The sequence below is a fragment of the Wolbachia endosymbiont of Kerria lacca genome, assembly GCF_051602725.1.
Lineage (GTDB): Bacteria > Pseudomonadota > Alphaproteobacteria > Rickettsiales > Anaplasmataceae > Wolbachia.
On record NZ_CP192272.1, the window covers coordinates 461,371 to 519,041 of the forward strand.

Consider the following 57,671-nt stretch of genomic DNA (forward strand, 5'->3'; position numbering starts at 1 on the left):
TTAAACAAAAAGTTACTTAGTGCTCTAAAATGTTTAGCTTCTAACTGTGGTTCATTTGATAATACTGAACCTCTTGAAGAATTTTTACATGATAATAGAAACAATAAAGATTTAAAAGTAATTCTTAACCTAAGAAGAGGAGAATCTCAATCAACAGTATTGCATGCGATTGCAGGAGCAAATATTGGTGGATTTCGTCGCACAGGAAATCAGGCTATAGATTTACTCGTAGAAGCAGGCGCAGATCCTAACATACAAGATAATAAAGGAAAAACACCATTATACCTTGCTGCTGCCAAAGGTCACCACGATAATGCAAACTCTCTTCTTTTGAAAGGAGCTAAACCTAATATAACAAGTAGAAAGGGTAAAACTCCACAACGAATAGCAACTAATAACCTCTGCTATGATATTGAAGAATTATTTTTAACTGATAAACAGAAAAAGTTAAATGCAGAATTGTATGACTTACTTGTACTCGATTCAGACTGCACTAAAAATTTAAAGGAGTTTTTAAGTAAGCATAAAAGAGATTCAGACCTAAAAGTGGTGCTAAATATTCGGCAAGGAATGGGTGAATCAAAAGTATTTTCATATGTTGACCGTTTTGCTTGGGATCATGAAGATCTTGCTCAAGAGTTAAGAAAGATATTTTTAGAAGCAGGAGCATTAGATTATGATATAAATATTTATCGTCAGCAAAAGAAAGGACAAGCCAGTAAATTACTCGTTAATTTAACTTCAAATCAAAAGGAAAAGTTAAATAAGTTTTCTGATAAGGTATTTCGAGCTCAAAACATGGCTGAACTTGAAGAGATTGTAAATGATGCTATAAAGTCTGGTATACGATTAAATTATTCTTTTTCACAAGATTTCTTTTCAGGTAATGAGTACACTTTTACCGATTATGTGATGAAAAAAATCAGTGAGTTGGAAAAAAATCCTAAAGTTTCTAGTAGTATAATATGTCAATTAGTATCAAAAGGGGCAGTGTTTGGTAATACAGTTGATGCTAACACACTGACATCAGAATTTAAAGAGCATAAAACTAACCTAAAAAAAGCTTATATAGATTATGTTAGCAATTCTCATAAGTTTATTGAAATCGCAAAAAGTGCAACCAATAGAGAGCTAAAAGATGCAAGAGTAGACAACTCCGTTTTTTACTTAGAATATTCTAAAGATAGTAAAATAGACATTATAAAGATAACAGATGGGGTAAGGGGTTTAGGTCTAACCGATGGAGAGGTAAAGTGTGGAAGAAATATAGTAAAGATCGGTAAAAGTGAAGTAGAAATTAAAACTGAAAACGGCATAAGGAATTATACAGATCTTACAGAAGGCAGCGATATAGTATTAACTTTCTATACTAGTTTGGGAGAATTAGAAGTTAGATTATATCCTGATGAGAACAATAAAAAATTGATAAGAGTAGAAGTGAGTGATGAAGATCTATTTGAAGAAATAGCAATTCATGAAGAAATAGGGCAAAATTGCTTATTGGGAGGTTTATCGGTTATTGAAGCTATAGATCTAGGTGTTTTTGCTAGATCTGGTGGATTAATGCGTCCTGAAGTAATAAGCGAGTCTAACAACAAATGGACAGAACGTGAAGAGTTAAGAAGGGTTTCTAATTCTAGGGAGGAAATTGTTAGGTAGAAAGTATTAAATTAAGATTTTTTCTCATAATCAAGTTATAGTAAATTGGAAAAGTTTTTCAGATCTAATAAAAGTTATGACTTCAGGTTTGGGGTTGAAATTAATAAGTGGAATGATCATGTAATACATGTATTAGTGAAAGGAGGTACGGCATGAATAATATAGCTCATTCAAATAGAAACAATAATCGTGATAACTTTAGTGTAAGAGGATTACAAAGAGCTGTTGATGACATATTTTGATAGCTTCTTTACAGGATGGGACTCAGAGCTTTCCAGAAGAGGTAGTAGCTTATTACCAGCTTGCAATTTTCATGAAACAAATGAAAGCTATTGTCTGTCACTAGAGTTACAAGGTATTTCAAAAGAAAGCATAGACATTAGTATACCTGGCGACAGCTTAATAGTGAAGGGCGAAAAGATATGTGATAACGAGTCAAAAGATAAGCAGTTTTATCATCGAGAAAGATACTAAGGCTCTTTCTATAGTTCTTCCAGTAAATGTAGAGCAAGATAAGGTATCTGCTAATTTCTCAGATGGGGTATTGCATTCAACCATATCTAAGTCGGAGAAGTATATCAAGAAAATTGATGTTAAAGTTAACTAGTAAGTAATAGCAGGCTTCTAATTTGAGGCTTAAATCATGATAGATGGAATGCGATGAAGTTTCCTTATCTTTTCCAGATCTAAATTTTCGCCTTAGCGTTTTATTATATAGATAGTGTAAGGCCTTTGTTACGCTTACATATTGTCAATAATCTATTAATAATTCTTATGGTATAATTTGTTTTGAAGGCTTTAGTAAAGAGGGAGTATGAGTAAAGCAAATCCAGTAGTTACATTAAGTGCTAAAATTAAAGAATTTGGTTTTAGTAAATTAAAGGCTGGCGAGAGCAATAAATCAGCAAACTCTGGTGAAACAATGTATTTCGATTTTCCAAGAATGAACTTTGTTATTAATGGAAAAATTATAGATACAGTTTTAACCTCTGCATTAATGGAAGGAGCTCAATATCGCAAAAGCAACCTTTTTAATAGTTATGATATATACAGTACTGAAACTGCAAGAAAAAAACAAAGAGAAATAGATACAGATTATGGTAGAGCTTTTGTTGATTCAGTCCTCAAGGATCTTGAAAAGGAACTTGCATATAATGCATTATATGAATTATGGGAAAGTCACTGCAAAAATTCTGAAATTCCTGATAATCAGAAAACCAACTCATATGGGAAAGATTTCGAGAGATTTTATAATGCCGGAAGAGAGCATATGCATCTATTACTAGAAGTAGGAGGTGAGAATAAGAATTACCGCCGATTTGTAAAAGAAGTTTTTAAGGAGATGTTTAAATATGCTGAAGCAGAAGTTCCAACTGACCCTATCTTAGAAGAACTAGTTACTAATTGTAATCAAGCAGGATACTTAGCAGGTATATTTATTGAGTATCACTCTGCACTGAGCAATTATCGATTAACACTTCAAAACCCTGACAAAGTAATGAATATTGATTACACTGGTCATAATAATGTAAGAGTAAAGTCTGATATGGAAATACCTGTAACTAAATTTGATAATCCAGAAGAAAAAATATGTGTTCTATCCACCTCACTGAAATTTACGCTTGAGTCTCAAGATGGAAAGGATGGTGTAACCTATAAAAGTGGTAAATTATCACTTACTGTTCCTCAAGAATTAAAAAATTATAAAGAGGGAGGTAGAAACTTATTTGATATTATTAGAGAATATTTTCAAAAATTCTGCAAAAAATTAGGATTTAAATTCGAGATAAAAACACAAAAAGTAGAGCATGATTTGGATGATTCGCTGAAAGTAAACAGTCATCTTGAAGGCATAAGAACGCCTATTTGTAGCAATAACCATATTTAAAAGTAAGTATCTGCTATAAGAATAAATCAAAGTTCAGTTAGTATAAGCATTTTTAAAGTATAGCATTTCTCGTGATATTCCAAATATGGTAAGATATGTGGGTAAGGTTATATTTGACTTGTGTTATTTTTTGCTATTGGTTAATTTAATGTAAGCTGAAGGTAAATTAAGTGGATAAGAAAAAAAAAAGCATACCTATTTAAAATTTCTCTAGATAAAAAAATCTATCGTGAGATGGCATTGAAAGGTACGTGTCTAGTCTTCATAAGTTTGCAGAAACTATCATAAATGCTTTTAATTTTGAGCTAGATCATTCATTTGGTTTCTATAGTAACATAAATGATATTTATAAAAGTAATGAAGTATATACTTTATTTTATGATACTGATTCTAGTCTGATTGTTATACCTAATGAAAAAAGCGTCAAAAATTCTTATATCTACAAAGTTTTTGAGCCAGGTAAAAAAATGATTTTTCTTTTTGATTATGGCGATAATTGGGAATTCTTAGTAGAATGTTGTGGCATCACTGAAGCAGAAACTGAAACAAGATATCCAAAAGTTACTAAAAAGCAAGTCCTCCACAATATCCTGATTATGATGATGAGTAATAGAGTTTAGGTGCTACCTCTTATCAAATTTTTCCTATTCTTTTTAATTTTGCAGTATAGCCCTTCTTATAGTAATCTGAATGAGATAAGATATGTGTTTATTTCTATATATAGGCCAATAGCATATTATGCTCTGTTCGGATTATTTTAAAAAGAGCTATACAATGCAACACTACTCACTGATAACGCTGTACCAACAAAATCAGCTAAGATTGCTTGTCTTTTATGGATTGTTTTTTTGTCTGTTGTATCGCCATCAAAACATACAGCTAAAGAGGTGCTGTCGTTTGCTTTTCTATTGAGAAGTTCTGGGCTTTTTTGCTGGTTTCACATGTAGGTTGAAGTATATTAGGATTATCATTATCTTTGTTAATATTTTTACACAATTGAGTGTCGATTTTTATAGCTTTTTCAGCATTAGTTTGTTCTTTTGCCTCAACATCTTTTGGTACATCAAAAGTCCTTTATTCCTCTATACCAACTGCAATAGCGGCAATTTGGCTATCTTTCCTATTTCTCAGCAATACCTTTCAAACCCCAGTTATGGATTAACCAAGGCAATAAAACTTAGAAATAGAAGGCTTTTTTTGCTGCATAGAATATGAAATTAGTGTTGAAAAAATGTGTACCAAAAAATTTATTGGCGATCTGTGTCGTAAGCTCAAATTTATTTTTCAAACAACCAAAAACTGTCTCAATAATTGACCTTTTTCTCAATAAAATCTTCTCTTTTAGTGAAATTAGTACGTTTTTCATACCTTTTTTTACTTTAGTGACAAGTTTTAGGCCTCTATCGAAGAGTTTCTCAAAGAGCTCTTTCTTGATATAGCCTTTATCTGCGAACAAAAGCCCTGTCAATTTTTTAGTCAAATTTGGCACTGGTTTTCTGTCATCAACGCTACCTTTAGTGAGCGTAATACCTTGAACTTCACCTATTTCATTGATTACCAGATGCAACTTAAAACCGAAGAACCACCCATAGGTAGTTTTTCCTATATTTGCCAACTCTTTGAAAACTTTATTTTTTGAGATCCTTTTTGCGTGGCAAACAGCGATTGCAGTTGTATCAATATAGGAAATTTCAGTAATCTTTGCTTGCTCGCAGAACCACTGCAAAAGCAGTGCTAAATACCATAAAACCCTTGATTTTAGAGCAACAAACCTATGATACGAAGGAAGTTTTGAAAACTCAGAACTGTACAATAATTTAAGATAATTCAAGTAAAAAAATTTAAAATTTTTGCACGGCGATTGGTGGTAAAGTAAGATTATAGTAAGTATTTCTGGTACAGTAATTTCAGGTATTCTTGTTGGTTTTTTGCCATTTGATAGAAGCCTTTCTGAAAATTTTTCATCAGCAATGCGACAAAAATCTTCTATGAAACAATAAAGTTCTGTTATATCTTTCTTCATGGGTAACCTCTTAATTATTGCTAAAATACTCGAGTTTACCCTGTTCCCCTCTTTGTTACTTCTACTTTTATCTATTTTCTAATCCATAACTGGGGTTTCAATAGTTTTGGTGGTTTTCATTTCTCTCCTTTTGTTCTTTTTATAAATGGTGTAATTACGCCTCTAATTCATAAAACTTCTCTAATTGCTCACTCCACAGCACCGGTATTTCTCTCAAATCCACTAACTTCAATCCCCTTGGTTGCCTCCCATTTACTATGTCTTCTTTGATCTTTGGTGTTAAATAATTCAGTCTTAAAATTTGCTGTATACGTCTTGTACCTATATTAATTTTGGCACTCATCTCTCTTATGCTTCCATATTTTCCCTCTTCTAGTTGTCGTTTCCACAGGTAGGCTCTTACCACTGCTTTCAGTAAGGGGAAATCAAAGCAAGAGCATTAGCATATAGCTAAGTTTTGTGGACAAAAAATATCATGCTAGATTGGGTCTGAATTATTGCAACTATTTTAATTTCGTTGTTGAAATACAATGTTATTTAGCTTATATTGTGCTAGCAAATTTATAGAGGCTGTTATGCATATAAGTAATCAAGTTATTTTAGATAAAAGTCTTTTCAAAGCTGTTGTAAGGAATGATATGAAAGATATCCTCCGTTTAATTGATTTAGGAGCAGATGTTAATTATGAGTTTACTATTGATGCACTTATTCATAATAGACTTATAGATGATAACGCCATTACCACTATAAAAAATGCTGAAATTACCGTTGATGAGCTCATTGGGCGTAGTAGATGTAGAGGTGTAAAAAATTTATACATATTAAACGGTCTAAAAATCTATGATGAAGAGATTACTGCTATAAAAAACAATTCCTGCTCTAAAATAATAGTTCTACCTATTATCATAAACAGCATTATTCTGAGCACTGAATCTAAGTTGTCGCCACTTCAATTAGCGATAATGTATGGTTGGAAAGAAGCCATTATTGAATTAATTAAAAAAGGAGCAAACCCTAATAGAACACTTGATATACAAGGCATTACCATTCTTGAGCTTATGTGTACTGCTGCTGTTTTTAGAGATAAGCAATGTTATGTATTTGATGAAGGCATTATTCAACTACTATTTGATCATGGTGCAGACCCTAACGTCCAAGATATAAGTGGTAAGACATCTTTATATTATCTAGCAAGATCTGCTGATTTTCACATTGGTGAAATGGTTAGTGCGAAAACGCGGGTTGACAATGCTTCAGACCCAGGTAATGTTCATGATAACAGAAACATCAGAAGAATTGAAAAATTTCTTATTAATGGTGCTAATCCTAATATTAAAGCTAATTATAACTGTTGCACAATACTGTATGATATTGTTCAATCTGACAGTTATCTAGAAGAACAGCCAAACTTGACTAACTTACTTCTTGATCATGGATGTATCTATAGTACATATGAAGACGTACTGAAGCAACCAGGTATTGTTAGCATGATGCAAGAAGACTATGGCCGTAATTATGGTTTTGCAGATGCTAAAAAGGAAGTAGACGAATTTAACTCAAAACATAAGCAACATGTAGAAAAAAATGATTGTTTAATCAAAGCAATAAAAGGTAAAGAGAAATCTAAAGTAAGTATACTATTGAATAAGGGTACTAATCCTAACATTAGAGATAAGAACGGGCTTTCAGCATTGCACCTTGCTGTAAAACTTGGTGACTGTACTATCATTGAATTATTACTTAATAAAGGTGCGAATCCTAATATCAAGAGCTGGAAAAATGGCACAACTCCTCTTTTTAATGCTGTGGTTAGTAATAGGAATGATATAGCTGATCTGTTACTTAACCATTCAGCAAACCCTAGTGTTATAAATACGAAAGGCCTTTCACCTTTATATTTTTCTATTACTGGTAATAATGAAGAAATGACGAAGTTACTTCTTAAGTATAAGGCAAATCCAGATATATCACATCAAATTTCTATTTTATTTAATGTTCTTAATGGAGTAAAGAACGATAGTGATATCAAGATAATTGAGAGTACTCTAAAAAAAATAAAAGATATAGCTGAGTTCTTAAAATTTAAAGATATTCCTGTGGACTACAGTTTATTCTATCAATCAGTAGATATTGCTGAGAAAAATGATAAGAAAAGTACTACAAAAAAAGTTATGGAACTACTGGATGAACTTACTTACCCTACGTCTCAAATACAAGATCTAAATCTGCATCAGCATTCAAGTCAAAGCGAATGTTCAAAAACTATGGGCTTAAGTTAAGAGGATACTAGCCAATGTATACTTTAATGTTAATAAAAATCAATCTCTATTAGGCATCTTCACTAATTTCAAAACAGAAATAATTGTAATAAAGATGTATAGAAACCCTATAAAGCCTAAAATGCTAGTCCTTCTGAGTAGATCATTCTCTGACTAACATGTTTGAATTTTAGTTGAATATTTCTTCAGAATTGTGTATAATTATTAATGCTTTTTAGGTTAGTTCGTTATGGCTCTTTCTAAATTTTTAGATCCTAAGCTAGATTTGACATTCAAAAAAATATTTGGCACTGAGAAAAATAAGAATATCCTTATTCACTTCTTAAATGACATCTTAGGCTTTACTGGGGTTAACACTATTCAAGATGTTGAGTTCCTTAGCACTATCATGAATCCTGAGATTGCTTCTGATAAACAAAGCATCGTTGATGTTCTTTGCAAGGATTCATACGGAAATAGGTATATTGCGGAAATGCAACTTGCTCGTGATAAGGGCTTTGAAAAACGCGCTCAACTCTATGCTGCTAAAGCTTACTCAAGACAATCTGGCAATTACATTGATTTTAAGAAAGTATTCTTTATTGCTATTTCTAATAGTACTCTCTTTCCTCCAGAAGTTGAATACATTTCCACTCATAATATACGAGAGATCAAAACTAATGGCCATTATTTAAAGGATTTTCAATTCATCTTTATTGAGTTGCCGAAATTTACAAAAAACAAAGTAGAGCAACTAGAGAGCACAGTAGAAAGGTGGTGCTTCTTTTTCCGGTACGCAGAAAATACTACCGATGAAGACCTAAAAGATATTGCAGAAAAAGACCCAATAATAAAGCTAGCATATGACGAATTAGACAAATTTAGTTGGAATGAAAAGGATCTAGCGGCATACGAAGAGAGAGTTTTGAATGTACAGAAAGAAGAGGCTATTTTGGCTCAACGGCTCGATGACGCTTCTGCTAAAGGTAGACTGGAAGGTAGACAAGAAGGCATCCAAATCGGCGAAGAAAGAGGCATCCAGATCGGCCATGAAAAAGGTAAAATTGAAGGTAAAATTGAAGTTGCAAAAAATTCACTTAAGGCCGGTGTCTCTATTGATGTTATCGCTAAAATCACAGGCCTTTCTTTGGATGAGATTCAAAAATTAAGAAGTTAATTTAACCTTAAACTTCTATCCTGAGTAAAATCACTTTGAGGTCTTGAATTTATTTGCCCATCATTAATCTGTTCCGTACGTATAGCTCTTTTCACAATAATCCGAACGTATCGTAATACACTACTGGCCTACTATCGACACAAATACATATCTTATCACGTTCGAACTATTATAAGAAAGGCTATACTTCTTGGCACAACCTTACATTTTTGTGATTACTAACTTTCATCATCTGTGCTCTCTAAAATATTCGTTGCATAATAGAGCAATCGCTCCTTTTTAGCTTTCCTCCCTTTTTCTTACCTCCTATAAACCTCTCGAAGTGTCTTTCAATTTTGCTATAGGATTAATAAACTCAGTGCTTGGCGAAACAATTTCTTCAACAGTAAAAAGCTTGACGTTTTTCTCAAGATCATTTTTAACTTCATTTGCTTTATCAACAACACTATTGATAATTGTTTTATCTTCTTCTGAGCTTTGCTTATTTTTTGCTGCACGAGAAGAGTCACCAAGCAGTGGAGAGATAACATAATCTGCAGCTTCTTTTGCCAATTTTATATTTTCCCTTTGTGACAAAATCTCTAGCTCATTTAAGTCACTTTCACATGTAATTCCAGCTTTACGTTGTTGTTGCTCTATATATTTTTGTCTACACTCACTTGATTCTTTACTCTCTTCAATTTCACATGTACTATTAATCCTGTATTTTGATACAGCAGCAGGAATAATAGAAGTATCATACTTTCCTACTCTATAATAATTATTATTACAGATGTTAATTCTTTCAATTATATTCTGCAAATAAGATTGCACCTGCTCTATGTTACTTAAGTCATCCTTTTTGAATTGAAAAGATTTATCCTTTAAATTTTTCCTGAATTTTCTCAAATTCTCCACTTTATTTTGATTGTTTTCTCCTGGATAAATCTGATCAAGTAACTTGAGTAAATAATCACCTTTCATCAATGGTGATACTATTTTATCAAACAATTTAAGATGCACTGGATGTTTCAAACATGCACTCATATGCTCTAAGTAATTATTGAAGCTTTTAGTGTCAGTTTCGTCCTGTGGTTTTTTTCTCTGTTGATAAGCTTCATTAAATTTCTCACTTAATAAATGAATCTCTGTGACATTTTTAACGCTATATTCTGCTATAATATGAGCATAAGTATCCACATTCGGATCTTTCTTCAACTCATTAACTTCCTTCAAAAAGTCATTATAAGTATTTCTTGTTTCCAAGTAATACGTGAAACGATTAAGAAGATACTGAACTGTTATTACAGCCTTATATAACATTTTAAGTATTTTGATACCTAAACCGTCATCATCTCTTAACTCTTTTTCATAGTTATTAAGCTTTCTTCGTGCATGTTTTAATACACCAATAAATTCCTTCTTACTTTTATTGAAGTCATGCCCATTGGTATTATAAACTTCTATAAACGAATCTAAGGCAATTTGAATACTTTGATCAGCCAAATCATCAATTCTTTTCAGGCTCTTTATTTCTTGGTTAATATAATCTATTATCTCTGTTGCAAGCTTATTTTCATACATTTGCTGATTTGACAGCTTTGCTACTGATTCATTATAAGCATCAATATACCCTCCTCCTTTCTTGAGTAGATTTATGTCAAAGCTCAGTTCACCATTGGAATAGCAAAAGAATGTGGAGTGTCTATTAGGATTTAGGCATCTAAGTCTACCTGGAGCTTGAATAAGTTGTGCAGGCTTGTTAAAATCAGTGGATATTGGGTCTATTAGCATCCCAATATGTTGTAAATTGATGTCATTGTATCCCTGTACCTTGGTAGGATCTATATCATTACCAACTAATCCCATGCGGCACAAAGCATAATGATCGTTTTCTTCTCCCAATAAATCCTCATATAAATTCTTTAGCTCATCTTCTGATAAATGGCCTATTGCCAATTTAGCTAACTGTTCTTGATCTAACTTTTTTATAAGACTTTCCTTATAAGAGTTAATTTTCTCAAGATTCTGCTTAACATAATTCTCCCTATCCTTCAGAATATGATTTAACCGTACTATGTCCACCTTTTTTAAGCATTCTTGAGTCCACTCTTTTTTATTATGATAAGTAGCGAGTAGCAAGTCTATTATAGACTCTACATTTTTATCACCTGGGCATACCTCATCTCTCCACCATTTAAGACGTTCTTCATAATGGTCATCTCGCTTAATCTTAGCAAGCATCTTGGCATCAAAATCATTCTTATTTAGATCTATTAGATCTTCACATATGCCTGAACTGTTACTCGAGGACAATTTCTTTTTTACAAGCTCTAATTCTTCTAATGATTGGCCACTTATATAGTCTGAAAGCTTACTCTTAAGATCTTCTACAGATAAATTGCCTGAGCGATTTAAATTTTCTAATTTTACTTTGTGCTTATTTTCATAACAAAAATCTTGTAGTGCTCTTAATGGATGTTCTCTTTCATTATAAGAATACGAAGGGCTGGAAAACGAGTAATAAGTCAGCCTACTACCATTTCTTAATGTCATTCCAAGCGCTTCCCCAAGATCTTCAAGTAGCTTTTTCTCATTTTCTCCTAGGGATGTAGATTTTTTGCGCTCACTTTGTTCTTCATCACTCAACCCTCTTAAAGAAGAGATAAAATCTATTCTTTCAGCAGCTACTTTTTTTGATAGCTGGCAGAACTCATCTATTTCACTTTCTTCTACTCCATAATATTCAAGGTAGTCTCTTACTACAGCATCATTGCCGTTACTGAGTAAATCTACTAGCTTTTTAGGAACTCTTTCTAATTCTTTAGATGGCATCAAGAGGTGAAGTTTTTTATCTTGGTTCCAGTTTCTTATCAATCTTGTAAATAAATCAGAGTCTTTATTTTCTTTTAGAGCATCAATTACACATTTCATATGCTGAACAAGCTCTTTCTTCAATTTATCGCTTTGAACACCTTGGTCTTTAACGTATGTTTCTAAATCATAATTATTGTCTAATGCTGCTTTAACTTCTTCTACTAAGCCTTTCAAATCTGTACACCTCTTTTCATCAAGCTCGTGTCTGTTTAGACCCGTTAAGCATGAAAGTGTATTCTCAATTATTCCATGCATTACACGGAATGCAGAATAATCAGCAATACCACTAAAATCATAATGTTCTTTTACAATTTTAGATGCCTTTTCTTTTGTAATATTGAACTGCTTAGCAACTTGTTCTGTTATGAGAGCAAACTTTTTTGACTGGGTTACTAACTTATAGCCTGGTTTAGGATCGAATGTTCGATCTAAGAAGTCAAAAAACTTTGATCCAGTAGGTTTCGGTAAGGTCTCGTTTCTACCATATTTTAATATTTTTTTCAGGTTATCTATCTGCTTATTTGACTCAGCTAAAATTAACGCTGATTCACCAATGACGCTTTGAACATTTCTATACAGGTAATTCTCCACTTCTTTTTTTAACTCATCGTCTGTTAAATTTGCATTGTTATATTTATCGTTTTCTTCTGGCTTAAAATCTACATATTCTTCAACGCCATTAGAGTATTCTTTTGCTAGATCCTTGCTTTTTACCTTTGTATGAACTTGTAGATTCAAAGCTCCATACACACCTGACTTCATTTTATCTGTCAAAGAAAGAGTTTTAAGTAAACCATCATTTTCTTTAATATATTTATGAGTGCTTATTGAAGGCGTTGCACTTAAAAACAGCGTAGGCACAAGTGCAGATAAGAGTACCATACGATGTTTATACAACTCCTGCTCTGCCACTCGGTGCTCCTCATCAAAGGATAGAAATATAGATTTTTCAATATTTAGCTTAAATTCTTGATCATCAATTGTAACTTTACCATTTTGAATTTTATATTCCTTATCTCCAAATTGAATTTTATCTGTAAGAATTAAAAAATCTTTGCCATCTATATTTATTTTCCCATTTTTTATTTTAAATTCTTTATCTCCAATGTTGAGAGCTTTTATAATATCAGGAAACTGTCCAAGACCTATTGCCTCTAAAAATTGATTCCAATTTTTCATCAAGCTTTTGCTGCTCAATATAGAGCACCCTTTATTACCGCTTATCTCTTTCAACTCAATATCTTCAATATCGGAGTCAGATAATACTTTTTTCCAGTCATCACGTTTCTGTGTTACAAGATCTTCATTAGGTGCTAGGGATATATAAGGTACACCCATTAGCCTAGCAGGCAAATATTCAACAAGCAGTTCTATGAATGTTTTTCCAGTTCCTGTTGCAAGCGCAAACTCTTTAGTTGGATTCTTACCTTCTTTCAAGTGCTCTATTGTTTCTTTGATGTAAGATAAATGTTGTGGAAATATTACAATTTTACCAGGCCCACCTACTGTTGCACTTTTTTCTTTACCTTTGATTGTTACACTATAATGGTAATTATCTTTTGCATCTTTGCTAATTGTTAACTCATGCTGCGCACACAAATTAAGTAGATCCTCGACAGTGTAATCTTTTGTATCTTTAATATCTACCGAAGAAGAATCACCTATATCTAATTTAACATTGTATGTACCTTCTGCCTGCTTTGTTAAAGTTATATCAATTTCTCTTTCACCTATTTTTACTTTATTCTTTACTTCATCTTGATTGCCACTCAACAAACTTTCTATTTTTTCTTTAATTTCCTTCGAATTTTTAGAAGTTTTGCTATTTAATTCAATTGACAGCAAGACTCCCAAGTAAGTCTTTTCTAGCCCTTCTATATTTCTCTTTTTTGAATTTTCATCAAATTTTGTGAATATTTGCGCAGATGAATGTACCATGTTTTTACCTTTAAAATACAGTGTTAATATTCTAATAATGTATAAAACTAGATAATTTATCAAGATATTTAATTAATGAATTATAAAATAATCATAAATTTTTCTATTATTTTCAAATGAATTAGTATTAACTCTTTAATGTACATTAGTAAAAACCCAAATAATATAACCATTGATAACAATAAAAACCAAAGATCGTGAGAACTGTTTTTCTTTGAATCTGCAGGTCTAGTTTATTAATTAATTTAAAGTATTGCATACTATCTTTATTTATATTATAATTAAAATAATAAATTAACTATAGAGAGGTATATAATGAAAAGTATATTTAATAAAGCTAATGCACCTTATCTTGTGAGTGGTGCTTTGGCTACTTCGGCTTTATTGGCATCAGGAGTGTTTGCTGTAGCTCCTTACATTGTTTTTTTAGCTCCAGTTGCAGCTTTGAGTGTTGGTCTTCCACTTATTGTTGTTGCTGCTGTGTTTTCTGTTGCAACTATTGCATTTTCATGTGCTGTAATTAGTAAAAACAACACCATTTCTGAGAAAAACGAAGTCATTAATCAGAAAGAAAGAGATATATTAAATAAAAACAAAACTATTGCTGAAAAAGAAGATCAACTTAATCAACAAAATACTAAAATTTCTAGCCTAAAAGAGCAGCTCTCTAACAAAGAAGATGAAGTAAAAGTTCACAAGCAAAAAATTTCTGAGAAAAATGACCAAACAACTCAAACAGAAGAGGAAGTGGGTATCCAAGCAGCACTTGGAAAAGAATTGACATCTACAAAGGAAGCATTTATTAGTGGTCGTGTAAATCGTATTGTTAAAAATGGCTTAAAAGATGCTTATGATGCTATGCCGTCAGTTGATTCTATAGAGGATACCCAAGCAGCATTTGGAAAAGCATTTACATCTACAAAAGAAGCATTTATTAGTGGCCATGTAAATCGTATTGTTAAAGATGGCTTAAAAAATGCTTATGACGCGATTCCATCAGCTCATTCAACAAGAGAAATATTCAGCGGTACTTGTGATACGTCAGTCAAGTATGCAAAAGATGCACTTAACAGTGTCACAAGCGCCTTGAAAAGTATTTATAGTGTAACTTCAATCTTTCCTGTATTAGGTAGATCTTCAGAGAGTACCAAAAATTAACTATATTAGGGAGAAATAGCTGAAATTATTTTTCCCTTTGATATTAAATCTCAAAAAAATTGGCATAAGTTTAGGTAGTGTTGTGTCTGAGCTTACGCACATGCTGCACAAGATTCTAAACTACATTGTCCTTTTGGAATGTATGTAGGTTCAAGGTTATAATAAATGATCTTACCATTTAAAACAAATTATACTAATTTAATATTATATATCATTAAAAACTTAAACGACCTAGCCAATTCCAACAACCAAAACCAGCTAGTGTGAGAACAAGTTTTTTTGGAATGGATTGGTCTACCAAATGATCCGTGCGAACTTTTTTATATGGTAATTTCACTGTGCGCTAAAACCATCCATATTAGCCTACTTCAGCTAAATTTACATATGAACTAATTTGCTTAGCTTTGTTGCAAAGATTTCAAGCTTCTGCTTTCACAACTCTATTTTTACGCTGCTTGTTCTCACAAATATACGATCTTTTTATGTTTTTTGGAGGAAGTAAATAATTCAATTTGTTGTGATGCTAAAGGAACCCATGTTTTCTATATGAATGTAAATATTTCTCATGCTCTCAACCAGCAGCAATTTTACTATTATTTAAGCACTAACATAATAACATTAGATAATAGTGTTGGATACAAAAATGGGTGTTAGAGTGAACTATGCAAAAGTTACTAAACGTATTGCAGCGTATTTAGTTGACCAAACAACATTCCTAGTCTGCTGTTCATTCTTTTTTTTGTTAATTTCATTTATATTACCAGAAGAATCTCTTACTAACTTTTTTAATTATGTCTTTTCTGATACCGACACTGATACTGGCCTTATATCAGAACGACATGAAATACTAGGAGACCTAGGTACATTATTAGTATATATAGCATTAGAAGTATTAATGATAACAAAACTTGGATGGACTCCAGGAAAATTACTACTTGATATGTATATAAAAGATGCAAATACACTTAAAAACGCTGCTTTAATGCAAGTAGTGACAAGAAGTACTCTCAAGGCGCTTTTGTTTATACCTGTCTATTACATTTCTGAGTGGTTTTTAATCTTACCAATATTGATCCTAGTACCTTCAATATTTGATCAACGCAAGCAGCTTTTCTACGATAAAATTGCAAATACGGTAGTGGTAGACTATAAACCTGAAGAATGTCATTTAAATTTAAACTATGTGGGAATAACTAGACGTGCCATAGCATATATTATTGACCATCTTATTACTATAGGAATTTCTTTAGTCTTGCTGGTTCTTGTAGGGGCAATTTTTCACATTTCTGGATTTAAATTATTCATTACACGTAGTTGCTTATCTTTTTTGCTATCAATAGTATTTGGAGTATTCATGATAAAAAGATCTGGTAGTACTCCAGGACAATCGTTATGCGGCATTCATATCAAAGATGCAGATACACTTAACAATATTACTCTAATACAAGCAATAATTAGATATGTTTCTCTTGAAGTTATTAGCTTCATATTGAGTTCTTTGTTTATTATGGATATATTCTTTTTTAATAAGTATATTTCTAAATGGTGGTCTGAACCTTTATCAGACTTAACCTTTACAGCTATAATACTAATTTTCATATGTGGAATATTTGACAGACGCAAGCAATTTCTTCACGATAAAATTGCAAAAACAGTGGCTGTAAAGAAAAAAGCAGAAGCAATAGTGATAAATAAACCTAAAGGCTAATTTACGGATTTTACTATTCAATTTCTGATCTGTATAAAGTTTACTTGAAAAAATTGTTGACACTAGAAATACCTATGTTACAAGTAAAGCTAAATTGGATATTTACATAAGTAATTTACAATTATTTAGCTTGATGGTGAAGGCAATTTTTAGTTGTACTTCTGGAGGGTAAAGTGGGTATAGGTCAGGAACGATTAATTAATACTAAAAAGGATAATATTGTTCAGTTACTTGATATTTTAAAGCAAAAAAGCCTGGGTGATAAAGAAGCGAGTAGATTAATAAACGATATTATCATTTTAAGTAAAAGATGATACAGTGGAACTTCATCGTTCAAAGCGAAGTGTAGGTAAGAAAAATAAACTCCGTGGAAATTTAGGTAATTTAGGGAAAGAGGCTGCTAAGGAGTATGTAAAAGATTTGGTAGAGGAGTTTATTGATCATTTTTCTAGTTCTAGCGAAGAGCAATTTACAGGTAAAGAACAACAAGTTACAGAAGAACAATCCAGGGATTTTGTAGACAAGATGCTGAACAGAGGGGTTTTGGAGGAGGTTTGGGATAGGGATTTTGTAAAGGAGATTTGGCGGAAGGTTTCAGTTGCCTCCAACCCTTTCAGGGTTTTAAATAAGCTTTCTGAAGCATTAAACAATCTTTTTGAAACAAGTGAACAGCAGGTTACAGAAGTGCCACAGACTACTGAGGGTCAGCAAGTTGCGACAGAGATGCAACAAGTTACAGAGGTGCCGCAGGTTACAGAAAAGCAACAGAATACAAAAAAACAACAAGTGATGAATGAAGATGGCGATACAGCTTTACACTTAGCTACTATAAAAGATGATTTAAATACAGTGAAGTACCTTGTAGAGAAAGGAGCTGATGTTGATGTTAAAAATAAATATGGTGCTACTCCCTTACATGCTGCTTCTATACGTGGCAATTTAGAGATTGCACAATTCTTAATTGACCATGGTGCTAATGTTAATGTTTAAGCTATAAATGGTCTTACGCCTTTAAACTGGGCTACCATACACGATCACCTAGCAATGGTAAAATTACTTCTTGATCACTGTGCAAACGTTAATATTCAAGAGAGTGAAAGTTATGCAGAACATAATTTTGGTTATGGACGCACACCCTTAATGTCAGCTGTTGTAGCTTGTAATACAGCTGTACTAGACACAACTTAATCTGACAGCAACGAATTAACTGACAGAAGAATTGAAAACTAATATCAGTCTCTTGTTTAACGTTACTAATATTTTTCTGAAAAGCAATGTGTTTGCTATCAAGAAAAGTCTGCATAGGCGTTTTACCATAGCAATATTTACCTGAGTGAGGCCTGGTCTCATTGTAAGAGCGTAACCAATGATCAACATCTATCTGCAAATCTTCTAAAGAACTGTAGATTTTCTTTCTAAAGATAATATTGTAACACTCATCTTGCATAGTTTTATGAAACCTTTCGCATATGCCATTAGTTTGTGGTGAATTGGCTTTAGTTCTTGAATGATCAATATTTTCAATTCCCAAATAAAGCTGATAAGCGTGATTTTCTGGTTTACCACAATATTCTGTACCTCTATCAGTCAAAATGCGCAATAATGGCACGTTTTGTACATCAAAAAATGGTATTACTCTATCATTCAGCAAGTCGGCAGCGGTAATAGCAGTTTTATCTGTATAAAGCTTAGCAAAAGCCACTCTCGAATATGTATCAATAAAAGTCTGCTGGTAAATGCGCCCAACGCCCTTGATATTGCCTACGTAATAAGTATCTTGAGACCCTAAATAACCTGAATGTTCTGTTTCAATTTCACCGTGAGCTTCTCTTTGCTCTTTAACTTTTTCCAATGCTGCAAGTTGCTCTTCAGTTAAAATTATGCCGTCTTGTGCAACCTTTGCTTCAAGGGCTTTAAGTCTTTTTTTGAACGTTTCAATGTCATTTCTTAGCCATACAGATCTTACGCCACCTTCGGAAATTATTACACCCCTTTTTCTCAGCTCATTTGCAGCTCTTTGTTGTCCATATGCTGGAAATTCTGTAGCTATGCCAATTATTGCCCTTTCTATATCTTCGGAAACTCTGTTTGCTAATAGGGGTTTTTTCTTACTTATTTCATGTAATGCTCCTTCTCCCCCACTTTCATATAACTCCTTAAATCGATAAAATGTATCACGCGAATAACCCATCACCTTACACGCTTGTGATACGTTACCTAATTGCTTTGCTAGTTCTAATAACCCTAACTTTGGTTTTAGTATTTTTGTTTGTATCGTACTCATATCTAACACTCCTTTCTTTTATTATTTTATAACTTACTTTTTTAAAGTGTCAGATCAAGTCTTGTTTAATACACATTATGCCAGTTGACCATACTGATTTACCCACGTGTACCTCATGAAACCATTCAACTAGCCACACAAGATAAGCATCTAGTTCTGGCCTAAAATCATCTCCTCCTCCTGATATAAATTCTCCTGGTGAAACATTTTTCACGTTCCAAGTACTTTTATTTACTACTTTCGCAACCTCAGCAGCTAATGTTCTGACAATAATAGGGGCATTTTCTATTGTGCTATCAATCACAATTCGTGCCTCAAATCTTACCCTCAGAGCTAGTTCACCTGTACCTGGATCACTTCCTTTTTCAAGACTGCTAAGTTCTACAAATACCGCTGGTGCTAATAATTCTTTCCTTATTGCTGGATAAATTTCACATGTCTGTATAGCCGGTATTTCTTCCTTCAGTGTGCTGCAAATTGCTTGATGTAAATCTTGCCAATTCATATAGGTGTAATGTCACTTAATTCGCGGTGGAAGAATTTTTCAAATACCTTTTCAACTTCATAATTAACAAGATTCCCTATTATCCTTGAAGCCTCAGGTTCTAATGGCAACTTAACTTCCTTTATTGGCAATGCTGCTCTTCCTTCACGCTTAAAAATACCGCTATTTCCTTTTGGCATAACTGCTGCAAATCCTCCTATAAACTCATGCTTTCCTACTTTCGATCCTCTTCTTGTTTTTTGTATTTTACCAATTGTCGATGCTCTAATGTCATAGAGATTTACTCTAATTAACACGTCTAATCTGCTAGTTTTCGCCTTAAAAATCCTTAATCTCTTTCTTATCAAACTTAATTTTATCTTCTTTTCCTTACTGATTTCCTTAGCTGCTTGCGCTTTTAACCATAGTGCTGTTCTATTTAGTGCTTTTATAGCTGCTAGTTTTATTTTCTGCTCTTTTCTTTCAATATTGGAGATTATTTCATTAATATTATTACTAATTTTAATATCAAACACTTTCTATTGCCTCAATTTTCAATATTTTACCTGAAGAATCTTTCAATGGTGGTTCAAAAATCTTGTAGAACCTTTTTTCAATCTTGATATAATCACCTATGCTAAAGGAAGTAACGTCCTGATCACGTATTTCTATAGAAGCAATTTGCTGAGTTAATGCTCCATCTGCACCTAGAGAGTACGTAGTCTCAGGACGTTTAATTAGCACTTTTATTTTTCGAATCGCCTCCTTATTTTTATTACAATATGTGGCTTCCACTCCTAAATACTCAAAACAATCTTCCAATAATTTTCCTATATTCATCAACTAGAACTAATTTTTACCAAAACTCCCGGACGATGGCACATTGGCAGAGGATTTGACTGCGTATGTAAATCAGTTCCTCTATCAAATCTTCTTGGCTCTTGTTTTGCATATAGTGGCTGTCCAAGAGTGTTTACTGTCTCATTAAAGTCTGCTGGTGCAAAGTATGTTGTAAATGTGCTTGCTGTTCCTAGTGGAAAACAGTGCCCTGTATCTTTCTCAATAAATCTTCTCACCGTTCCTTCAGGGTCAGTTGCTTGCCCTCTATATTCCTCAAATGTTATACCACAAAACGTAAATCCCGACCTCATATCATTTCGAAGCGCTGCTCCTTCTTGCCATCTCTCGTATGCTTCTTTCACTTTAGTATGTGAAGTTAGTGCATCAAAAAACTCAGGGCTTACTAGTGCATGAATTCCGGTCATATATTCACCACTGAGATTATCTTCTATATGCCGGAGTACTTCCAGACACTTACGTTTTACATCTGTTGTTGCTGTTCCCAGTGCAAAATTTACTACTTTTGGTGCTATTTCAAATTCGTTGTACAAATTTAATAATTCTGACCCGTCAGCATCTAAAATTATTCCTTTCAGCGCTCCCATTCGTAAATGCTCTAATGTTATTGCATGTTTATTTCTCATTAGTTGTAAATGGTCAGTTATTACGTCTGCTAGCGCTTTAAGTTCACTTTCTGATCCAAATGCCCTTATTCCTTGTACTTCTTCTGGCAGCACTACATCATCATGCGGAATGTGCGGAATCGTAAATGTTCTTACCTTTCTTTTTCCTCTTTTTCCTACTGTTGCTGGCGCTCCGGGTAACTGCGTTGGTAGTAAACTTAATACTCCGTTTTGCTCTTCTATAGTAATATGTCTAAATCTTACTGACTTACTTGGAAACAAATTTAGATTTTCAACTCGTCCATAATTTATCGGCAATATATTCAGCGCATTTGTTAGTGCCGTCATGCTAAATGCTGTATTTGTAAATGGATTTTGCATTTTTTCTCTCCCTTTTTTCCTATTAATTTTAGTCAAACTCCCTTGCGAATGATGATCCCTCGTGCTTCAAGTTGCTTTATTGCTGCAGCTTTCTGCTCTTCAGTAATATTTGTTGGCCATACAACTGCATGATCTGCTAGCATTGCACTGCGAGTAATAATTACTCCTTTAATATCAGAATCTTTGCTATGTATATCGGTTGTAATTACTCCTACTGCTGTTTGTGTGCCGTCTGTTCCAGTGGGGTTCAGCACTCTAATAAAACCATCATCTGTCTTCTTGGCAACTACTGCACCAAGCTTAAGATTTTGACCTTTAGCTACTGTTATTTGATCTCTTGAATATAGACTTGATGCCTCATACTTTAATAAGTCACCTAGATTATTTTGTTCAGTTATACATGTCATATTTTCTTTTCTCCTTTTTTCCCTTTAGTTTACCGCCATGTTTGTAGTTGTTGTACCCGGCGGTTATAAAAAAACTTAAATACTTGATTGTGCTCTAGCTTTAGCTACTTGCATCATCAACTCCTCTCCTGAATTCTGTGGTATTGCACTCAGTATCTCTGTCTTTTTCGTTCGCTCTGCAAGTAACTCCATTAAAACCTCCCTTGCCTGCTCAACACTTACGCTTTGCTCAATAAATTCTCCTATTTTCTCTGGCATTCGTGATAAGTTACATAAACGTATTAATTCAAGAACTTCAGTACGATACTTAGTTAAATTGTCAGTTTCTAGGTCATTTGTAGTTTTTTCATTCATAGTAATATCCCCTTTTTTATTAATAGATTTAAACTCAGAAAGAATTGTAATTCCATCTGCAAGACCTATTTCTATTGCTTTCTCCCCAAAATAAAGCCCTGCTTCAGTATTTTTTATTGCCTCTATAGAGAGGTTTCTATTCCGTGCTATTAGCTCAACCAGCATTCCATACAAACGATTCACTTCGCTTTTCAGGTTTTCTAAACTTTCAGAAGTTATTGGCTCATGTGGATTTAAATCATTTTTTCTACTTCCTGCAAACACTGTGGTATATTTTATTCCACATTTTTCATCAAATTCACTTTGATCTATATGACTTGCGATTACCCCAATGCTTCCTACTCCTGAAGTGCGGGTGAGAAAAATCTTTTCAGCACTAGAAGCAATTGCGTACGCAGCAGAATATGCATCATCATTTGCTATCGCTATTATCCTCTTTTTTCCTCTTGCACTATAGATAAAATCAGCTAAATCAAATACACCGTTTACTTCTCCTCCTGGGCTATCTATATCAAGTGTAATAGTTTCTACTTCCTTATTTTCTAAAGCTTCTTCTATTTCTTCTTGAATTTTCTCATATGATGTCATTCCCAGAAAATCGTCAAAAGTTCCTGGTTTTTTGGTCAAAATTCCATGTATTGGTATTATTGCTGTTCTTGCTATATTTTGATTTATTGCATGTTTTATATTTTTAAATATAGGCTGTTTTCCGTTATATAGCGACAACAAGTCAAAGCTTTTTTGCTCTATCATCATCGGCTTGCACATCCAGTTGGTTTGTAAAATTTTCATAATGTAAATGAGATTTATTTTGTTTGTGTTCTGACATCAGAATCAAAGAGAAGGTTGAAAGAATCAGCACGCTTTTGATCTTCTGCTATTTCTTGGTCAATTTCTTCTACATCATAACCCATTTCTGATACTACTTCTGATCGACTCTTAAATCCATTCCTTACTGCCATTTGCTGTGCTTGCTGATCTTTCAGTGGGTCCACCCAATCAAATCCCTGTGGTATCCATTTTACTTCTTCTTTCGCTGCTTTTACTACTTTTTCATCTATACTCAGTTCTCCACAAAGCACTGCTAATTCTAGCCATCTATTCCAAATAGGTCTACAAAACTGGAACACTATAACGTTATGCTGTAACATTGCGCACCTTCTGCGAAACTCTATCAGACCTGCTCGAATGGATGAATAATTAACTCCCGTTAAATCTCCTGTTAGCTGCTCATATGTTATCCCTGTACCAATCGCTATTGCTCTGAGTTGCTGTCTCATAAACGCTTCATAACTTCCTCCAACATCAGACGGCTCTGAAAATTTTATGTCCTCACCTGGGTCTAAAAGCTGCATTGTTCCAGGTTCTAGGCCAGATAGTGCTACTCCTTGCTCATTTGCTTGCTCCTCACCTAAAATATTTGCTTCAGGATCGAGTCTTGTAATAAACCCTGCAAACATCGCTGCTGTTTTTTTTCTTACCAGCTCTGCATCATCATATTGATCAAGCTCATAAAGTTTCAGAAGTATACTCGAAAGCCATGGCTCCCCTCTAACTTGCCCAGGTCGGAGTGGCTTATAGATATGTAAAACATCATTTGCTGGCACTCTCACTGACTCTCCAAACGATCCTTCACCAGGGTGCTCTCGAAAAAGGTAATATGCTTCTCTCTGCCCAAGCCTGTTAAACTCAATGCCATTACGGATTACGTTACCATTTGCTAAAGTTTGATTTGTTTTATTATCTAAATGTTCAGATTCAAGTACTTGTAATTGCAGAGGTACACACAGACCATCTTCAGGTTTTCGGATCCGCAGACGTACAAAACATTCTCCTCCCTCTATCATACTTCTGCATACTAGAGCTTGTAATCCATAAAAATCACTTACTCCACTACTGTCTGCTTCATCTGTCCATCTTAGCCATAATTCTTGTACTTTCTTTCGAAATTCTCCATCTCTTGCTTTTGATTGTGGTTTTATTCCTGTTCCAATAGAGTTACTTACTATTGTATCAATGATATTTGCCGCATATGGATTTTTCCTTACCATATCTCGAGAGCGACTACGCAGGTGCTCAAGGCTTTGAGAGAGTAAATTATTTATGCTTCCTGCTTCTCCTTGCCAATACATTACCCTTCTTCCTGACCCTGCTGCATCCCAGGCTGAACTTTTGATTTTTGGCTTGCTAAATAGTTGTTTGAATTTTTTCAGCATCATACTAACCAAAATTCTCTTAATTCTTTCAAAGTTCCGTTAAATTTATTTCTGTCACATTTTCCAATTCCACTTACTTCATCTGGCTCTGGACCTATTTTACCTTCAGTATATTGCCATAAAATCCAATCATTCCAGCCTTTTGGTAATGTGAGTTCTTTTCTCCAGCTTGCTATCCATAATGGACATTTTGTCAAAATTGGTGTGGCAAAATCTTTCAAAAAATTAGCACCTCCATACACTAAAGGTAAACGCCCTGTTTCTTCTTGAATTTTTTTAACAAAATCTTCTGCTTGTTTTGGTTCTATATTTTTTCCACTTTCGTTCTCTTCAATATCAAGCACAACAATTGTATTTTTAGTTTCACCCACTGTATTCAAAAAGTGATTTGCCTGATCTCTTCCATCTTCTCCTACACCAAAATGATATGAACCCCATAATAGACTCAAGTCTTTGGCTTCTTTTCTTCTTTCTTTGTATTTTGAGTCTATGTACTCTGTTCCTTGCGTTGCCTTATGAATTACTCCAACTATACCACTCTCTTTAGCTAACTCAAAATCCACATTTTCTTGCCAATGTGACAAATCTATTATTCCATTTACTGAACTCTCTCTATTGTCCCATAGTTTTATGAAAGTTTTTAATTGCTCTAAAAATTCAGAATATTCCTCTTTTACAACTTTTCTCAGAAAATTTTCCCTCATATAACTCCTTTATTTGTTGCAAAAATAATCTTTCGTTTAGGCTTCATTCCAGCAATCTTTAGTTCACCTTTGATGCGTTGTCTGAGGCTGAGCAAATCATTTATCTGAACTTCAGCATATCTCACCACATGGTCACCATATGCAATTGATACTACTCGCTCTCCGTTTTGCAGTTTTTTTATTGCTTGTTCAACTTGAAACAAATACTCTTCGTTATACATTTTCCAACCACTTACTCTGTCTTACTTTTTTAGGCTTTTTACTTTCTGGTTTTTCACTTAAACTATTCCATTTACTCTCTGGCCAACGATCAATTCCAAGCGCAATAGATGCAGCTCTTGCGTAAATTCGGCAGTCTAGCACTTCATTTCTTTCTCTTACCTTTTGCCACTCTTGTTTGGTGTATCCTTTTACTACCTTGCTGACTAATTGCTCTGCCGTTAGCTGTTTAAAATATTCAGGTGCATACTCGGGAAAATGACAATATCCAGGTAGAGCTTTTCCCTCTTCTTCTTTCAAAATATTAAGTAATTGAAAAAGCTCTGACTTTAATATCGATACTCCCACTGGCCAGAGCTTTATTCCTCTCTTTAGCTTTTGACCACCAACTGTTATATCTACTCTACTTGGGCTGCTAAGTGGTACTAGTGCTTTATTTACACCTTTGACTGCCATTACTCTTCCAGATCCTTGATGACCTCTTACCCAGTTGTATACTTCTTGCGTTGCATATCCAGCATCTACCGCCATCATGCTTATCATATATTCAAGCCCATTTTCACCGATAAAATGATGACTCAGAAGCTCCGAAAGTTTTCCCCATACTTCTCCTCCTCCAGTATCTCCTTCAAATACCTGGTAGTCTATTGACCAACTTTCACGGCTTTTTCCCCATGCTACAACTTCTACTTCTAAGCGGTCTTTTTGTACATCTACTCCTGCTGTCAAAACTACTTCGCCCCTTGGTACTGTACCAATCTGAAAAAATTCTCTCCTGTTAAATAATTGCTTCCAGTCTGGTACTTCTCCTTTATCTACCCAGGTTTCTCCAAGTGTAGTATTTATCCAAACCTTCAGTAATTGTTCACTTTCTTTTGCATGGAGAAAATCCTCTACTGCTTGTTGCCAACTATACCACCCAACTGGGCTATAAAGACTTGAAAGGTGAAATCCTTTTTTCTCACCTTTTACTCTATTAGTAGGCCTCCATTCTCCACGTTCAAGCATCTCTGTCTTTTGATGATTTTCTATCTTTTCACCACATTCTATACATATATAGTGTGCTGTGTTTGGATTTTTATCTTCCCATTTTATTTGTGACCATTTTAATATTTGGTAATAATTACAATGTGGACATGGTACAAAAAAATATCTCTTATCTGTCGCTTCAAATTCCTTCTCAATTCTGCTTATTCCATGAATCGTTGGCGTTGATACTAAAAAAATCTTTCGCCGTGCAAATGTATTGGTACGGGCTATGCTGAGCAGTACTGGATCTCCTTCTCCTCCTGAATCTCCTGGGTAGGCATCTATTTCATCAAGAAAGAGATATTTTACTGGCATAGATCGGAGGCTTACACTGCTGTTTGCTCCGGTTATTACTACTATTCCACCTGGAAATTCCTTACTTTGTACAGTATTGCCTGAATCTCTTGACCTTGGGTCTTTTACTTTACTTTTTAAACATGGCGTACTCTCTATTAACGGTGCAAATCTTCCTTTTGACCAACGCTTTCCCATTTCAACTGTCGGCTGTACTACCAGCATTGGACCTGGTGTTTGATCGATAATATAGCCAATCCAATTGTTGCCAGCTTCTGTTCCTCCAATCTGCGCTCCTTTCATGAATACTACTTTTTCTGCTGGTGAGGACGGAGAAAGTGAATCCATGATTTCTTTTAAATAAGGAGTTCTTTCCGTTCTCCACTTTCCTGGCTCTGATGCTGCAGTTGGTGCTAGAACTCGATACTCATTCGCCCACTCTGATACTTTAAGCTCTGGATCTGGTTTTAAACCTTCAGAAAATGATGTGGCGTATATCATATTGCTAGCTCTTCACCATCATTAGATGATACTTCAACATCACTTAAATTAGGACTACTTGTTTTCTCACTTTCGAGTTCAATAAACATTTTCTTTTCAAGCGCTTCTTCTATATACTTCTGAATTAAATTACTCATTACTATTGCAGCTATGAGTGCAACTATTCCCACCATTACTGCAGCTATAATGTTAGGGTAAATTCCCACTATCGCTATTGCACATACTGTTATAGAAACACAGATGATATTGATATATTTCTTTATTTTTTTGTCTGCTATTTTCCTTTCTTCAAAATATTTATTGCTCAATAAATGAAACGTTGGAAAGTTGTCATTTTTTCCAAATAAAACTATATCTTTTTCTTTGCTTAATAACTTTATCAGTTTTACGTTATTTGTTGTTATTGCGTACTGAAAAACATCTGTAGCATCTGCTCTTTTCTTTAGCAGTAATTTTACTATATTAAAATGTCTATTTATTGCTGCAAGATATATCGCTGATTCTCCTTTATTGTTTAAAATATCTACTTCAACTCCCTCTTCTAAAATCTCTTCTAGGAACTCCTCATATCCTTTTTTTGCAGCTAAATGAAGTAAACTGTTTTTATCTTCTCCATATTTACTACTCATTAAAATTTCCACTATATCTTGTTTATTCCTTTCTCTTGCATAACAAAATGGTGTTTTGCCTTTATCATCTCTAATCAAAGGATCTATATCTTCTCGCGTTAGTAAAACCTCTATTGTTTTAAGTCTTTCAGCATAATGTAATGGTGTTTTATTTTCATAGTCTTGTAAATTGACCTTGGAGTTTGGAGCATTTGTTAAACACCTTACAATATCCAAACACAAATCTCGTTCATCATAATTGCTAACGCTTACAGCATTGTGAAGAGGTGATAACTTTGTTGCATTTTCTCCACTACCGGTCCTATTTACATTTGCATCGAGGTCTACTAGTTTTTTTACTACTCCTATTTTCTTGTTGTTTACTGCATAATGAATTGCTGCGTGATTTCTCGCATCAAGAATGTCCTTATCCGCATTTCCTTCTCTAATTAAAATTTCTACTATTTCTTCATTTCCAGCTCCTGCTGCTAAGTGTAATGCTGTATGTAGTAGAGCATTCTGCTCATTAACATTAACCCCTTTGTCGAGTAAAAACCTTACAGCATTTGCTTCATTCAACATCGCAGCTAAGTGGAGTAAGCTATCTTGCTCTGATCCGTATTTGTTATTAATTAGCGCCTGTAATATTTCTTCTCTTGCACAAGAGAGCGCACTTTTACCATCATCATCAGTGATCAGTGGATTAATATTTTTCCTGTTCAGTAAGAGTGCAACCATACCAAACTCGTTAATTTCTACTGCATAATGCAGCGGTGTCTTTCCATTTAATCCTCTAACATTAACATCTAATCCAGGTTGATTAATGAGGCACTTTATTAACTCTAAACTTAAGTTATCAGCCATTTTATATTCAGAATCTTTTTTATATTTAAAATTTAGTATTAGATAATTCTTGTAATGAGTTTGTAATCTCTTCAGTTAGCGCCATATGAATCTTTTCAGTGTCACTCAGTGATGCAAGCAGTGCTGAAACTCTATTTGGAATATTAAGCAAATTATTACGTACAACTCTTGCTACATTAAATGCATCGCGCTTTACTTCCTCTACTGCCACAAGTTCTCCTATCTCAGCCTTAGCTTTCGCCTCAAGAAGTTTACCTCGTTCCATTTCATTTTTTATTCGAGTTTTTAGCAACATCGTGGAAAGGTTACTTGTATTTTCGTTTTCTGGATTTTTCCTCCTAAGTGGCTGACTTGGATCTCTTATTGCTGCCACCGCTTCATTTGCTTGTTCTCTATTGATCAAACCATCCTCCAACTCAACTATTCCTTTTTTTACTAAATAACAGACATATTGCTTTGATACTCCTATCTCTCTTGCCCATTCTGTTTGTGTGATCTTTTCCACTTTTTTTGCCCCTTTATTGCTGTTTTTCTTCTTGAATTTGTGCAAAAGTTTTGTCAGTACCAGAAAGAATTGCCTTCCTACCTGTGTATATTTGCCAACGTTTTATGGTGACATCTACAAATTTTGAATCTAGCTCTATTGTTCTACAGATTCTTCCTGTTCTCTCACATGCAATCAGTGTACTGCCAGAGCCGCTAAATGGATCAAGAACTATGTCTCCTGGTCTACTACTATTAACTATTGCTCTCTCCATTAGCTCTACTGGCTTCATTGTTGGATGTAGTGAGTTGTGCATTGGCTTATCATAAAACCACAGATCGCTTTGATTTCTACCCCCATGCCACTCACGTTTATTGCCCCTTTTCCATCCATAGAGCATTGCTTCGTATTGTCTTTGATAATCTGATCTTCCTAGCGTAAAGTGATTCTTTGCCCAAATGATAAATGTTGACCATTTCCCTCCTGCCTCCTCAAATGCTTTTTGCAACGTTGAAAACTCTGATGATGATATGCAGATGTAAATTGCTCCTTTCGTATATGCTAAAATATGGGAACAGATGTCATAGAGAAAAAGTTCGTACTTTTCACCTTGATTATCATTTAATATCTTTTTATCTTGGCTATTACCATAATCAACGTTATATGGAGGATCACAAACAGTAATGTCTGCCATTTTATCATCTAACAGCGCTTTATATGATTCAACTACAGAGCTATCACCACAATAGATTCGATGATCACCTAAAATCCATAGATCACCTGGTTTTGTTACTTTTTTGTCATCAATAGCTAAGTCAGAAAGATCTTCTTTTTCACTATCTAAATCATCAAGGAAATGTTGAACTTTTTCTAATTCAAATCCAGTCATTTTAAGATCAAACTGTAAATCTTCCAGTTCTTGAATTTCCACCTTCAAAAGCTCATCATCCCACTTTGCCCAGTTAGCTGATTGATTGGCCAGTAACCGAAAAGCTTTGGTTTGTGGTTCATTTAAATTATCACTTAAGACCACTGGTATACTTTCCATACCAAGTTTTCTTGCTGCTTTAAGTCTTAAATGGCCATCAACCACAGTTCCATCGCTTTTTGCAACTATTGGAATACGAAAGCCAAATTCCCTGATTGAAGCACACATTCTGTTTACTACATCGTCATTTTTACGAGGATTACGCTCGTATTCGACGAGATTTCGAGTAGGATAGTAGTGAATTGCTAAATTCATATAATTTAAATTCTTGATAGTTAAAAAGTTAATATTCAAAATATCTCTGACGCTAAAGAAGGCCTGGGGTCAGCACCACCAAACCCGCCAGTATGGCCGAAAGGACCCACTTTTTATGAGCTTATTAATATCTTTCCATAACATAGAACATCAAAGCTAAAGCATCTGCTTGATTATCATCTCTAGGTGAAAAACCTTTTTCACGTATCGCTTCAATAACTTCACTCTTACTTGCATTGCCTTTGCCTGTGATAAAGCGTTTTATAGTCTTAACAGGAACACTCTGATAGGGAATATGATTCTCTTCACACCAAGCAGAGAGAACTGCAAGAAAACCACCATAACAATGCGCTGCATCAGTTCCAAGGTGTCTTCTCACTTCCTCAAAATAAACTGTTTCAATACTTGGAAATTTTTCTTTCATTTCATTCAACCACTTACGAAAATTTAGAAATACCATGCCACCTCCACTAAAACGACTAGTATGAAAACTCTCACTGCCACTTTGAACTATTCCATCATGTAGAATAGCCCATCCGGTTTGTTTCCCTAAATCTAGTGTTAGTATTGACATTCTGTAAGATATTTGTTTGGAGGTAGCCTAAGCAATAACATGGACACTTAAGTTACCTCTTGAAAATAGTGGGAGTGAAAATTACGAGTTTCAAACTTTCATACCCCTCTACTAATATATATCGCAAAAACTTCACAGAATGTTCAAAAAAATATTATTTTTTATGTTTTTTCAAATTACGCTGAACAAATTCATTTCATTTTGCGATTAATTACTTATGAGGAAACAGAAAAAATCCCTGATAAGTTTTAATGGAGAATTTATGAATATTTCATGCGATTTCAACAATACTATTTCACAAAGTTATCTACCATCATCAGAAGAAACAGCGAACATAAAATTAAGGCTTCTGGCCGATCTCAGATCTTGTCTTTCTTACTTGCTACCAAATGGGGTTTTTCATGGTAATAGGTTTTATGTAGGTGATGTACATGGTAATCGAGGAAAAAGTTTAGTAGTAGAATTAACTGGTAGTAAAGCTGGGCTTTGGAAAGATTTTGCAACAAATCAAGGTGGTGATATTATTGATCTTTGGGCAGAAGTACACTCCAAAACAGAATTTCATGAGATAATGGCTTCTATAGCTGAGTGGCTTGGGTATAACAAAAAATATACAGAGAAGCAATACATTGACGAAGACTTTGAGAAATTTATTACCTACAGTTGGAATTATTATGATGAAAATGGTCAGGTGATTGTAAAAGTTTACCGTTCTGATTTTCCTGGAAAGAAAAAAGTATACAAGCCTTTTAATGTTAAAACGTTGAGTTATAAAGCACCTGATACAAGACCACTATACAATATCCCTGGTATTTTGAAGTCTGATAAAATCATTCTTGTTGAAGGTGAAAAATGCGCAGAAGCACTAATAGAAAAAGGAATTACTGCAACAACCACAATGTCTGGAGCAAATGCAGATGCGGACAAAACTGACTGGTCACAACTTAAAGGCAAGCATATTGTTATTTGGCCGGATAACGATGAGCCTGGTAAACAATATGCTGAAAATGCTACTACAAAACTTCTCAGCTTAGGTATTGCATCGCTTTCTATAGTCAAAATTCCAGAAGGTAAACCAAAAGGTTGGGATGCTGCGGACTATGTACAAGAAAACACAAATGTTTCTGACTTCATTGAAAATAACTTGAAAAAGGTAATTATTAGACCACCACTGAACATTTTAGACTGGAGTGCAGATCGTTTTGTAGGTCCAGTACCAGAGCAAAAGTTTCTTGTTGAAGGAATATTTCCTTTGGGTGTTACTTCAATAGTAGCTGCTATGGGAGATACAGGTAAGGGTATGCTACTCCTCGATTTGGCGCTTAAGGTTGCAAGTGACACAGATCAGATATGTGGTTTTGGTTCACCTGTTACTGAACATGGATCAGTAGTAATCTTTTCAGCAGAAGATGATGCAGGCGAGGTACACCGTCGGCTTGAACGTCTTGATCCTGAATGTAAAAGATTAAAATTTAAAGATAAGCTGTTTATAGTACCACTACCAAACGTAAGAGGATCACTGACAATACTGAGAAGTATTCGTGGTAAAATTATTGAAGTTTCGCCTGAATTTGAGTCTATAATAAAACAACTTGATAAAATTAAAGATCTGAAATTAGTTGTGTTTGATCCTCTTGCATCGTTTATTCATGCAGACATAAATGCTGATCCTGCTGTAGGAGATTATCTAATGTGTTTATTGTCTGATTTAGCATGTAGTACCGGAGCTTCGATAGTTACTGCTCATCATCTGAGAAAACCAAAAGGAGAAAAGCCTATATTAACTGCTGAACAAGCACGTGATGCAATTAGAGGCACATCTGCTCTTGTTAATGGTGTCAGATGCTCATATGCTTTTTGGCCAGTAGAAGGTACAGCTAAGCCAGAGATCTTTCAATCAATAGGAGAAGCTCCAAGACAGAATGCGTTATTTTATGGAGCAGTTGTTAAGGCAAATGGTTTAGCTGACCGAACTGTACGTACTTACCTGAGAAACCAAGAAACAGGGCTATTAGAAGATATAACAGTGCAACTAAAAGGTAAAAATGCTAGTGAAAAAGACCTTAAAATGTATCTTGTTGATGCAATTGCAAGATCTGCTGTTGCAGGGCATCCATTCACTCATACAGGAAATACAGGAGTATACAAACAACGGCACAGATTACCTGATATTCTTCATGGTCTAGGGAGAGATAGACTAGAGCGTATAGTACAAGAACTTCTACAAACAAAGAAGTTAGTAAAAGGAATGTCTACAGGCTCGAGAGAAGATAAATGGCTTGATGTTAGAGAAGGCCCTTTTGCTCGTGGTGTTGGAAAATTTACTCATGGAGCTGAAGGTATTATACCAAATCTCATTGCTAACAAGACAAATTAGAAACAGCCCTTTTTGACTATAATTGAAGAGTTTAAGCAAATTCATAATATGTTCTATTTGTCTTTCCAATAACAAAATTAGTTGTAGATAAAATTACGGGTAAGCTCTTCAAGCATCTGAGGGTTTACCCTATTTTTTTATTACAAGCATTGGAATACATTATATATTATAACTTCAACTAGAAGTTGATAGAATATATAAAAAATCATACCACTAATAATTGAATTATGTTCCTATTCCTGCGTTACTGAATCAGTAATCAGAAATTAAGGAATGAAAAATACCTCTAGAAACCTAAACTTTATACTCTCTATTCCTAAAAGTGTTCCTAGAAAGCACCCCTCTAAAGTTGGCCATTATGGCTGATTCTACGTTCCTAAAACCCTTATATTATTATATAATATATATGAGTAATAAATAAAAGTAATAATAAATATAAATAATAGTAAATTACAAACAGTATAAAATGTTAATGAAAGTAAAAAGACTACAAAAATATTACTAAGATATTTAAATTGAATAAAAAAGAACAAATGACTGACAATAGCGTTTTTAAAAGATTCTACGACTTTAAGGTCAAATTATACTACCTTGAACTAAAGAACGCTTATAAACCACATTAAAACCGATTAAAAGGCAATTAACACTACATTTTAATTTCGCAAAAGATTCCTACCCAACTTTATCATGTTTTATTTTAGTTATAAAGAAATTTTTTTTAAAGCTGAATTAACTTGAAAGAACATAAAAAACCTAACAAACAGTGGAAGGATAAACATGCTGAGTTTTAAAATCAAAGTCTTTAGTAGATTTAAAAGGCCTAATCATTTTTGTCTTTTTGATGAGCTTTATCGAACCAATTTTAAAATTATTTAAACTTTTTTTGAAAAATTTCCGGAAAAAGTTGTGACTAATCCGGTATAATTATTATAGAGGACTATGAATTTTAGATGCTCCAGAAAGAAGCGGTTAAACAAATGCTTAGAAAAAAATAAAATGACCTTCAATTGCGTTTCAAGACGATTCTGTAATGAATTATACCACCTCTATGCAATAACGCTTGTTGTTTGTAAAGAAATTTCTTACAAGCCTGACAAAAAAATTCACCTTTCTTTATAGGGTTAAAAAAGTTTTATAAAATCTTTAATTCTTTAGTAGAAATCTTATTGGATCAACCTATTTTTCTTCTTTTCACCGAACCATGTCTGAACAAATTTTTCACATGGGGGATGCTTCAAGAAAAAAGGCCAGAATATCAATAGTTTTATTTTTTCATATGGGGGAACGAATTTTTCCCATGCCGTACAAAGTGAGGTTAAAACCCTTCATCCTTATTCCTTTCAATCTTTCATGGAGTGCTATATGCAATCTAAAAATAAATATCCTGGTATTGATCCTTCAATCATTAAACAAATACGAAAACGTGCTAGACAAATTAAATCTTATAAATGCTGTGTTAATTCTGATATTGAAGATATAAAGCAGCAGCTCTTATGTGAAACTTGGTCTGATTTAAGCCAGTATAATGGTGAAGAAAGTGGTAGAAATGCATTTATTCATAGTGTCATAAAAAACCATGCAATAAGCCTTCTACGCAAACAATCCTGTGCTAAACGTGGTAGTAAAGCAGGCGTAGCATTTGTTGATATTACTGACTTGGATGATGTTATTGATGAAAATAGTAATTTTGCAGATAAAGTAGCAGCTAGTGTTGATATAAACGAAGCAATTTCAAAACTACCAAAGCTCTGGCAGGACATTTGTTATCAGCTTGAATCTCATAGTATCTCTGAAATCGCAGAAATACATGGAATATCTAGAACAACCATCTATGACATTAGAGAACAAATACGCGCTAAACTTGCTCATCTCAAAATATATTTATGAAAATTTTTGAACAAATCGTCGTCATTTTGCGATTACATATTATGAAGGGGTAATAAAACTATGACTTTAAAAATAATAAATAGTGAACAAAGAGTAAAAATGGTAACAGGTGTGAAGATAGTAATCTTCGGACCATATGGAATTGGTAAGACCAGTCTGCTTAAAACTTTGAATGAACCGACACTTTGTCTTGATTTTGAAGCTGGGCTACTTGCTGTTCAAGATTGGCAAGGGGATTCTATAAGTATTCGTAGCTGGAATCAAGCTCGCGATATTGCCTGCCTAATTGGTGGACCTAATCCTGCATTAAAATCTGATTCAGCATATAGTCAAAGACACTATGAGCATGTATTCAGTAAGTACAAAGATCTAGAATTCTCTAAATATAGCTGTATTTTTATCGACAGTATTACAGTAGCCTCGCGGTTATGTCTTTTATGGGCAAAAATGCAACCAGAAGCTTTCTCTGACAGAAATGGCAAACAAGACATGAGAGCTGCATACGGGTTACTTGCTCAAGAAATGATGGCTTGGCTCAATCAGTTTCAACATATTCCCAATAAAGATATCATTACAGTTGGTACGTTAGGTCAATATTTAGATGACTTCAATCGTCCAACTTGGCTACCACAATGCGAAGGAGCTAAAACTGCCAGTGAAATACCTGGTATTGTTGATGAAGTAATTAGCATGGTAAGCATCAAGAAGGATGATGGTACAGAGGTACGTTCCTTTGTTTGCCATACTATTAATTCTTGGGGATATCCTGCTAAAGATCGTAGTGGTTGCCTTGATATGGTTGAAGAGCCGCATTTAGGTAAATTACTTACAAAAATCAAAACTAAAACCTTTTCTACTTCTACTCAATTTATGCCACACAACTAACTTTTGGAGGTTACATATGTTACAAGACTTTTTAACTACTGGTCAAAAGATTCCCTTTTTCAGTATGAAAGAATATTTGAATGACCAATCACCTATACCGAAAGACATCGTCTCACCAAGAATTTTAACTCAGAGAAGTTTATTGGTTCTAGGTGGCCCTCCTAAAATAGGTAAAAGTGACTTTTTGATCTCTTGGCTTGTCCATATGGCTGCAGGTGTTTCTTTTCTTGGTATGACTCCAAGTAGACCTTTGAAAATCTTCTACATACAAACTGAAATTGAATACGAATATATGAAGGAACGTTTGCAATGTCTTCAACTTGATCCAGAACTTTTGGCAATAGCTGCTAATAACCTAATAATTACGCCAAAAGTGCATTTATCATTTTGCCATGAAGAAATAAATTACATAAAAGAAATTGCGAAGGAACGCTTTAAGCCTGATATTTTGGCAGTGGACCCTCTGCGCAACATCTTTAGTAGTGAGTATGGCAATGAAAACGATAATAGCGCTATGCTATTCTTTCTGCAAAAAACTCTTGAAAAACTACGTAATGCTATTAACCCAAATGCTGGAATAATATTAACGCATCACACGAAAAAATTATCCAAGAAAATGCTCGAAGAAGATCCATTTCAGGGCTTAAGTGGTGCTGGATCTCTCAGGGGATTTTACACTACTGGCATGGTGATGGTTGCTTATGATGAGGAAAGTACCAGACGTCAAATAGTATTTGAGCTACGCAATGGTGAACGTGTGCCAAATAAACTTATCGATAAGATCAACGGTAGCTGGCAACTTCTTGATCAATGGAATAACTGAGCTTTTTTTAAAAATCAATTGATATATAGGGGGCAACTTATGCTGCAAGATTTTTTAACTGATTTCAATAATGCGAAACTACGGAGTAGTTTAATACCTAAAGGTACAATAGTCAAGGTAAAAATGGCAATTAAGCCTGGTGGTTACGAAAATTGGTTCACTAAAAGCTATGATACTGGCAGCATCTATTTAAACGCTGAATTTACCGTCATTGAAGGTCCATACGCAAAATGTAAGATTTACCAAATAATTGGTATTAAAAGTGGCAAATCAGAAGGTAAAGAAGATACTTGGGGAGAATCTGGACGTTCTATGATTCGCAGTATTTTAGAGTCAGCTCGTAATATTCATACAAATGACACATCAGAAAAAGCAGTTCTTGCGCGAAAAATCAACTCAATTGCAGATTTAAATGGCCTGGAGTTCACAGCAAAAGTAGGCATTGAGGCTAATAATACCTATGGAGATAGGAACAGAATTGCTACGGTCATTACTCCTGAACAAGAGAAAAATTCAGACGCTGATTGGATACCATTCTAAATAAATTGCAACTATTTTTATAGTAAATTAATCGGAGGTTACATGGAGTTTTGCATTACTGAATCAAGACAAGAGATAAAAATGTTATTGGCTCACAATATTAAAGAGTGTCTGTCTTACTTATTGCCTGGTGGTAAATTTGGTTATGGGTTCTATTCTAGAAATATTAATAAAGACCACTTGATGGTAGTGGCAGAAGGTAAGCAAACTGGCACTTGGTATAACTGTGATAAGAAAACTAACGGAGATATTATTGAACTCTGGAGCATAATAACCAATAAAACTGATTTTTCTGAGATTACCAGCCTTATAACCAAGTGGCTTAGTGAGCGTATAATAGCAAAATATAGCTACCTTGATAAAAATAATGAGGCTATAGCTTATGTTTATTTGTATAAAAACAATTATAGACATATATGGAATCTAAGAACCTCTAGGAATGGTCTGAAGCCATTATATAACATTCCCGGTATTATTAAGTCTGATGAAGTGATTATAGTTAAAGGTGAAAACCGTGCTGATAGTTTAATAAAGAGAGGTTTTACAGCAACAACTGCAATAGATGATGATATTGAGAAAACGGATTGGTCTATGCTAACAGATAAGCATATAATAATTTGGCCGGAAAAAGATGAACAATATGTTAAAAAAGTAGCAGTGGAACTAGACAATTTAGGTATGTCCTGTGAGAATCCTGAAAGTTTAGGTATATCATCTGAGAACCGTGAAAGTTTAAGTGTATTATCTGAGAAAAAAGCATTTCCTGCTAGTCATTATCTAAATGATAAATCTCCATCACCAGAGGATATAATTTTACCGAGAATTCTTACTCCTGGAGGACTTTTACTACTTGGAGGAGCTCCAAAGGTTGGCAAGACTGATCTACTGCTTTCTTGGTTAGCACATCTGTCAGCGGGACTACCATTTTTGAGTATGGTTCCAATTAGACCATTAAAGATCTTTTATCTTCAAACTGATCTTGAATATCCCTACATTAAGGAACGGCTACAACAATTGAAATTTGATGATAAATCTCTAGAATTAATATCAAAAAATTTAATTATTACACCAAAAACAAGCTTACTTTTGAATTCTCAAGGAGTAGAAGAAGTAAAAGATATTATAGCAGAGAGACTAGACGTTAAAACAGTTGATATCATTGCTATAGATACACTACGTGGTGTTTTTGATTTCAATCAATATAAAGGAGAAAATAGTAATAGCTCGATGTTTTGTTTTTTAAAAGATAGAGTTGAAAAATTGAGGTCTATAACAAACCCTAGTTGTGGAATTATTTTAACGCACAATACTAACAAGGTATCGAAAAAGTCATTAGTAGAGGAACCATTTCAAAACTTTAGCGGAGCATCGGCTTTAAGAAGTTTTTATACTTCAGGGATAATGATGATCAAGCCACACGGAGAACAAAATACTCGTCAATTGATATTTGAACTTAGAAATGGTAAATCTATTTTACCTATGCAGATCGAAAAAGTAAATGACAGTTGGCAAACTGTATCAGAAAAACCAACTGTAAAACAACGTCGAAAAAAAAGTTATGACATCATTTTACGGTTAATTAATGAGAGAGCAGCTAAGGGAAAATTTTATACTAAAAGCCAATTTTGCTATTTATTTGAAGATACATTTGGTTTGAAGAGTTGTCATTCCATTCGTAGATATGTTAACGCATTAGTTGCTTCAGGTTATATTAAATTCTATGAAAAAGAAATACCAGAGCGCGTAAAAGTTATGAAAGTGGCTGAGCATTTAACGAGGAGAGATATTTAATAACACTCATTTTTTAAGAACAATAGTAAAAGGATTAAGCCTGTAGCCATATTCCTTAGTACCTATCCCTGACCATGGCAGAGTTTGAATAATATCGTCTTTTTTGACATTTAAACCTAAAGTTATAGCCAATTTCTCTGCTATAGTTTTTTGCATTCTATTTATTGGTTTGCGAATTTGTTGTTCAACATCGTGAATGTTTTCTAAGCGATTTGCAATTTCTCCAACGTTTAAAGTTTTGTATTGCTCTGGAGAAATTCCACTTTTAAAGTCATGAAAAAATTGATCTAAGAAAATAAAAAATATTCTTCCAGACTTTGACTGTGTTTCGATAACTCCTATACCATTAACACAAATGTCATTGCCTTTAATATGGAGCTGAAAAGTCTTTTCTGCTGGAGTAGACTTAGTCTGTTGCAATGGAATGTAAGAATAGCAATTGAATGCCTGAAAAGAAACATTAGGTAATAATTCTGGTACTCCTTTTTCTACTGTTTGATGCAATACTTCATTTAAACTTTGATCTTCGCAAATTAGATCTGCTATAGGAACAATGTGTAGATTCAGTGGTGGCTTAAGACTCTCCTTATTAAAAGTTATTAAAGCAGTAGGGGTGGTTTTTAACTTATCCACAGCAGAGTATGAGTTATCAGGACAGCATTCGGGAATAATTAAGCTGATAAGGCTTGTGTCAACAATAACATAATAAACTCCGGTTGCTACTTTATTACAAGTAATCTTTAAACTTGCTAATTGCTTTTCAAACCATTCTATAACTTTCAAATGATTAACTTTTACCTCTAAAGAAAAGTAACGCTGTTTTTTATAAGTATCAGGTAAAATATCACGTTCACAGAGGTCACACATTATTGGGTTATCATAATCTTCATCATAATCGCTGACAATTTCTAATCTATTGTTGCAGAAAGGATTTATTACATGAAAATCAAACTCATCTTCATCATTAGCACAGATTATAAAATAATATTCTCTTAAATTTACAAACCCAAGACTTGACAGGTATTGTGCAACTTCTAAATAATCTCTGCTAGGTGTATCATAAGAGTCACTCCACCGTAGCAGATTAGTAACTATTTGCCTGTAGAAAGTTGGATTTTGCTTTTGACAGAATGGTAAGTCCATAAGTATTGGAAAACATTAACTTAAAATCTTCACGTTCTTTTTTATCAAGTACGTGTTCTGAATAATTGATCGCTATATAGTCTGTATTGGCATGAAAAGATAGAGTAACTTTTTTGTTTCTAAATATCACCTTTATATGTTGAACAAGACTAATATTGTAGATTATACTGCCAATTGAAGGCTCTAACACCTTTAACCACTTTTCTATGGAATTTGTGTTTAATGTAAAATAAGTGCTTGGTTCAGGTGACGTAAACTTTAATTCAATTAATTTGATGTCTTTTATTAATTCATGTACACAGTCAGTCAAGAATGTACGCACTTGGGCAACTTTATTCTGATTACGTAGATTAATAAATGAGCATTCACGTTGAAAATATCGACTGGCAATGCTGTTTGCTATTTCTAAGCCACGTTTGGGGTTTTTAGTACACAAATTTACCTGATTGCTATTTAAAGAGAAGTCCAGAATAATCCAGTCAGGTTTGTAACCGTGTATTACTTGGTTTGAGCTAAGTACCAGGTCTGAATCACTAGCACGACGTATAAATAAGTAAATGCGGTCTTGGTAGTAAAAAAAACCTTTGAACTTACTTTCAAAGTTGTCATTTGCTAGAGAATCATGTTGAGTTAATATCTCTCGCAGTACCTCTTTCGACAAAAAATCTTTAAATGAGCTCTGTCTTTGTCTTGGAGGATTATTTAAAATAAATGATGAAAAACTTCTTTTTTGAACTTTATTAAAAAGAAAGACGTGCTTCAGCAAGTTATGGTCAATAAGAAAGAGAGTAAATAGTATAGATTTTTTATCATATTTTACATCGCCACTCAATATAGGCTTTGCTATCTCAATTATGGCTGAATCAGACTTCAAACGGCTAAAGTAGCTGATTAAATAATAATTAGGTAAATAATCAAGGTTGCTGTCGATAAGGAATTTACGCTTTTGCTGAACTGACCTATAGTCATAATAAGGACTATTATCAAACAAATGCTGTTGATAATTGAAGTGTTGTTTAAGAATAACATTTAATTGCTTATTATTAAGAGAGTTAATCCAACTTTTGCACAAATCAGGATTTTGAAAACTCAATAGTAACTCAGTAGCAGGAACTTCAAGATCATCTTCCCAGAATTCTTGATTGGCAATCATTATCCAAAAGAAAAAATATTATGACAACTGTAGTATATTAAACAGTTGCGTCAATACTACCATAAAAAAATAATAAAAAAAAATTGAACAAATTGAAGAGAAAAAGCGATTATATATAATAGGAGGGTTGAAAACAGATAATGTCAATTCTAACGCAATCAGGCAGAGCAGCAATAGCAGCCAGCATAAAAAAGCAATCTATCCATCTTGCTTGGGGAAGTGGTGATGGAAGCTCTGGAAGTAGCCATAAAGTAGAAAAAACTTTCGTTAAGGGTGAAATAAAACTTGATCATCAACCTGTTAAAGATGTGAAGGTTGTTACAGGACAAACAATGCATCAGCCAAGTGTTGACTATACAGTTGATAGCAGTACTGGTGTAATTAAACGTACGGAAAATAGCTCTATTCCAGTAAGTGATAAAGTTACCATAGAGTACATTCAAAGCACACCACCTGAACCTATAAATTCTATAAAGCTCTTGAATGAACTTGGCAGACGTACTGCAGATGAAGTGCTACTCTGCACAGGTGATGAAAACGGCGAACTTATAACTCCTTCTGGAAGGTTTAGGCCTTCTGATGTACCAACCAATAATCTTTTTCTCAAATTCACTTTCGATTTCATGGATGCAGCAAATCGAGTAATCAGAGAGCTAGGGGTTATGGTTGGTACTAAAGTAAAAAAAGAATTACCTGAAGGACAGAGATATTTTGAACCTCAAGATATAGAAGACCATGGGATTTTATTGGTTTTGGAACATACCGTACCACTTATCAGAACATCTGCAACTCGGGAAACTTTTTCATTTGTTGTAACTTTTTGAAACAAAATGACTTTAAACGCCTATTATAACCGTTTTAATCCTGACAAAGAATACGAAAAAAGCTTGTTCCTGGCAGGAAGAGGTTTACAGTCTGCAGAATTAAATGAAACTCAGGAGTATGCTCTTTCTAAGCTTAAAGGCATAGGAGATGCAATATTTCGTGATGGTGATGTTGTAACAGGAAGTAATTGTATTATAGATAGAGAAACTGGTAAAGTTACACTTGAAAGAGGAAAAATCTATCTTCGTGGAGCAGTTAGAAAAGTCGAAAAAGAAGAGTTTGTTATTCCACTGAGTACCACAGTTCGTATAGGTGTTTATTATCTAGAATCTACAATTACAGAACTTGAGGACGAAAATCTTCGTGATCCTGCAGTTGGTACAAGAAACTATCAGGAAGTAGGAGCTGCAAGGCTTAAAGTTTCCACCATTTGGGGATACCAAGTAGAAAGTGTTACTGTTAACTCTACAAATGGCGAATTTTACCCAATTTACAATATTGAAAATGGAGTATTGATAGAACATTCACCGCCACCACAAGCAAATATAGTAACTACTGCTCTTGCTCGTTATGACAAAGAGGCAAATGGTTCCTACGTTGTAAATGGCCTTGAAGTAATGTTTTTGCAAAAGGAAGAGGGGGCAGGAGGAAAAAAAATATTTGTAATTAATGAGGGAAAAGCTCATATTGATGGTTATGAGATTGAACTTCCTCACAGTATTCGTGTTTCTTTTGATGAAGATCCGGATATAAAATCAGTTGAATCAGAACCACATACTTTTCAGCCAAATAGCCAAAGAGTAATGGAACTTAAAGTTAATGATTTTCCAATACGTGAAATCAAAAAAGTAGATATAACCGTTCAAAAAACCATTACCATTACTCATGGTTCATACTCAGGAGCTGTTGATCCAATACCTGACTCTGCGGTACTTGAGATTATTCAAATTAAACAAGGCAATGTTATTTATGAAAATAGTATAGATTACAAATTAAACGCAGGAAACGTTGATTGGTCATTACCTGGTAAAGAGCCAGCTCCTGGAAGTAGTTACCTGATAACCTATCGCTGCCGCACTCATATAAGCCCTGAAGATATAAGCGAAGAGGGATGTAAAGTAAAAGGAGCAGTTGATAACAGCTTGGTTCTGATTGATTACACCTGGAAAATGCCACGCTATGATTTAATTACTATCGATAGCAAAGGAGCAGTAAGGAGAATAAAAGGTATAGCTCACCCTTGGCGACCATCAATGCCTAAAGCACCTAGCGGACAACTTTTGCTCTGCTACATTCATCAGACATGGAAAAACGGAGAAAAAGAAGGGGTAAAAATAGTGAATAATGCTATTCATGCTGTACCGATGAATGAGCTTGAAGCAATGAAAAAAGGAATAAATGATCTTTATGCGCTGGTTGCAGAGGAACGTCTACGCAATGATGCAAATTCAAGAGAACCTACCACCAAAAAAGGAGTATTTGTTGATTCATTCTTTGATGATGATATGCGCGATCAAGGAATTTCACAGTCTGCAGCAATAGTAAATAAGGAACTAATTTTACCAATAGATGTAACGATTGCTGATATTGATGAGGGGGAGAAAACTTATTTATTGCCATATAAACTTGAACCGGTACTGGAGCAGCTTTTACAGACTAAAGGAGAAAAGATCAATCCATATCAAGCTTTTGATCCAGTTCCGGCACAAATTACTCTAAATAAAAATATAGACCACTGGACGGAGGTTACCACGAATTGGAAAAGTCCAATAACCAGAGCATTTAATGTTAAAGAAACAACAGAGCTGATGTCAAGTACTTCATATGAAGCTGAATTTATGAGAGAAGCAGTACAGAATTTTGAAATTGAAGGTTTTGAGCCAGATGAAAAGCTCAAGGAGGTGAAGTTCGATGGTATCGTCATTCAGCCTACTGCGTAAGAGGTAAAAAATATGCTCACAGCTAACAATCAGGGAAAATTAAAGGGAAAGGTGAAAGTGCCAGCAAATATTCCAGCAGGTACTAAATTAGTACAGTTTTATGGGGATAAGGGAAGCTATGGAGAAACAACTTATACTGGTAAAAAAACTATTACTATAGAGGAAAGAAGAAGAGTTATCGCAGCAAGAAGAGTTGATCCTTTAGCGCAAACATTTACTCTAAATGAAAGCAGACACATAGGAGGTGTAGAGCTATGGTTCATAAATAAAGGCAAAAAACGTGTTGTTGTGCAGATTCGGGAAACAGCAGTGGGAATGCCTTCGCAGACTGTCATTGCTGAAAGCTATATTGAGCCAAAAGATATAAAGATAGATGGCACAGCAACACGTATAACTTGGTCACCAGTGTTTTGCCATGCAGGAGAGGAGTATGCAATAGTACTGCTTACTGATGATCCTGGTACTGCAGTAAAGATAGCAGAACTTGGCAAATATGATGCAGTAAATAGCCGTTGGGTAACAAGCCAGCCATATCAAGTAGGAGTATTACTGTCATCAAGCAATGCAAGCACCTGGACTCCACATCAAAATTTAGATTTAACGTTTCGACTACTAGCTGCAAAATTTAGTGAAGTTTCTCATGTTGTTGATCTGGGCAAAGTTACTGTAAATAATGTATCAGATTTAATTGTCTTGACGAACGTCGAAAAAGTAGCATTTGATACCAATGTGGAATTTATCTTAACAGATGAAGAAGGAAAAGAAAATTTTTTGTCTGATAATTTGCCGCTCGCACTGCGTGAAAGAATAAATGGGGAATTAACGGTAAAAGCAAGCCTAAAAGGAGGGCGAGAAAAAAGTCCAGTTCTTTATCCTTGGTTACAGCTAGTTATGGGTAATATAGGGGAAAAAGGAGATTATGTTACAAGAAGTATTACAGCAGGAGCTAACACTAAGATAACAATTACCTATGATGCGCTGATACCTGGCACTGCAGATGTTAAAGCATATGTACAAAAAAACGTGGATTGGCAATTAGTAAATTTAACATCAGGGAAACCAATTGGAGAAAATTGGGTAGAAAGAACTCATGTGCTATCAAATTTTAACGCCAATGAGACAAGGATAAAGTTGGTGCTTAGTGGAACGGTTGTTTATCGCCCTAAGGTGAAAAATCTCAGAGTGATTGTCACATAATGACTGTTGACCAAACCAAAAGAGGATATTCATTACCTCATCCAGAAAATATTGCTGTGCAGGATGTTGTTCGTATCCGTACTACAATTAAGAAAATAGATGAAGATATCGCTAAAAGAGAGAATGAGCACAATCAGCTTAAAAAAGCATTTGACAAGCTCAGTTTTGAGAATTTTTTGAATTTTTGGGAATGAAAGAAGCAATAGAAGCGTTACATCAAAGGATAAAGGATTTAGCAGCAAACAGCACACCTGATCAACTGGCATACCTTGCAAAATCTCTGGAATTGATAGCAGATAAAAAAGCTATTGCCAACGTTGTGCAAATGACTGAAGTAAAAGGAATAATTGATGCACTACAAAAAAGACTTAAGGATTTAGTAGCAAACAGTACTCCAGATCAATTAGCATATCTTGCTAAAGCATTGGAATCAATAGTCGACAAAAGTGCGGTTTCTGAAATTGCGCAAATGACTGATGGTAAGTTAAAAGAACTTCTTGATAGTGCAAAAAAACACTTAAGTAACATAAACAGCAACAAAACAAACTCAATATCGTCCATAACTGCAGCAAAAACAGAGTCTGTTAATGAAATCAACAAGCTTAGGGATAATTCCTTAAACACTTTAAAAGCATCATCAGATTCGCATATATCACTACTTGATACGAGAAAGAATGCCAATATTGCAGCAATAAATAGTATTAGTAACAGTCATAAAGATGGTCTTAAAGGTTTAGTAGAAGATTTTCGTACTGTAAATGATGTGCCAGATGGTTCATCGATCATGAAGGAAATAAAAACCAGGGAAAATCAGCTAAAAACACTGACAACCAAATTTAACTCCATCAATGATTTGCCAAGCGGTTCATCAATTATAAAGGAGGTAAAAACCAGAGATGAACAATTAAAAGCGTCGCTTACAAACGAAATAAGAAAGCGCAATATGGTTGAACCAGGGTCATTACCTTTCTTGTTTGGTGTACTTGGTAGAAAAAATAATTACTTTGGCCACGGAACTTTTACGACAGAGCTTGGAAAGTGGAGTAGTGATATAACAAAAACCGACTGTATGTTGCAATTACTAGCAGGTAGTCATACATACGATACAGATTACGTTAGTTTTTATCGGCCAAGACAACTCTATTTTATAGAGGGAAACAAAGGAACATTTATTTACGGAGAGTTATATACAAACAGTTTTTCTGGTAGTTATGATGAGATATACTATTACCCATATGCTGCACTTGGAGTAGTATTTGTAAAAAATACAACAAATGTGAACATAAATAAAACAATAGAATTTGTTGGATCATCATACTCGAGTACGGAGTATGGGGGTGCAGGATTATTTGTGGGAACGCCAGATAATACCGATAAATCAAGAATTTCGAAAATAGTATGGAAAAATGTTTACCAATATATGAGCTCTGATAGCAAATTAGCTGGATCTGGAAATGTGGAGATTCCAGCAGGAAAAACAGTTGCAATATTACTTTACACATCGTCTTATTTATATTCCAGAACAAAAGTTAGTGAAGGTGTGCTCTCAGGTAATGTATATACCTATGGTCAATTTATTCAGTGGGGAATTTATAACATACGTAGCAATTTTCTCACCACAGGACTTGAGGTGGATGTGGAAAGGACGCTAAAAGCTTGGCAATGCCCAGGATTAGATGCCACTCATAAAATTTGGAATTAAAAACGGAGAAAACCAATGCCAATTTATATTAGATTTGAACATAACAAACAAGTAGAAACAACAACGCTTGAAAGTAAGCCAACTGGAAATGATTGGTATGAAGCGCCAAAGAATTTTGATTGGCAAAAAAGCTATTGTTTAACAGAAGGAGGAAAAATTGCTCAGCGTACTAAAGAAGATATACAAAAGGAGTTACTTGATAATGCGAGGCTTTGTGCATTTGATAGTATGCGTTTCTATTATGATAATCATACTCACCAATATGCAGGTCATTCTCACCAAAAAGCTAAATCTTATGAAATTCAAGCGGAAGCCGCAAAAAGCATTCTAGCAGACCAAGATGAAAAGGATAAAGAAATTATAGAACCTTTAGCAAAAGTCCGTGGTATTACGGTTATTGAAATGGCAAGAATAATTGAGGAAAAAGTGAAAAAAGCAGTAAAAGCAATAATTAAATGTGAAGAGCTTGAAGATTTAGCCAAAAGAAAGATTGAAGAAGCTAAAAGTGAAAATGAGCTACAGACTTTGCTAGATGATTTCAGGAAAAAAATACAAAGAAATGGCTGAAGAATTTTTACATGGCGTAAATGTTATTGAGGTAACCTCAGGAGCAAAGACAGTACGTACAGCTAAATCATCAGTGATAGGTGTAATTGGTACTGCACCTGAAGCTGATGAGCAAAAGTTTCCGCTAAATAAACCAGTGTTAATTGCAGGAAGCTTAAAAGAAGCAGCAAGACTTGGAAAGAGTGGCAGTTTACCTTCTGCAACAAACGGAATATTTTCCCAGATTGGTGCAACAGTAGTAGTTATTCGAGTTAAAGAAAGTGAAAACAGCGATTCAAAGCTCAAAGAAAGTGAAACTATCCAAAATATAATTGGCGGTGTTGATAAAGAGACTGGAGAGTATCAAGGGATAGAGGCATTCCTCAATAGTGAAAGCATAGTTCATATTGCTCCAAGAATATTAATTGCACCTCAGTTTACTCATCAGTTACCTGAAATAGATGGAGTAAATCCAGTAGTGAGTGCTTTAATTTCCATAGCAGAAAAATTAAGAGCAATTATTGTTGCAGATGGTCCAAATACCAATGATGAAGAAGTAATAAAATGGAGAAAAAGTGTAGGCAGCTCAAGAGTTTACGTAGTTGATCCTTGGGTTAAGGTATTTATTGAAGGAAAAGAAGAAATTTTGCCAGCAAGCCCATTTGTAGCTGGTTTAATAGCGAAAGTAGATAGTGAGCAAGGATTTTGGCATTCACCTTCAAACAAAGAGATAAATGGTATTGTTGGAACAAGCAGGCCTATTGATTTTACGCTCGGTAATACAAATTGTAGAGCAAACCATTTAAATGAAAATGAAGTAACAACGATAATTCATCAAAATGGCTACAGGCTTTGGGGAAATAGAACATGTTCAAATGACTCAAAATGGGCTTTTTTATCAGTGAGAAGGACTGCAGATTTAATCAATGATAGTTTACTTCGAGCTCATTTATGGGCAGTTGATCGCAATATTACCAAAACTTACGTTGATGATGTAATTGAGGGGGTGAATTCTTATTTGGCCAATTTAAAAGCACAAGGAGCTATTATTAGCGGAAAATGTTATGCAACACCTGAACTCAATACACCGGCAAATATTGCAAGCGGGAAAGTGTATTTTGACTTCGAGTTTACACCACCATATCCAGCAGAACAGATTACTTTTAGGTCACACCTGGTGAGTGGTACAATATTATAAAAATGGGAGAAAGAGATGTTACCGAAGATTTTAAAGAATTTTAATGTATTCGTAGATGGTCGGGGTTATGCAGGGAAAATTGATGAAATTACCCTACCAAAACTCACCATTAAAACAGAGGAATATAGAGCTGGTGGTATGGATATCCCAATAAATATTGACATGGGCATGGAAAAGCTTGAAGCAGACTTTACTTTCGCTGAGTATGATTCAGAACTATTTAGACTTTTTGGCTTGATAGATGGAAACTCAGTATCTTTAACTCTTCGTGGAGGAATGCAAGGAAGTGGTAGTAATGATATTGAAGGAGTAATAATCAATTTAAGAGGCATTTTTAAAGAATTTGATTTTGGTAGCTGGAAACCTGCTGAAAAAGCCACTCTCAAATGCACTGTAGCTGCCCATTATTATAAACTTACGATAGGTGGCAATGAGCTGATAGAAATCGATGCTGAGAATATGATTCGCAAGATTAATGGTGTTGATCAGATGGCCTTGCTACAAGCAGTTCTAGGTATTTAGGTTTAGTTTTAAAAAGATTTTAGAATTTTATTTTTTAGGAGAAAGTATGACAACAGTAAAACTTGATAATCCAATAACAGTTGATGGTATTTCTGTCTCAGAATTATCGATGCGTGAACCTAAAGTAAGAGATTTACTTGCTATAGAACGCATAGAAGGAGAAGCTTTGAAAGAAGTAGCTTTAATTGCTAATCTAGCATCCGTACCAAAAGAAGTAGTTGAAGATTTATGTATTAAAGATTATGTAGAAATACAGAAGGTGCTAAAAGGTTTTTTGTCGCCGCTGGAACAGAGAACTTAAAGTATAATGTATTACTACTCAGTTCTATTTCAGGAAGTGGAATTGAGCAGATTACTAATATGGATGTAAATGAATTTTTATCATGGGTAGAAATAAGTAAAGGAGTAGCAAAAAAATGTCAATGCTTTCAATAAAAATAGGTGCAACGTTAGATGGTAGTTTTAACAATGCAATGACAGGTAGTGCAGCAAAGCTTTCTGAGTTGGGTGATAGTATAAAGCAGCTTGATTCATCAATGAAATCGGTTTCCAAATTTAAGCAATTAAATCATGATGCCCTTCAAGCCATGAAGAATTGGAAGGAAGCGGAGAAGAAAGCGAAAGAATCAGCTACAGCAATTGCTAAAGAGAAGAAGGAAAAAAAAGAACCAAGCAAAGCATTGAAAAATGAATTTGAAAAATTGAAAGCATCGGCATCAAAGGCAAAAGAGGCTTATATTAAAAAGAGAGATGCACTGCACACATTGAATGAAGAAATAAGGAAAAGTGGAAAGGATGCTAAATCTTTAGTGAGAGATCAAACTAAACTTGGTTCATCTATTGAAGTACTAAAAGGAAAATACAGTAAATTAGGATCTGTAATACAAAAACAGCAAAATGCTTTAGCAAGAAAAGCGCATTATAGATCACAAGTAATGGAGACTATAGGACTAGGACTTTCACTTGCAGCACCAATTAAAGTTGCGATTGATTTTGAAAGTGCTATGGCTGATGTTAAGAAGGTAGTAAACTTTACTCAGAACACAAATGAAACTATTGAGTTTGCTAAGAAGCTAAAAGAATTATCTCGTGAAATACCGCTATCAGCTGCAGAGTTAGCACAAATAGCTGCAAGTGGTGGCCAACTTGGGATTCAAAAAAATAAGTTAATTGGATTTACAACAACAGTAGCTAAAATGGCTACAGCATTTGACATTTCTGCTGAACAAGCTGGTGATTCTATTGCCAAACTCGCTAACATTTATGGAATTGCAGAAGAAAAAATGGAAGGAGTTGGCAACGTTATAAATCACCTCTCAGATAACACTGCTGCCAAAGCAAAAGATATGGTTGAAGCTCTAGCAATAGTTGGTGGTACTGCAAAACAATTTGGTTTAGATATTAATCAGACAAGTAGTTTAGTAAATGCCTTCGTTAGTTTAGGTAAACAACCAGCAAAAGCAGGAACTGCCATAAACGCTTTACTTTCTAAGCTCCAAACTGCTGAGGGACAAGGAAAAGAATTTAAAGCAACATTGGAATCCATGGGCATAACCGCAGAAGAGATGTCACAAAAAATTGCTCAAAACGGTCAAGAAGCATTACTCCATTTTTTTAAAACTTTAGAGAAAATAGATAAACAAGAACGTTCACAAATCCTTCTCAATCTCTTTGGTCAAGAATATCAAGATGATATTGCATTGATAGTTGGAAGCCTAAAAAAATATGAAGGTGCCATAGCTCTTGTAGCTGACAAAGAAAAGTATAAACATTCCATGCAAGAAGAATTTGACAATCGCGCAAGTACTACAGCAAATAATTTGCAGCTACTCAAAAATACAATAGCAGAGCTAGGAATGAACTTAGGGTCAGTTATGCTGCCTCCTTTAAATTGGATAAGTAAGATTTTGAGGTCTATATCTACAGGTATAGCTTGGTTCGCAGAGAAGTGTCCAATTTTGACTACAGGAGTTATGAGCATAATTTCAGCTCTTATTATTGGCAAGATTGCAGTGGTAGGTTTTGGTTATGCATTTGCATTGGCTGGAGGTGGACTATTAACTTTTAATGCTATTTTGCATGGAACACTTTTGCCAGTATTAACTTCGTTATCAGCACGAGTAATTCCAGCAGTAATCATGGGACTGAAAGCTTTAACGCTAACCAATCCTATAGGAGCTGCTATTGCTGGACTATCAGTTGGTGCAGCACTTGTAATCGCTAATTGGCAAAAAGTAAAGGACTTTTTTTCAAGTCTCTGGAAATCAATTACAAAATCTATAGAAAATTGGACTGGTATAGGAAAATTTTTTAACGATAGTCCAATAAAAGCATTAGAGAAACCAGTAGAAGCAAAAATAGGCAGTACAACTAAGGTAATAAGTGAAAATAATGTTTTTAGTAAAGGAAATCCTTTATTAAATAATAATGCTTTTAGTGGAATTTCGAATAGTAGAACGAATATTGAAAGTGTGATTACAAAAAAAAGTTCTGTAGAAGATAATTCAGAGAAAGTTTTAAAAGACTTTGAAAAGTGTGAACAAAAAATTTTTAATCAAACTTTTACATTTAATATAAGTATAAAAGCAGAACCTAACCAAGACGTACGTAGTCTTGCCGATGCAGTGATAAAAAGAATAAGAGAAAAATCGCGTGACGTTCTGTTTGATTCAATAGAGCCGGTGTGACCCGGAAGTCATGAAATTGTGATGGTTAAATTCCATCCGCCATAACATCTGGCTGAAATTGTAGTCCACATTTTAGGAAATTGGCAAACACCTAAGGTGCGAGCATGGGCTAAAAGGGAGTAATGTTAAACCTTATAATAAATTCTCCCAAGAAGAGTCAGGTAAGGTTACGAAAGAAACTTATGTTTGAATTGTCGTTACTGTGAATATGTGAAATAAGGTTGGTACACATAGACCAAAAGGTATGGAGAATAAGGATGATTAGAATTGGTTCGTTTAATCAAGATGTTTCCGATCTCCCGGCAAAAAATAAGAACCTAAATCTGACGCGAAACGGTTTCATGGAACGGAGTAACCACATAGAAGCTCTTATTATACTTTGTAATAAGCAAGTAGCCAACTGCAAGCTTCTATGTTGGAAGGATTGTCTAAAAAGCTAATGCCTAAAGTAATGCTTAGGATACGCAGACGTGGACACTGTAACTTGGAAGGTAAAGTTATGAATAGTAGTGAATATGTTATGAGCCAACAAAAAGTTAGGTACGAATGGAATTTGGCGCAAGCTAGAAAAGTCTTCATTTAAGCTACAAAAACGAATTTACCGAGCTTCTAAATGTAATGATATCAAAAAGATGCATGAGCTTCAGAGATTATTACAAAAATCGACAAGTGCTAGGATGATCGCTGTGAGAAAGGTAACTCAGGACAATAGAGGAAAAAGAACTGCAGGTATTGATGGAAAAGCTAACCTTAATCAAAAAGAAAGATTGCAATTGGCAAAATCCTTAGATATAAGGGAGAGAGCAAAGCCATCAAGGCGCATTTGGATTCCAAAGCTTGGAAAAAGTGAAAAACGTCCATTAGGGATACCAACAATGACAGATCGAGCAAAACAAACACTTGTTAAGATGATGCTAGAACCAGAATGGGAAGCAAAGTTTGAGCCCAACATTTATGGTTTTAGACCTGGTAGATCATGTCATGATGCCATTGAAGCTATATTTCAAGCACTCATCAAGAAAACAGTATTTGTTTTAGATGCTGATATTTCTGGGTGTTTTGATAATATAAATCATCATATACTGTTAGAAAAACTCAATACCACACCAACTTTAAGGAGGATAGTAAAAGGATGGTTGAAAGCAGGTGTGATGGAAAATAGGATATTTCAACCATCTAGAAGCGGTACAATCCAAGGAGGGACAATTTCTCCATTACTGGCATGTATTGCTCTACATGGGTTAGAAAATTATCTGAAAGAAATAATGGCAGAGGAGCTAATTAGCTACAGGAAAACGAAACCAGGCAGAACATGTAGGGAAAATGCGAAAAGATCACTCAGCGTAATCACTTATGCAGACGATTTTGTAGTACTTCATGAAAGTGAGGAAATTGTTTTGAAGGCAAAAACTCTGATTGAAGAATGGTTAAAAACTATTGGATTGGAGTTGAACCCTTCAAAAACAAGAATTTCTCATACTCAAAAATTCCTGAAAGGAATAAAACCAGGTTTCAATTTTCTTGGTTTTACAATACGGCAATATCCAACAAAACACAATAAGATGTCATACAAGTCTATCATCAAACCAAGTCGTAACTCTATAGAACAACACTCATTGGTCATTAAAAGTAAGCTAAAGAAAATGCGTGGTGAATCACAGGAAGCAGTAATAAGTCACCTTAATCCAATTATTAGAGGATGGTGTCAATACTACGCTTCGGTGTTATCATCTAAAGCCTTTGGTGCAATGGATAATACAATGTTTAGAAAACTTTGGAAATGGGCAATGTTTAAACACCCAAACAAAGGAAGATGTTGGATCAAAAGAAAATACTTCAAGAAGTATGGTAACGATAAATGGCGATATATGACAAGTAACGGAATGCGTCTTATTAAACACGGAGATCATGACATTAAACGACATGTCAAAGTGATTGGAGCCAAATCTCCATATGATGGAGACTGGACTTATTGGGGAAAGCGTATGAGTAAAATACTTGATAAATCACCACAAACAATAAAACTTCTGAAGATGCAACAAGGTAAGTGTGATTATTGTCAACTTTGGTTTAAGAATGGTGATATCTTAGAAATACATCATAAGGACCAAAATAAGCAAAATAATACAATCACAAACTTATCTATGCTACATGGACATTGTCACGATAATTTACACAGAAGTATGCATGAAAAGCACCAAGCTAGAGAGAAGCCGTATGAAGCGAAAGTTTCACGTACGGTTTTGAAGTCGAGTGAGGAGGGGCAACCTTCTTCACTTAGATAACATTTATTAATGCTATCACTTGGTCAACATAAGCTTTCTCCAATAAGTTTAAGGTATAGTAAAGAAAATCGTTGGAGTACAATTGAGTGCATTGGTAAAATACCTTCATTACAAAATATTGGTCAAGGTGCAGAAAATATAGACTTAGAAGGAGTAATTTATTTCCATAATCTCAATGATTTAAATCAATTAAAAAGTATGAAAGAAACTGAGAAAAATCATGAACCAAGTATCTTAGTAGACAAATTAGGGAATGTTTTGGGAAGATTTGTTATTGTGCGGTTAGAAGAAAAGCAAACGTCGTATTTTCCCTGTGGATTACCTAAAAAGGTTGAATTTAGCTTAAGTTTAAGGAGTTATGTATGACAGTACATTATATAACCCGAGAAAATGAAATGTTAGATTACATATGTTTTAAACACTATGGATACAGCTCTGGAGCAGTAGAAATAGTATTGGAAGAAAATCCTGGACTTGCAGATTATGGAAGTTTTTTGCCTGCAGGATTAAAAATTAAGTTACCTGCAATACAAGAGCAGTTAAAAAAATCGAAGTTAAAAGTGTGGGAATAAATGAAACCTGAATTTAGCATTGAAGGAATAAAAGATCATGTAATATCGGTGCATCTTACTGATGAATCTGGTACTATAGATGATGTCGCAGAGGTATGTGTTGATTATGGCAATGAAAATGTAGAAATTCCAAATGAATTGAACATAGCACTAGGTTATAAGGAAACGGGAATCTTTCCAATGGGTGTATATACAGTCAATGAAGTTACGATACAAGGCCCACCTAAGACCCTACTAATAAAAGCTCATGCAACAAATTTAAGAATATCTTTGAAGGAAAAAGTATCAAAAGAATGGCGCCAAATTACCATAGAAAACTTAGTAAAAGAAATAGCCCAAAAACATGGATATGGATATAAAGTTGCTGAGGAATTTAAGGATGTACTGATACCCCACATCAACCAAATAGACGAAAGTGATATCAGCTTGTTAACTAAAATAGCAACAGAGCGTGAAGCAATGGCAAAATTAGCTGGTGGATATATATTATTTATTTCAAAAAACATGGCAAAATCAGCTACAGGAAAAGCTTTAGGAACAACGACTATTAGACCTCAAGACACAATTAATTGGAAAGTGCATTTTACCGTACGTGATAAATACAATTCAGTAGTAGCAAAATGGCACAGCTATGAAAAGGGTGAAACTATTAAAGAAACAGTTGGTAGCGGCGAGCCAAGTTATATTATGCTAGAAATCTATCCAAATGCAAAGTCAGCACTAAGTGCAGCAAATGCCAAGTTAAAACAATTGAAGCGTAACAATGAAACTTTAGATATAACCATGCCTGGTAATCCAGAGTTATTTGCAGAAGCAAAGCTTAATCTTATAGGTTTTAATCAAGCGGTAGATGGTGAATGGATAGTTAATAGAGTGGAGCATACTTTAAATACCTCAGGTTACCTTACTGTGTTGTCAGCATCTTTGAGTAAGTAATGTTAATAAAAAATGAGTAATAATCTTTTTAATATGAAGAAACTGTATGTTAAGTATGAATAAACTGAAGTATAATGAAAAAGATAAATTACATTTTGTGTGGTTTATACTGTTAATAGTATGCATTGTTATTACTTATTGCTACCAAAAATCCAAAGCTACAGATAATTACAAAAGAGTGTTACAGATCGCGTCTGAAAATTGCAATCTAGAAATTGTGAAGTTTTCAGTGAAAAATCTATTGAGCATTAATACACAAGTTCCTAGATTAACAGCGCTACATTGTGCAGCAGAGGGAAAATGTTTAGAGTTAGTGAAATTTCTAGTGAATGAAGGAGTTGATATAAATGATACAGGTAGACATAAAGGATGGACAGTATTACATTCTGCTGCATTAGGAGGAAATTTAGAAATAGTCAAATTCTTACTAGAAAATGGAGCTAGCCCTAATGTTAAAGATAACGAAGGAAAAACACCACGAAGAGTTGCAGTAATAGAATCACGGTATGATGAAAACAGGGATAAACCATATAGAGAAATTATTAAGCTACTTGCAAATGCAGAGGAACAGCATAAATCAAAATAGTAGTTACTAAAGTAGCTATCCATAATAAACTCACATTTTTAAATCATTATGCAAAATCAAAAAATCCCAATTACAGTAATTATCACGTTATTAATACAAACAGTAGCATTCATATGGTGGTTATCCAAGCTAGACTCAAGGGTACAATTTCACGATAAACTTATTGAATATGGTTTAATGGAAAAAGTGTTAGTACTTGAGGAGAGGGTAAAAAATCTTTCTGAAGAATTAGATGAGCTTAAAGCTGATTTTAAGTAATTATTCTTCTACTTTTGGTATATAAGGATCAGATTGAGATTGACGATCCTTCCAGTTTTTGATGTATTGCTTGACTAATGGAGGACCTCCTGTTATAATTAGTAGATTCTCAGCGTTTTTTTTCTGCGCGGCGTCAGAGAAATTGAAAGATCCAGTTATGATTTTTTGCTCATCAATAATCATAATTTTACTGTGTGAAATTGCAGGTTTATAGTCTATGTATATTGGGATTTTTTGATGAAACAGTTCATTAATAACACTATACTTTGAGCTAACTTGCGATTCGTCGAGAATAACCATGACATCAACTCCACGCTTTTTAGCTTGAACTAAGGATTCAGCAATAGGCTTTGAGGTAAATTGGTATGCCTGAACCAACACGGATTTTTTAGCATGATCCACGGAATCAATTATTAGGTTGGTGCAATTTTCTCTAGGAGTGAAACATACAGTAGTACTTGGACAAGAAACACAACCTGATAAAAGCAAACAAGTTAAAAAAATCAATAAATATCTAAACATGGCCAAATATATTCTTTCAGTCGACGGTGGAGGCATAAGAGGTATTATACCTGCTATTGTTCTAGCTGAAATAGAGTATAGAACAAAAAAGCCAATCTCTCAAATGTTTGACCTAATGGTCGGAACTTCTACAGGTGGTATTATCGTTGCCGGATTATGTAATAAACAATACTCTGCTCTCGACTTAGTTGATCTCTATCAGAAAGACGGGCCACATATCTTTAAGTCTTCATTTTTCAGAAGATCAATATTTTCCTGGCTAAATTGTGCACAGTATTCATGCAAAAATATTGAATGCGTTCTGAATAGATATTTTGGTGATTCTACTCTTGCAGATGCAACAAATAATTTAATGCTTACAAGCTACGATATTAAGAACAATTATCCCTTCTTCTTTAAAAGCTGGAGAGAAGATAGAAATTTTATCAAATTGAAAGATGCATTACGATCTACAACTGCAGCACCTACTTACTTTGTACCTAAATATCTTAAAATCAACCACAAGGAAATGGTACTAGTGGA

The 57,671-nt window shown here is 34.3% G+C and carries 54 protein-coding genes and 3 pseudogenes (2 of these 57 only partly in view); 36 read left to right on the forward strand and 21 right to left on the reverse strand.

The features are described from left to right. From ACQ4M0_RS02065 to ACQ4M0_RS02085, 5 genes are all read left to right on the forward strand, one after another. Nucleotides 1–1,659, forward strand: the 3' portion of a protein-coding gene (locus tag ACQ4M0_RS02065; protein ID WP_438456571.1) for an ankyrin repeat domain-containing protein. 282 nt of this gene lie to the left of the window's left edge; the window shows 1,659 of its 1,941 coding nt (coding positions 283–1,941); its start codon lies off the left edge, out of view; its stop codon occupies nt 1,657–1,659. Nucleotides 1,660–1,887: 228 nt separating this feature from the next. Continuing rightward, entirely contained in the window at nt 1,888–2,133 is a 246-nt protein-coding gene (locus ACQ4M0_RS02070) for an Hsp20/alpha crystallin family protein (protein ID WP_438456572.1), read from the forward strand. Continuing rightward, complete coding sequence (locus ACQ4M0_RS02075; protein WP_438456573.1) at nt 2,084–2,266, forward strand: Hsp20 family protein; 183 nt, start codon at nt 2,084–2,086, stop codon at nt 2,264–2,266. Before ACQ4M0_RS02070 ends, ACQ4M0_RS02075 begins: the two co-directional genes overlap by 50 nt. A gap of 207 nt (nt 2,267–2,473) precedes the next feature. Beyond that, complete coding sequence (locus ACQ4M0_RS02080) at nt 2,474–3,547, forward strand: hypothetical protein (RefSeq protein WP_438456574.1); 1,074 nt, start codon at nt 2,474–2,476, stop codon at nt 3,545–3,547. A 251-nt stretch (nt 3,548–3,798) separates the two neighbouring features. Then, on the forward strand, nt 3,799–4,167 hold the full coding sequence (locus tag ACQ4M0_RS02085) for an IS1096 element passenger TnpR family protein (protein WP_438456567.1): 369 nt from the start codon (nt 3,799–3,801) through the stop codon (nt 4,165–4,167). Between the two features lie 538 nt (nt 4,168–4,705). On the opposite strand, the pseudogene ACQ4M0_RS02090 reads toward ACQ4M0_RS02085, so the two are convergent. Both ACQ4M0_RS02090 and ACQ4M0_RS02095 read right to left on the reverse strand, forming a co-directional pair. Then, nucleotides 4,706–5,570: pseudogene (locus ACQ4M0_RS02090) on the reverse strand (IS982 family transposase). Between the two features lie 154 nt (nt 5,571–5,724). Continuing rightward, nucleotides 5,725–5,988: pseudogene (locus ACQ4M0_RS02095) on the reverse strand (recombinase family protein); the annotation flags it as partial. 157 nt (nt 5,989–6,145) lie between these two features. Here ACQ4M0_RS02095 and ACQ4M0_RS02100 point away from each other — a divergent pair. Together ACQ4M0_RS02100 and ACQ4M0_RS02105 are read left to right on the forward strand one after the other, a co-directional pair. Next, a complete protein-coding gene (locus ACQ4M0_RS02100) occupies nt 6,146–7,849 on the forward strand; it encodes an ankyrin repeat domain-containing protein (RefSeq protein ID WP_438456566.1) in 1,704 nt (567 codons plus the stop codon). 229 nt (nt 7,850–8,078) lie between these two features. Then, entirely contained in the window at nt 8,079–9,005 is a 927-nt protein-coding gene (locus tag ACQ4M0_RS02105) for an Rpn family recombination-promoting nuclease/putative transposase (protein ID WP_438456575.1), read from the forward strand. A 306-nt stretch (nt 9,006–9,311) separates the two neighbouring features. On the opposite strand, the gene ACQ4M0_RS02110 is transcribed toward ACQ4M0_RS02105, so the two are convergent. After that, nucleotides 9,312–13,799 carry a DEAD/DEAH box helicase family protein gene (locus ACQ4M0_RS02110; RefSeq protein ID WP_438456576.1) on the reverse strand — a complete coding sequence of 1,496 codons (4,488 nt, stop codon included), beginning with the start codon at nt 13,797–13,799 and terminating at the stop codon, nt 9,312–9,314. 315 nt (nt 13,800–14,114) lie between these two features. Between ACQ4M0_RS02110 and ACQ4M0_RS02115 the strand changes: the two genes are divergently transcribed. From ACQ4M0_RS02115 to ACQ4M0_RS02135, 5 genes are all read left to right on the forward strand, one after another. Beyond that, on the forward strand, nt 14,115–14,957 hold the full coding sequence (locus tag ACQ4M0_RS02115; RefSeq protein ID WP_438456577.1) for a hypothetical protein: 843 nt from the start codon (nt 14,115–14,117) through the stop codon (nt 14,955–14,957). A gap of 628 nt (nt 14,958–15,585) precedes the next feature. Then, nucleotides 15,586–16,665, forward strand: coding sequence for an RDD family protein (locus ACQ4M0_RS02120; RefSeq protein ID WP_438456578.1), 1,080 nt, complete (start codon nt 15,586–15,588; stop codon nt 16,663–16,665). A gap of 173 nt (nt 16,666–16,838) precedes the next feature. Next, the gene (locus ACQ4M0_RS02125; RefSeq protein ID WP_438456579.1) at nt 16,839–16,979 is read left to right on the forward strand and encodes a hypothetical protein; all 141 of its coding nucleotides are present in this window, start codon (nt 16,839–16,841) and stop codon (nt 16,977–16,979) included. A gap of 4 nt (nt 16,980–16,983) precedes the next feature. Then, nucleotides 16,984–17,655, forward strand: coding sequence for an ankyrin repeat domain-containing protein (locus ACQ4M0_RS02130; RefSeq protein WP_438456580.1), 672 nt, complete (start codon nt 16,984–16,986; stop codon nt 17,653–17,655). A gap of 36 nt (nt 17,656–17,691) precedes the next feature. After that, a complete protein-coding gene (locus ACQ4M0_RS02135) occupies nt 17,692–17,853 on the forward strand; it encodes a hypothetical protein (RefSeq protein ID WP_438456663.1) in 162 nt (53 codons plus the stop codon). Between the two features lie 58 nt (nt 17,854–17,911). Here the strand turns inward: ACQ4M0_RS02135 and ACQ4M0_RS02140 are convergent. The 15 genes and pseudogenes from ACQ4M0_RS02140 to ACQ4M0_RS02210 all read right to left on the reverse strand — a co-directional run. Then, a pseudogene (locus ACQ4M0_RS02140) lies at nt 17,912–18,949 on the reverse strand (IS481 family transposase); the annotation flags it as partial. A gap of 49 nt (nt 18,950–18,998) precedes the next feature. Further along, nucleotides 18,999–19,454 carry a hypothetical protein gene (locus ACQ4M0_RS02145; RefSeq protein WP_438456581.1) on the reverse strand — a complete coding sequence of 152 codons (456 nt, stop codon included), beginning with the start codon at nt 19,452–19,454 and terminating at the stop codon, nt 18,999–19,001. Then, complete coding sequence (locus ACQ4M0_RS02150) at nt 19,451–19,969, reverse strand: phage tail protein (protein ID WP_438456582.1); 519 nt, start codon at nt 19,967–19,969, stop codon at nt 19,451–19,453. Before ACQ4M0_RS02150 ends, ACQ4M0_RS02145 begins: the two co-directional genes overlap by 4 nt. Continuing rightward, on the reverse strand, nt 19,962–20,273 hold the full coding sequence (locus ACQ4M0_RS02155; RefSeq protein ID WP_438456583.1) for a head-tail joining protein: 312 nt from the start codon (nt 20,271–20,273) through the stop codon (nt 19,962–19,964). The genes ACQ4M0_RS02150 and ACQ4M0_RS02155 overlap by 8 nt, the downstream gene beginning before the upstream one ends. Continuing rightward, nucleotides 20,273–21,277: a major capsid protein gene (locus ACQ4M0_RS02160; RefSeq protein ID WP_438456584.1), complete on the reverse strand. Its 1,005-nt coding sequence runs from the start codon at nt 21,275–21,277 to the stop codon at nt 20,273–20,275. The genes ACQ4M0_RS02155 and ACQ4M0_RS02160 overlap by 1 nt, the downstream gene beginning before the upstream one ends. Before the next feature lie 32 nt (nt 21,278–21,309). Beyond that, entirely contained in the window at nt 21,310–21,684 is a 375-nt protein-coding gene (locus tag ACQ4M0_RS02165; protein WP_264685000.1) for a head decoration protein, read from the reverse strand. 75 nt (nt 21,685–21,759) lie between these two features. Further along, on the reverse strand, nt 21,760–22,830 hold the full coding sequence (locus tag ACQ4M0_RS02170; protein ID WP_438456585.1) for a S49 family peptidase: 1,071 nt from the start codon (nt 22,828–22,830) through the stop codon (nt 21,760–21,762). Between the two features lie 14 nt (nt 22,831–22,844). Then, on the reverse strand, nt 22,845–24,257 hold the full coding sequence (locus ACQ4M0_RS02175) for a phage portal protein (protein ID WP_438456586.1): 1,413 nt from the start codon (nt 24,255–24,257) through the stop codon (nt 22,845–22,847). Further along, a complete protein-coding gene (locus tag ACQ4M0_RS02180) occupies nt 24,254–24,958 on the reverse strand; it encodes a glycoside hydrolase family 25 protein (RefSeq protein WP_438456587.1) in 705 nt (234 codons plus the stop codon). Before ACQ4M0_RS02180 ends, ACQ4M0_RS02175 begins: the two co-directional genes overlap by 4 nt. Next, the gene (locus ACQ4M0_RS02185; RefSeq protein ID WP_438456588.1) at nt 24,955–25,179 is read right to left on the reverse strand and encodes a hypothetical protein; all 225 of its coding nucleotides are present in this window, start codon (nt 25,177–25,179) and stop codon (nt 24,955–24,957) included. The genes ACQ4M0_RS02180 and ACQ4M0_RS02185 overlap by 4 nt, the downstream gene beginning before the upstream one ends. Then, nucleotides 25,172–27,001, reverse strand: coding sequence for a phage terminase large subunit family protein (locus ACQ4M0_RS02190; RefSeq protein WP_438456589.1), 1,830 nt, complete (start codon nt 26,999–27,001; stop codon nt 25,172–25,174). The genes ACQ4M0_RS02185 and ACQ4M0_RS02190 overlap by 8 nt, the downstream gene beginning before the upstream one ends. Then, complete coding sequence (locus ACQ4M0_RS02195; RefSeq protein ID WP_438456590.1) at nt 26,998–28,473, reverse strand: ankyrin repeat domain-containing protein; 1,476 nt, start codon at nt 28,471–28,473, stop codon at nt 26,998–27,000. The genes ACQ4M0_RS02190 and ACQ4M0_RS02195 overlap by 4 nt, the downstream gene beginning before the upstream one ends. A gap of 25 nt (nt 28,474–28,498) precedes the next feature. Beyond that, a complete protein-coding gene (locus ACQ4M0_RS02200) occupies nt 28,499–28,978 on the reverse strand; it encodes a hypothetical protein (protein WP_438456591.1) in 480 nt (159 codons plus the stop codon). A gap of 13 nt (nt 28,979–28,991) precedes the next feature. Next, nucleotides 28,992–30,200 carry a DNA modification methylase gene (locus tag ACQ4M0_RS02205; RefSeq protein WP_438456592.1) on the reverse strand — a complete coding sequence of 403 codons (1,209 nt, stop codon included), beginning with the start codon at nt 30,198–30,200 and terminating at the stop codon, nt 28,992–28,994. Between the two features lie 124 nt (nt 30,201–30,324). Beyond that, a complete protein-coding gene (locus tag ACQ4M0_RS02210; RefSeq protein WP_264377085.1) occupies nt 30,325–30,774 on the reverse strand; it encodes a crossover junction endodeoxyribonuclease RuvC in 450 nt (149 codons plus the stop codon). Between the two features lie 262 nt (nt 30,775–31,036). Between ACQ4M0_RS02210 and ACQ4M0_RS02215 the strand changes: the two genes are divergently transcribed. The 6 genes from ACQ4M0_RS02215 to ACQ4M0_RS02240 all read left to right on the forward strand — a co-directional run bounded on the left by ACQ4M0_RS02215 (nt 31,037) and on the right by ACQ4M0_RS02240 (nt 39,077). Next, complete coding sequence (locus ACQ4M0_RS02215; RefSeq protein WP_408067118.1) at nt 31,037–33,151, forward strand: AAA family ATPase; 2,115 nt, start codon at nt 31,037–31,039, stop codon at nt 33,149–33,151. A 1,362-nt stretch (nt 33,152–34,513) separates the two neighbouring features. Then, on the forward strand, nt 34,514–35,038 hold the full coding sequence (locus ACQ4M0_RS02220) for a sigma-70 family RNA polymerase sigma factor (RefSeq protein WP_007301868.1): 525 nt from the start codon (nt 34,514–34,516) through the stop codon (nt 35,036–35,038). A 60-nt stretch (nt 35,039–35,098) separates the two neighbouring features. Then, nucleotides 35,099–35,923, forward strand: coding sequence for an ATP-binding protein (locus ACQ4M0_RS02225; RefSeq protein WP_341811024.1), 825 nt, complete (start codon nt 35,099–35,101; stop codon nt 35,921–35,923). A gap of 16 nt (nt 35,924–35,939) precedes the next feature. After that, entirely contained in the window at nt 35,940–36,746 is an 807-nt protein-coding gene (locus ACQ4M0_RS02230) for an AAA family ATPase (protein WP_438456593.1), read from the forward strand. Between the two features lie 39 nt (nt 36,747–36,785). Further along, a complete protein-coding gene (locus ACQ4M0_RS02235) occupies nt 36,786–37,286 on the forward strand; it encodes a hypothetical protein (RefSeq protein ID WP_438456594.1) in 501 nt (166 codons plus the stop codon). A gap of 42 nt (nt 37,287–37,328) precedes the next feature. Continuing rightward, complete coding sequence (locus ACQ4M0_RS02240; RefSeq protein ID WP_438456595.1) at nt 37,329–39,077, forward strand: AAA family ATPase; 1,749 nt, start codon at nt 37,329–37,331, stop codon at nt 39,075–39,077. Between the two features lie 6 nt (nt 39,078–39,083). Here ACQ4M0_RS02240 and ACQ4M0_RS02245 read toward each other — a convergent pair whose 3' ends face one another. After that, a complete protein-coding gene (locus ACQ4M0_RS02245) occupies nt 39,084–40,220 on the reverse strand; it encodes a hypothetical protein (protein ID WP_007303017.1) in 1,137 nt (378 codons plus the stop codon). Continuing rightward, on the reverse strand, nt 40,162–41,373 hold the full coding sequence (locus tag ACQ4M0_RS02250; protein WP_438456596.1) for a hypothetical protein: 1,212 nt from the start codon (nt 41,371–41,373) through the stop codon (nt 40,162–40,164). Before ACQ4M0_RS02250 ends, ACQ4M0_RS02245 begins: the two co-directional genes overlap by 59 nt. A gap of 140 nt (nt 41,374–41,513) precedes the next feature. Between ACQ4M0_RS02250 and ACQ4M0_RS02255 the strand changes: the two genes are divergently transcribed. The 17 genes from ACQ4M0_RS02255 (at nt 41,514) to ACQ4M0_RS02335 (ending at nt 56,627) form a co-directional block, all read left to right on the forward strand. After that, nucleotides 41,514–42,197, forward strand: a complete 684-nt coding sequence (locus ACQ4M0_RS02255; protein WP_438456597.1) for a hypothetical protein — start codon at nt 41,514–41,516, stop codon at nt 42,195–42,197. Nucleotides 42,198–42,203: 6 nt separating this feature from the next. Beyond that, entirely contained in the window at nt 42,204–44,138 is a 1,935-nt protein-coding gene (locus ACQ4M0_RS02260; protein ID WP_438456598.1) for a DUF4815 domain-containing protein, read from the forward strand. A 12-nt stretch (nt 44,139–44,150) separates the two neighbouring features. After that, nucleotides 44,151–45,335, forward strand: a complete 1,185-nt coding sequence (locus tag ACQ4M0_RS02265) for a hypothetical protein (RefSeq protein WP_438456599.1) — start codon at nt 44,151–44,153, stop codon at nt 45,333–45,335. Continuing rightward, nucleotides 45,335–45,529: a hypothetical protein gene (locus ACQ4M0_RS02270; RefSeq protein ID WP_438456600.1), complete on the forward strand. Its 195-nt coding sequence runs from the start codon at nt 45,335–45,337 to the stop codon at nt 45,527–45,529. Before ACQ4M0_RS02265 ends, ACQ4M0_RS02270 begins: the two co-directional genes overlap by 1 nt. Continuing rightward, nucleotides 45,526–47,037: a hypothetical protein gene (locus ACQ4M0_RS02275; RefSeq protein ID WP_438456601.1), complete on the forward strand. Its 1,512-nt coding sequence runs from the start codon at nt 45,526–45,528 to the stop codon at nt 47,035–47,037. The genes ACQ4M0_RS02270 and ACQ4M0_RS02275 overlap by 4 nt, the downstream gene beginning before the upstream one ends. Before the next feature lie 15 nt (nt 47,038–47,052). Beyond that, complete coding sequence (locus ACQ4M0_RS02280; RefSeq protein ID WP_438456602.1) at nt 47,053–47,604, forward strand: hypothetical protein; 552 nt, start codon at nt 47,053–47,055, stop codon at nt 47,602–47,604. Next, complete coding sequence (locus ACQ4M0_RS02285; protein ID WP_438456664.1) at nt 47,597–48,781, forward strand: phage tail sheath subtilisin-like domain-containing protein; 1,185 nt, start codon at nt 47,597–47,599, stop codon at nt 48,779–48,781. Before ACQ4M0_RS02280 ends, ACQ4M0_RS02285 begins: the two co-directional genes overlap by 8 nt. Before the next feature lie 15 nt (nt 48,782–48,796). Then, a complete protein-coding gene (locus tag ACQ4M0_RS02290; RefSeq protein WP_264336622.1) occupies nt 48,797–49,303 on the forward strand; it encodes a phage major tail tube protein in 507 nt (168 codons plus the stop codon). Nucleotides 49,304–49,349: 46 nt separating this feature from the next. Next, on the forward strand, nt 49,350–49,604 hold the full coding sequence (locus ACQ4M0_RS02295) for a phage tail assembly protein (protein ID WP_438456603.1): 255 nt from the start codon (nt 49,350–49,352) through the stop codon (nt 49,602–49,604). A 115-nt stretch (nt 49,605–49,719) separates the two neighbouring features. Further along, entirely contained in the window at nt 49,720–51,990 is a 2,271-nt protein-coding gene (locus ACQ4M0_RS02300) for a phage tail tape measure protein (RefSeq protein ID WP_438456604.1), read from the forward strand. A gap of 439 nt (nt 51,991–52,429) precedes the next feature. Continuing rightward, nucleotides 52,430–52,573: a hypothetical protein gene (locus tag ACQ4M0_RS02305; RefSeq protein ID WP_438456605.1), complete on the forward strand. Its 144-nt coding sequence runs from the start codon at nt 52,430–52,432 to the stop codon at nt 52,571–52,573. Between the two features lie 13 nt (nt 52,574–52,586). Further along, nucleotides 52,587–54,275: a group II intron reverse transcriptase/maturase gene (gene ltrA, locus ACQ4M0_RS02310; RefSeq protein WP_438456665.1), complete on the forward strand. Its 1,689-nt coding sequence runs from the start codon at nt 52,587–52,589 to the stop codon at nt 54,273–54,275. Between the two features lie 9 nt (nt 54,276–54,284). Next, nucleotides 54,285–54,641 (forward strand): phage tail protein, encoded by a 357-nt coding sequence (locus ACQ4M0_RS02315; protein ID WP_438456606.1) that lies wholly within the window; start codon nt 54,285–54,287, stop codon nt 54,639–54,641. Beyond that, the gene (locus ACQ4M0_RS02320; RefSeq protein WP_438456607.1) at nt 54,638–54,847 is read left to right on the forward strand and encodes a tail protein X; all 210 of its coding nucleotides are present in this window, start codon (nt 54,638–54,640) and stop codon (nt 54,845–54,847) included. Before ACQ4M0_RS02315 ends, ACQ4M0_RS02320 begins: the two co-directional genes overlap by 4 nt. After that, the gene (locus ACQ4M0_RS02325; protein ID WP_438456608.1) at nt 54,848–55,783 is read left to right on the forward strand and encodes a phage tail protein; all 936 of its coding nucleotides are present in this window, start codon (nt 54,848–54,850) and stop codon (nt 55,781–55,783) included. Nucleotides 55,784–55,838: 55 nt separating this feature from the next. Continuing rightward, complete coding sequence (locus ACQ4M0_RS02330; protein ID WP_438456666.1) at nt 55,839–56,369, forward strand: ankyrin repeat domain-containing protein; 531 nt, start codon at nt 55,839–55,841, stop codon at nt 56,367–56,369. A gap of 48 nt (nt 56,370–56,417) precedes the next feature. After that, entirely contained in the window at nt 56,418–56,627 is a 210-nt protein-coding gene (locus ACQ4M0_RS02335) for a hypothetical protein (RefSeq protein ID WP_019236585.1), read from the forward strand. On the opposite strand, the gene ACQ4M0_RS02340 is transcribed toward ACQ4M0_RS02335, so the two are convergent. Then, nucleotides 56,628–57,149: a phospholipase D family protein gene (locus ACQ4M0_RS02340; protein WP_438456609.1), complete on the reverse strand. Its 522-nt coding sequence runs from the start codon at nt 57,147–57,149 to the stop codon at nt 56,628–56,630. It abuts the gene before it with no gap. On the opposite strand from ACQ4M0_RS02340, the gene ACQ4M0_RS02345 reads away from it, so the two are divergent. Beyond that, a protein-coding gene (locus tag ACQ4M0_RS02345) for a patatin-like phospholipase family protein (RefSeq protein ID WP_438456611.1) crosses the window boundary here: on the forward strand, nt 57,148–57,671 show its 5' portion. It continues 382 nt past the right edge of the window; only the first 524 of its 906 coding nucleotides appear in the window; its start codon is at nt 57,148–57,150; its stop codon lies off the right edge, out of view. The two genes, ACQ4M0_RS02340 and ACQ4M0_RS02345, sit on opposite strands and share 2 nt — an antisense overlap.

Coding starts and splice junctions, on each gene's coding strand:
- ACQ4M0_RS02070 (WP_438456572.1), top strand. CDS start 1,888: ATGACATATTTTGATAGCTTCTTTACAGGATGGGACTCAGAGCTTTCC.
- ACQ4M0_RS02080 (WP_438456574.1), top strand. CDS start 2,474: ATGAGTAAAGCAAATCCAGTAGTTACATTAAGTGCTAAAATTAAAGAA.
- ACQ4M0_RS02100 (WP_438456566.1), top strand. CDS start 6,146: ATGCATATAAGTAATCAAGTTATTTTAGATAAAAGTCTTTTCAAAGCT.
- ACQ4M0_RS02105 (WP_438456575.1), top strand. CDS start 8,079: ATGGCTCTTTCTAAATTTTTAGATCCTAAGCTAGATTTGACATTCAAA.
- ACQ4M0_RS02110 (WP_438456576.1), bottom strand. CDS start 13,799: ATGGTACATTCATCTGCGCAAATATTCACAAAATTTGATGAAAATTCA.
- ACQ4M0_RS02115 (WP_438456577.1), top strand. CDS start 14,115: ATGAAAAGTATATTTAATAAAGCTAATGCACCTTATCTTGTGAGTGGT.
- ACQ4M0_RS02145 (WP_438456581.1), bottom strand. CDS start 19,454: ATGAATTGGCAAGATTTACATCAAGCAATTTGCAGCACACTGAAGGAA.
- ACQ4M0_RS02155 (WP_438456583.1), bottom strand. CDS start 20,273: ATGAATATAGGAAAATTATTGGAAGATTGTTTTGAGTATTTAGGAGTG.
- ACQ4M0_RS02160 (WP_438456584.1), bottom strand. CDS start 21,277: ATGCAAAATCCATTTACAAATACAGCATTTAGCATGACGGCACTAACA.
- ACQ4M0_RS02165 (WP_264685000.1), bottom strand. CDS start 21,684: ATGACATGTATAACTGAACAAAATAATCTAGGTGACTTATTAAAGTAT.
- ACQ4M0_RS02170 (WP_438456585.1), bottom strand. CDS start 22,830: ATGAAAATTTTACAAACCAACTGGATGTGCAAGCCGATGATGATAGAG.
- ACQ4M0_RS02175 (WP_438456586.1), bottom strand. CDS start 24,257: ATGATGCTGAAAAAATTCAAACAACTATTTAGCAAGCCAAAAATCAAA.
- ACQ4M0_RS02180 (WP_438456587.1), bottom strand. CDS start 24,958: ATGAGGGAAAATTTTCTGAGAAAAGTTGTAAAAGAGGAATATTCTGAA.
- ACQ4M0_RS02185 (WP_438456588.1), bottom strand. CDS start 25,179: ATGTATAACGAAGAGTATTTGTTTCAAGTTGAACAAGCAATAAAAAAA.
- ACQ4M0_RS02190 (WP_438456589.1), bottom strand. CDS start 27,001: ATGATATACGCCACATCATTTTCTGAAGGTTTAAAACCAGATCCAGAG.
- ACQ4M0_RS02195 (WP_438456590.1), bottom strand. CDS start 28,473: ATGGCTGATAACTTAAGTTTAGAGTTAATAAAGTGCCTCATTAATCAA.
- ACQ4M0_RS02205 (WP_438456592.1), bottom strand. CDS start 30,200: ATGAATTTAGCAATTCACTACTATCCTACTCGAAATCTCGTCGAATAC.
- ACQ4M0_RS02210 (WP_264377085.1), bottom strand. CDS start 30,774: ATGTCAATACTAACACTAGATTTAGGGAAACAAACCGGATGGGCTATT.
- ACQ4M0_RS02215 (WP_408067118.1), top strand. CDS start 31,037: ATGAATATTTCATGCGATTTCAACAATACTATTTCACAAAGTTATCTA.
- ACQ4M0_RS02220 (WP_007301868.1), top strand. CDS start 34,514: ATGCAATCTAAAAATAAATATCCTGGTATTGATCCTTCAATCATTAAA.
- ACQ4M0_RS02225 (WP_341811024.1), top strand. CDS start 35,099: ATGACTTTAAAAATAATAAATAGTGAACAAAGAGTAAAAATGGTAACA.
- ACQ4M0_RS02230 (WP_438456593.1), top strand. CDS start 35,940: ATGTTACAAGACTTTTTAACTACTGGTCAAAAGATTCCCTTTTTCAGT.
- ACQ4M0_RS02235 (WP_438456594.1), top strand. CDS start 36,786: ATGCTGCAAGATTTTTTAACTGATTTCAATAATGCGAAACTACGGAGT.
- ACQ4M0_RS02240 (WP_438456595.1), top strand. CDS start 37,329: ATGGAGTTTTGCATTACTGAATCAAGACAAGAGATAAAAATGTTATTG.
- ACQ4M0_RS02245 (WP_007303017.1), bottom strand. CDS start 40,220: ATGGACTTACCATTCTGTCAAAAGCAAAATCCAACTTTCTACAGGCAA.
- ACQ4M0_RS02250 (WP_438456596.1), bottom strand. CDS start 41,373: ATGATTGCCAATCAAGAATTCTGGGAAGATGATCTTGAAGTTCCTGCT.
- ACQ4M0_RS02255 (WP_438456597.1), top strand. CDS start 41,514: ATGTCAATTCTAACGCAATCAGGCAGAGCAGCAATAGCAGCCAGCATA.
- ACQ4M0_RS02260 (WP_438456598.1), top strand. CDS start 42,204: ATGACTTTAAACGCCTATTATAACCGTTTTAATCCTGACAAAGAATAC.
- ACQ4M0_RS02265 (WP_438456599.1), top strand. CDS start 44,151: ATGCTCACAGCTAACAATCAGGGAAAATTAAAGGGAAAGGTGAAAGTG.
- ACQ4M0_RS02270 (WP_438456600.1), top strand. CDS start 45,335: ATGACTGTTGACCAAACCAAAAGAGGATATTCATTACCTCATCCAGAA.
- ACQ4M0_RS02275 (WP_438456601.1), top strand. CDS start 45,526: ATGAAAGAAGCAATAGAAGCGTTACATCAAAGGATAAAGGATTTAGCA.
- ACQ4M0_RS02280 (WP_438456602.1), top strand. CDS start 47,053: ATGCCAATTTATATTAGATTTGAACATAACAAACAAGTAGAAACAACA.
- ACQ4M0_RS02285 (WP_438456664.1), top strand. CDS start 47,597: ATGGCTGAAGAATTTTTACATGGCGTAAATGTTATTGAGGTAACCTCA.
- ACQ4M0_RS02290 (WP_264336622.1), top strand. CDS start 48,797: ATGTTACCGAAGATTTTAAAGAATTTTAATGTATTCGTAGATGGTCGG.
- ACQ4M0_RS02295 (WP_438456603.1), top strand. CDS start 49,350: ATGACAACAGTAAAACTTGATAATCCAATAACAGTTGATGGTATTTCT.
- ACQ4M0_RS02300 (WP_438456604.1), top strand. CDS start 49,720: ATGTCAATGCTTTCAATAAAAATAGGTGCAACGTTAGATGGTAGTTTT.
- ACQ4M0_RS02305 (WP_438456605.1), top strand. CDS start 52,430: ATGCCTAAAGTAATGCTTAGGATACGCAGACGTGGACACTGTAACTTG.
- ACQ4M0_RS02315 (WP_438456606.1), top strand. CDS start 54,285: ATGCTATCACTTGGTCAACATAAGCTTTCTCCAATAAGTTTAAGGTAT.
- ACQ4M0_RS02320 (WP_438456607.1), top strand. CDS start 54,638: ATGACAGTACATTATATAACCCGAGAAAATGAAATGTTAGATTACATA.
- ACQ4M0_RS02325 (WP_438456608.1), top strand. CDS start 54,848: ATGAAACCTGAATTTAGCATTGAAGGAATAAAAGATCATGTAATATCG.
- ACQ4M0_RS02330 (WP_438456666.1), top strand. CDS start 55,839: ATGAATAAACTGAAGTATAATGAAAAAGATAAATTACATTTTGTGTGG.
- ACQ4M0_RS02335 (WP_019236585.1), top strand. CDS start 56,418: ATGCAAAATCAAAAAATCCCAATTACAGTAATTATCACGTTATTAATA.
- ACQ4M0_RS02340 (WP_438456609.1), bottom strand. CDS start 57,149: ATGTTTAGATATTTATTGATTTTTTTAACTTGTTTGCTTTTATCAGGT.